The organism is Neptunomonas qingdaonensis (genome assembly GCF_900113275.1).
In the GTDB taxonomy this organism is placed as follows: domain Bacteria; phylum Pseudomonadota; class Gammaproteobacteria; order Pseudomonadales; family Balneatricaceae; genus Neptunomonas; species Neptunomonas qingdaonensis.
In genome coordinates this window covers 115,343-173,013 of record NZ_FOOU01000003.1, presented here as the reverse complement: position 1 = coordinate 173,013, position 57,671 = coordinate 115,343, and the positions used below count along the sequence as shown (strand labels likewise).

Annotated in this window: 54 protein-coding genes and 7 tRNA genes (2 of these 61 running past the window's edge); 16 read left to right on the top strand and 45 right to left on the bottom strand. The window is 45.3% G+C overall.

The genetic code is table 11. The features are described 5' to 3' along the window. Positions 1-192, top strand: the 3' end of a protein-coding gene (locus tag BM099_RS05830) for a HopJ type III effector protein (protein WP_090725688.1). Its footprint begins 219 nt before the window's first position; the window shows 192 of its 411 coding nt (coding positions 220-411); its start codon lies beyond the left edge, outside the window; it ends in the stop codon at positions 190-192. Between the two features lie 26 nt (positions 193-218). Here the strand turns inward: BM099_RS05830 and BM099_RS05825 are convergent, their stop codons facing one another. The 3 genes from BM099_RS05825 to dinB all read right to left on the bottom strand — a co-directional run bounded on the left by BM099_RS05825 (position 219) and on the right by dinB (position 3,659). Further along, complete coding sequence (locus tag BM099_RS05825) at positions 219-1,778, bottom strand: SulP family inorganic anion transporter (protein ID WP_090725683.1); 1,560 nt, start codon at positions 1,776-1,778, stop codon at positions 219-221. 178 nt (positions 1,779-1,956) lie between these two features. Then, positions 1,957-2,526: a nucleoside deaminase gene (locus BM099_RS05820; RefSeq protein ID WP_090725680.1), complete on the bottom strand. Its 570-nt coding sequence runs from the start codon at positions 2,524-2,526 to the stop codon at positions 1,957-1,959. 77 nt (positions 2,527-2,603) lie between these two features. Continuing rightward, positions 2,604-3,659 carry a DNA polymerase IV gene (gene dinB, locus BM099_RS05815; RefSeq protein WP_090726153.1) on the bottom strand — a complete coding sequence of 352 codons (1,056 nt, stop codon included), beginning with the start codon at positions 3,657-3,659 and terminating at the stop codon, positions 2,604-2,606. A gap of 201 nt (positions 3,660-3,860) precedes the next feature. Between dinB and olsF the strand changes: the two genes are divergently transcribed. Both olsF and BM099_RS05805 read left to right on the top strand, forming a co-directional pair. Further along, entirely contained in the window at positions 3,861-5,582 is a 1,722-nt protein-coding gene (olsF, locus tag BM099_RS05810) for a bifunctional ornithine lipid synthase OlsF (protein WP_090725677.1), read from the top strand. A gap of 86 nt (positions 5,583-5,668) precedes the next feature. Next, positions 5,669-6,142: a J domain-containing protein gene (locus tag BM099_RS05805; protein ID WP_090725674.1), complete on the top strand. Its 474-nt coding sequence runs from the start codon at positions 5,669-5,671 to the stop codon at positions 6,140-6,142. Here BM099_RS05805 and BM099_RS05800 read toward each other — a convergent pair whose 3' ends face one another. After that, positions 6,143-7,105, bottom strand: a complete 963-nt coding sequence (locus tag BM099_RS05800) for a hypothetical protein (RefSeq protein ID WP_090725670.1) — start codon at positions 7,103-7,105, stop codon at positions 6,143-6,145. 88 nt (positions 7,106-7,193) lie between these two features. Between BM099_RS05800 and BM099_RS05795 the strand changes: the two genes are divergently transcribed. Continuing rightward, entirely contained in the window at positions 7,194-7,793 is a 600-nt protein-coding gene (locus BM099_RS05795; RefSeq protein ID WP_090725667.1) for a TetR/AcrR family transcriptional regulator, read from the top strand. Positions 7,794-7,998: 205 nt separating this feature from the next. Here BM099_RS05795 and BM099_RS05790 read toward each other — a convergent pair whose 3' ends face one another. After that, positions 7,999-9,333, bottom strand: coding sequence for a ferredoxin reductase family protein (locus BM099_RS05790; protein WP_090725665.1), 1,335 nt, complete (start codon positions 9,331-9,333; stop codon positions 7,999-8,001). Positions 9,334-9,803: 470 nt separating this feature from the next. Between BM099_RS05790 and BM099_RS05785 the strand changes: the two genes are divergently transcribed. The 4 genes from BM099_RS05785 to BM099_RS05770 all read left to right on the top strand — a co-directional run bounded on the left by BM099_RS05785 (position 9,804) and on the right by BM099_RS05770 (position 13,621). Next, positions 9,804-10,172 (top strand): hypothetical protein, encoded by a 369-nt coding sequence (locus BM099_RS05785; protein WP_143083735.1) that lies wholly within the window; start codon positions 9,804-9,806, stop codon positions 10,170-10,172. Positions 10,173-10,299: 127 nt separating this feature from the next. Then, positions 10,300-11,697 (top strand): sensor histidine kinase, encoded by a 1,398-nt coding sequence (locus BM099_RS05780; protein ID WP_090725659.1) that lies wholly within the window; start codon positions 10,300-10,302, stop codon positions 11,695-11,697. Positions 11,698-11,728: 31 nt separating this feature from the next. Then, positions 11,729-12,235, top strand: coding sequence for a hypothetical protein (locus tag BM099_RS05775; protein WP_090725657.1), 507 nt, complete (start codon positions 11,729-11,731; stop codon positions 12,233-12,235). A 3-nt stretch (positions 12,236-12,238) separates the two neighbouring features. Further along, positions 12,239-13,621 carry a sigma 54-interacting transcriptional regulator gene (locus BM099_RS05770; RefSeq protein WP_090725653.1) on the top strand — a complete coding sequence of 461 codons (1,383 nt, stop codon included), beginning with the start codon at positions 12,239-12,241 and terminating at the stop codon, positions 13,619-13,621. Positions 13,622-13,625: 4 nt separating this feature from the next. On the opposite strand, the gene ybaK is transcribed toward BM099_RS05770, so the two are convergent. Beyond that, positions 13,626-14,099 (bottom strand): Cys-tRNA(Pro) deacylase, encoded by a 474-nt coding sequence (ybaK, locus tag BM099_RS05765; RefSeq protein ID WP_090725650.1) that lies wholly within the window; start codon positions 14,097-14,099, stop codon positions 13,626-13,628. After that, entirely contained in the window at positions 14,096-14,371 is a 276-nt protein-coding gene (locus tag BM099_RS05760) for a DUF3820 family protein (RefSeq protein ID WP_332311441.1), read from the bottom strand. The genes ybaK and BM099_RS05760 overlap by 4 nt, the downstream gene beginning before the upstream one ends. Before the next feature lie 52 nt (positions 14,372-14,423). On the opposite strand from BM099_RS05760, the gene BM099_RS05755 reads away from it, so the two are divergent. Beyond that, the gene (locus tag BM099_RS05755; protein ID WP_090725647.1) at positions 14,424-15,815 is read left to right on the top strand and encodes a methyltransferase domain-containing protein; all 1,392 of its coding nucleotides are present in this window, start codon (positions 14,424-14,426) and stop codon (positions 15,813-15,815) included. Positions 15,816-15,860: 45 nt separating this feature from the next. Here BM099_RS05755 and BM099_RS05750 read toward each other — a convergent pair whose 3' ends face one another. The 3 genes from BM099_RS05750 to BM099_RS05740 all read right to left on the bottom strand — a co-directional run bounded on the left by BM099_RS05750 (position 15,861) and on the right by BM099_RS05740 (position 19,542). Continuing rightward, complete coding sequence (locus BM099_RS05750; protein ID WP_177201096.1) at positions 15,861-18,047, bottom strand: tRNA(Met) cytidine acetyltransferase TmcA; 2,187 nt, start codon at positions 18,045-18,047, stop codon at positions 15,861-15,863. Between the two features lie 28 nt (positions 18,048-18,075). Continuing rightward, positions 18,076-18,828 carry a GGDEF domain-containing protein gene (locus tag BM099_RS05745; RefSeq protein ID WP_143083734.1) on the bottom strand — a complete coding sequence of 251 codons (753 nt, stop codon included), beginning with the start codon at positions 18,826-18,828 and terminating at the stop codon, positions 18,076-18,078. Between the two features lie 108 nt (positions 18,829-18,936). After that, positions 18,937-19,542: a DUF924 family protein gene (locus BM099_RS05740; RefSeq protein WP_090725637.1), complete on the bottom strand. Its 606-nt coding sequence runs from the start codon at positions 19,540-19,542 to the stop codon at positions 18,937-18,939. A 246-nt stretch (positions 19,543-19,788) separates the two neighbouring features. Between BM099_RS05740 and BM099_RS05735 the strand changes: the two genes are divergently transcribed. Genes BM099_RS05735 through BM099_RS05725 form a run of 3 tightly spaced genes read left to right on the top strand, consistent with a single transcriptional unit; the run spans position 19,789 to position 21,739 of the window. Continuing rightward, a complete protein-coding gene (locus BM099_RS05735; RefSeq protein ID WP_090725634.1) occupies positions 19,789-20,625 on the top strand; it encodes a hypothetical protein in 837 nt (278 codons plus the stop codon). Next, positions 20,622-21,239: a glutathione binding-like protein gene (locus BM099_RS05730; RefSeq protein WP_090725631.1), complete on the top strand. Its 618-nt coding sequence runs from the start codon at positions 20,622-20,624 to the stop codon at positions 21,237-21,239. The genes BM099_RS05735 and BM099_RS05730 overlap by 4 nt, the downstream gene beginning before the upstream one ends. A 53-nt stretch (positions 21,240-21,292) precedes the next feature. After that, entirely contained in the window at positions 21,293-21,739 is a 447-nt protein-coding gene (locus BM099_RS05725) for a YaiI/YqxD family protein (protein ID WP_090725628.1), read from the top strand. Between the two features lie 19 nt (positions 21,740-21,758). On the opposite strand, the gene BM099_RS05720 is transcribed toward BM099_RS05725, so the two are convergent. Next, entirely contained in the window at positions 21,759-22,334 is a 576-nt protein-coding gene (locus tag BM099_RS05720) for a DUF1285 domain-containing protein (RefSeq protein WP_198064042.1), read from the bottom strand. 157 nt (positions 22,335-22,491) lie between these two features. Between BM099_RS05720 and BM099_RS05715 the strand changes: the two genes are divergently transcribed. Next, positions 22,492-23,445 carry a hypothetical protein gene (locus tag BM099_RS05715; protein WP_090725625.1) on the top strand — a complete coding sequence of 318 codons (954 nt, stop codon included), beginning with the start codon at positions 22,492-22,494 and terminating at the stop codon, positions 23,443-23,445. 26 nt (positions 23,446-23,471) lie between these two features. On the opposite strand, the gene BM099_RS05710 is transcribed toward BM099_RS05715, so the two are convergent. The 4 genes from BM099_RS05710 to BM099_RS05695 form a co-directional block, all read right to left on the bottom strand. Next, entirely contained in the window at positions 23,472-24,224 is a 753-nt protein-coding gene (locus BM099_RS05710) for an aspartyl protease family protein (RefSeq protein WP_090725622.1), read from the bottom strand. A gap of 5 nt (positions 24,225-24,229) precedes the next feature. Then, positions 24,230-24,604: a translation initiation factor Sui1 gene (locus BM099_RS05705; RefSeq protein WP_090725620.1), complete on the bottom strand. Its 375-nt coding sequence runs from the start codon at positions 24,602-24,604 to the stop codon at positions 24,230-24,232. A 10-nt stretch (positions 24,605-24,614) separates the two neighbouring features. Further along, positions 24,615-25,937 (bottom strand): deoxyguanosinetriphosphate triphosphohydrolase, encoded by a 1,323-nt coding sequence (locus tag BM099_RS05700; RefSeq protein WP_090725617.1) that lies wholly within the window; start codon positions 25,935-25,937, stop codon positions 24,615-24,617. A 100-nt stretch (positions 25,938-26,037) separates the two neighbouring features. Continuing rightward, positions 26,038-27,729, bottom strand: coding sequence for a methyl-accepting chemotaxis protein (locus BM099_RS05695; RefSeq protein WP_090725614.1), 1,692 nt, complete (start codon positions 27,727-27,729; stop codon positions 26,038-26,040). Positions 27,730-28,017: 288 nt separating this feature from the next. Between BM099_RS05695 and BM099_RS05690 the strand changes: the two genes are divergently transcribed. Beyond that, positions 28,018-28,578 (top strand): peptidylprolyl isomerase, encoded by a 561-nt coding sequence (locus BM099_RS05690; RefSeq protein ID WP_090725612.1) that lies wholly within the window; start codon positions 28,018-28,020, stop codon positions 28,576-28,578. 78 nt (positions 28,579-28,656) lie between these two features. On the opposite strand, the gene BM099_RS05685 is transcribed toward BM099_RS05690, so the two are convergent. Genes BM099_RS05685 through BM099_RS05665 form a run of 5 tightly spaced genes read right to left on the bottom strand, consistent with a single transcriptional unit; the run spans position 28,657 to position 32,277 of the window. Beyond that, on the bottom strand, positions 28,657-29,160 hold the full coding sequence (locus BM099_RS05685; RefSeq protein WP_244889919.1) for a YiiD C-terminal domain-containing protein: 504 nt from the start codon (positions 29,158-29,160) through the stop codon (positions 28,657-28,659). Further along, on the bottom strand, positions 29,160-29,723 hold the full coding sequence (locus tag BM099_RS05680; protein WP_090725609.1) for a nitroreductase family protein: 564 nt from the start codon (positions 29,721-29,723) through the stop codon (positions 29,160-29,162). Before BM099_RS05680 ends, BM099_RS05685 begins: the two co-directional genes overlap by 1 nt. Positions 29,724-29,750: 27 nt before the next feature. Continuing rightward, complete coding sequence (gene queF, locus BM099_RS05675) at positions 29,751-30,575, bottom strand: NADPH-dependent 7-cyano-7-deazaguanine reductase QueF (protein ID WP_090725607.1); 825 nt, start codon at positions 30,573-30,575, stop codon at positions 29,751-29,753. After that, complete coding sequence (locus tag BM099_RS05670) at positions 30,575-31,348, bottom strand: ABC transporter permease (RefSeq protein WP_090725604.1); 774 nt, start codon at positions 31,346-31,348, stop codon at positions 30,575-30,577. The genes queF and BM099_RS05670 overlap by 1 nt, the downstream gene beginning before the upstream one ends. After that, complete coding sequence (locus BM099_RS05665) at positions 31,345-32,277, bottom strand: ABC transporter ATP-binding protein (RefSeq protein ID WP_090725601.1); 933 nt, start codon at positions 32,275-32,277, stop codon at positions 31,345-31,347. The genes BM099_RS05670 and BM099_RS05665 overlap by 4 nt, the downstream gene beginning before the upstream one ends. Before the next feature lie 295 nt (positions 32,278-32,572). On the opposite strand from BM099_RS05665, the gene BM099_RS05660 reads away from it, so the two are divergent. Beyond that, complete coding sequence (locus BM099_RS05660; protein WP_090725599.1) at positions 32,573-32,968, top strand: PA2817 family protein; 396 nt, start codon at positions 32,573-32,575, stop codon at positions 32,966-32,968. A gap of 241 nt (positions 32,969-33,209) precedes the next feature. Here the strand turns inward: BM099_RS05660 and BM099_RS05655 are convergent, their stop codons facing one another. The 12 genes from BM099_RS05655 to BM099_RS05600 form a co-directional block, all read right to left on the bottom strand. After that, on the bottom strand, positions 33,210-34,808 hold the full coding sequence (locus BM099_RS05655; RefSeq protein ID WP_090725596.1) for a cache domain-containing protein: 1,599 nt from the start codon (positions 34,806-34,808) through the stop codon (positions 33,210-33,212). 20 nt (positions 34,809-34,828) lie between these two features. After that, the gene (locus BM099_RS05650) at positions 34,829-36,019 is read right to left on the bottom strand and encodes a hypothetical protein (RefSeq protein ID WP_143083733.1); all 1,191 of its coding nucleotides are present in this window, start codon (positions 36,017-36,019) and stop codon (positions 34,829-34,831) included. Further along, positions 36,006-36,431: a type 2 periplasmic-binding domain-containing protein gene (locus tag BM099_RS05645; protein ID WP_198064043.1), complete on the bottom strand. Its 426-nt coding sequence runs from the start codon at positions 36,429-36,431 to the stop codon at positions 36,006-36,008. Before BM099_RS05645 ends, BM099_RS05650 begins: the two co-directional genes overlap by 14 nt. Positions 36,432-36,532: 101 nt before the next feature. Next, positions 36,533-36,608: transfer RNA gene (locus BM099_RS05640), tRNA-Glu, on the bottom strand. A 59-nt stretch (positions 36,609-36,667) separates the two neighbouring features. Then, positions 36,668-36,743 (bottom strand) — tRNA-Gly (locus BM099_RS05635). A 66-nt stretch (positions 36,744-36,809) separates the two neighbouring features. Then, positions 36,810-36,885, bottom strand: a tRNA-Glu gene (locus BM099_RS05630). Positions 36,886-36,959: 74 nt separating this feature from the next. Continuing rightward, entirely contained in the window at positions 36,960-41,996 is a 5,037-nt protein-coding gene (locus tag BM099_RS05625; RefSeq protein WP_090725588.1) for a LamG domain-containing protein, read from the bottom strand. Beyond that, positions 41,997-42,320: a hypothetical protein gene (locus BM099_RS05620; protein ID WP_090725584.1), complete on the bottom strand. Its 324-nt coding sequence runs from the start codon at positions 42,318-42,320 to the stop codon at positions 41,997-41,999. It lies immediately after the preceding gene. A 103-nt stretch (positions 42,321-42,423) separates the two neighbouring features. Further along, positions 42,424-42,499: transfer RNA gene (locus BM099_RS05615), tRNA-Gly, on the bottom strand. A gap of 25 nt (positions 42,500-42,524) precedes the next feature. Further along, a tRNA-Glu gene (locus BM099_RS05610) sits at positions 42,525-42,600 on the bottom strand. A gap of 51 nt (positions 42,601-42,651) precedes the next feature. Beyond that, positions 42,652-42,727 (bottom strand) — tRNA-Gly (locus BM099_RS05605). Between the two features lie 39 nt (positions 42,728-42,766). Next, positions 42,767-42,842: transfer RNA gene (locus BM099_RS05600), tRNA-Glu, on the bottom strand. Positions 42,843-43,106: 264 nt separating this feature from the next. Here BM099_RS05600 and BM099_RS05595 point away from each other — a divergent pair. Next, positions 43,107-43,760, top strand: a complete 654-nt coding sequence (locus BM099_RS05595; RefSeq protein ID WP_090725581.1) for a glutathione S-transferase family protein — start codon at positions 43,107-43,109, stop codon at positions 43,758-43,760. A 42-nt stretch (positions 43,761-43,802) separates the two neighbouring features. Here BM099_RS05595 and BM099_RS05590 read toward each other — a convergent pair whose 3' ends face one another. The 13 genes from BM099_RS05590 to BM099_RS05530 form a co-directional block, all read right to left on the bottom strand. After that, complete coding sequence (locus BM099_RS05590; RefSeq protein ID WP_090725578.1) at positions 43,803-44,075, bottom strand: hypothetical protein; 273 nt, start codon at positions 44,073-44,075, stop codon at positions 43,803-43,805. A gap of 55 nt (positions 44,076-44,130) precedes the next feature. Further along, the gene (locus BM099_RS05585; RefSeq protein ID WP_232348840.1) at positions 44,131-45,291 is read right to left on the bottom strand and encodes a YeeE/YedE family protein; all 1,161 of its coding nucleotides are present in this window, start codon (positions 45,289-45,291) and stop codon (positions 44,131-44,133) included. Between the two features lie 181 nt (positions 45,292-45,472). Further along, entirely contained in the window at positions 45,473-47,188 is a 1,716-nt protein-coding gene (locus BM099_RS05580) for a sensor histidine kinase (RefSeq protein WP_090725573.1), read from the bottom strand. Beyond that, on the bottom strand, positions 47,188-48,273 hold the full coding sequence (locus BM099_RS05575; protein ID WP_090725570.1) for a substrate-binding domain-containing protein: 1,086 nt from the start codon (positions 48,271-48,273) through the stop codon (positions 47,188-47,190). Before BM099_RS05575 ends, BM099_RS05580 begins: the two co-directional genes overlap by 1 nt. A 207-nt stretch (positions 48,274-48,480) precedes the next feature. Next, complete coding sequence (locus BM099_RS05570) at positions 48,481-49,179, bottom strand: TIGR04282 family arsenosugar biosynthesis glycosyltransferase (RefSeq protein ID WP_090725568.1); 699 nt, start codon at positions 49,177-49,179, stop codon at positions 48,481-48,483. Then, positions 49,176-49,886 (bottom strand): TIGR04283 family arsenosugar biosynthesis glycosyltransferase, encoded by a 711-nt coding sequence (locus BM099_RS05565; RefSeq protein WP_090725565.1) that lies wholly within the window; start codon positions 49,884-49,886, stop codon positions 49,176-49,178. The genes BM099_RS05570 and BM099_RS05565 overlap by 4 nt, the downstream gene beginning before the upstream one ends. After that, a complete protein-coding gene (locus tag BM099_RS05560) occupies positions 49,886-50,695 on the bottom strand; it encodes a sterol desaturase family protein (protein WP_198064044.1) in 810 nt (269 codons plus the stop codon). The genes BM099_RS05565 and BM099_RS05560 overlap by 1 nt, the downstream gene beginning before the upstream one ends. Positions 50,696-50,697: 2 nt before the next feature. After that, a complete protein-coding gene (locus BM099_RS05555; protein WP_090725560.1) occupies positions 50,698-52,842 on the bottom strand; it encodes an FAD-dependent oxidoreductase in 2,145 nt (714 codons plus the stop codon). A 117-nt stretch (positions 52,843-52,959) separates the two neighbouring features. After that, positions 52,960-53,922 carry an arsenosugar biosynthesis radical SAM (seleno)protein ArsS gene (arsS, locus tag BM099_RS05550; RefSeq protein WP_090725557.1) on the bottom strand — a complete coding sequence of 321 codons (963 nt, stop codon included), beginning with the start codon at positions 53,920-53,922 and terminating at the stop codon, positions 52,960-52,962. A 145-nt stretch (positions 53,923-54,067) separates the two neighbouring features. Further along, positions 54,068-55,294, bottom strand: a complete 1,227-nt coding sequence (arsJ, locus tag BM099_RS05545; protein ID WP_090725554.1) for an organoarsenical effux MFS transporter ArsJ — start codon at positions 55,292-55,294, stop codon at positions 54,068-54,070. A gap of 78 nt (positions 55,295-55,372) precedes the next feature. Further along, positions 55,373-56,383: an ArsJ-associated glyceraldehyde-3-phosphate dehydrogenase gene (locus BM099_RS05540; RefSeq protein ID WP_090725551.1), complete on the bottom strand. Its 1,011-nt coding sequence runs from the start codon at positions 56,381-56,383 to the stop codon at positions 55,373-55,375. A 45-nt stretch (positions 56,384-56,428) separates the two neighbouring features. After that, entirely contained in the window at positions 56,429-56,668 is a 240-nt protein-coding gene (locus BM099_RS05535) for a thioredoxin family protein (RefSeq protein ID WP_090725549.1), read from the bottom strand. A 90-nt stretch (positions 56,669-56,758) separates the two neighbouring features. Then, positions 56,759-57,671, bottom strand: partial view of a permease gene (locus BM099_RS05530; protein WP_090725546.1) — the 3' portion only. 80 nt of this gene lie beyond the right edge of the window; the window shows 913 of its 993 coding nt (coding positions 81-993); its start codon lies beyond the right edge, outside the window; its stop codon occupies positions 56,759-56,761.

Sequence of the window (57,671 nt, the reverse complement as noted above, 5' to 3'; positions counted from 1 at the left end):
GGATCATGCAAGATTTTTGCTTTTGCACAAATTTTACAGCTGAGCGAGGAACAAACACTACGCTGCTTTGGGCGATTTTATCAGGATGTTATAAACACCCCTGACGGCAATGATCACGCAAACATCCGTAACTTTATGCGTGATGGCTGGAAAGGTATTCATTTTGAAGGACAGGCGCTTAAGCGAAAGTAAACACCTGCTTTATCTCCGACTTGCTTTCAGGCGAGTCGGTCATCTGCAACTTTATAGTGTGGATCTTCTATCAAGTTCACCTCAACAAGGCTACCTGCTTTTTCAAGCAAAGCGGTGCATTCCTGGCTCAAATGGCGTAAATGCAGATTTTTACCTGCTGCCAGGTAACGCTCTGCAACGGCATCAATCGCCTCAATACCCGAGTGATCCATTACACGCGAATCCTTAAAATCGATGATCACATCGTCTGGATCACTTTTAGGTGTAAAGTTATCCCGAAAGCTTTGTGCCGAAGCAAAGAACAGTGGGCCATGAGAAAGATAAACTTTTGTTTTACCCTCATCTTCAGTCCACGTCTCAAACTCAACATGTTTAGCGTGTTTCCAGGCAAACATAAGGGCAGACATAATAACGCCCACAACAACAGCAATCGCCAGGTCACTTATTACCGTCACGACAGTTACCGTTAGCACCACCATCAAGTCAGCTTTTGGAACCTTGCCCCATAAGCGTAAGCTGGCCCATTCAAAAGTCGCAATAACAACAATAAACATCACGCCAACCAGGGCAGCAACCGGAATCATTTCAATCAGACTTGCGCCCACTAAAATAAAAGCCAGCAAGAAAAGAGCTGCTGATATACCCGACGCACGTCCACGCCCCCCCGAATTGATATTGATCATACTCTGGCCAATCATGGCACAACCGCCCATTCCGCCAAAGAAGCCGGTCACAACGTTAGCAACCCCCTGCCCCATACACTCTTTGTTACTCCGCCCACGGGTTTCTGTAACTTCGTCAATCAAAGTGAGTGTTAACAACGATTCAATCAAGCCGATAGCCGCCAAAATGACCGCATAAGGAAGAATGATATAAAAAGTTTCAAACGTCAGAGGCACGCTTGGAATACTAAAGGCCGGTAAACCACCGGCAATGGTTGCATACGGATCACCGGTCATGTTGATCAAAACATCTTGTACCGTACGGGTATTCAGATCGAGGAAAATAACCAGTAACGTCACAACAAGAATAGCAGCTAATGATGAGGGAATAGCACGGGTTAATTTGGGTAAAAAGTGGATAATAGCCATCGTCAGAACAACCAGTCCCAACATCATTCCCATTTCCCCGCTTGGTAACCAGTGCAGTTCACCGACGTCATCGGTAAACTTAAACTGTTTCATTTGTGCCAGAAAAATCACAATAGCCAAGCCATTTACAAAGCCTAACATCACCGGATGCGGTACCAGTCGAATAAACTTCCCTAAGCGGAAAACCCCCGCTAAGAGCTGAAACACTCCCATTAATACAACCGTGGCAAACAGATACTCAACCCCATGCTGAGCGACCAAACTCACCATCACGACGGCTAAGGCGCCCGTTGCACCCGAAATCATCCCTGGCCGCCCACCAATCGCAGCGGTAATCAAACCCACCATGAAAGCAGCATAAAGTCCTACTAAGGGCTCAACACCGGCAACAAATGCGAATGCTACCGCCTCAGGCACCAACGCCAAAGAGACCGTCAGTCCGGAAAGGAGATCGTTTTTCATACTTTGAGTTTTAACAACGAGCAATTGAAACATTCATGGCCTCGATTGAATTTTTTGCAAAACACACTAAAAAGCTGCGAACGTTAGCAGAAAAGCATATAACTATCAGGAAAGCCTCCTATCAACAAGCCTGATAACAGCTACTCTACTTATGCACTCAGCTCATACACCTGGCTCAGTCCGTCTGCTTAATGAGCAGACACAGGCATATTTAATGCCCAGTTGTAGTTCTCAGACCACGCTGGCTCATCAGTTTAGCTCTCAAGTGATCCAACTCGTGTTGTGAAAGATCGAAGGCCAACTGGCGCAACTCATTACTAATATGCGCATGATAAAACGTTTGCATGCTCGCCAAATTCCGCCAGGCGGGTGGCATATCACTGATACGACTGACCATGCCACCTGCCGGATCATCAACCATATATTTAATAAGACCCACGCCACTCAGTAGTAACCGTGAAAGGCACATAGGGCAGGGCTCAAGAGACACCAGCAGTTTTAATTGGTCAGCAGGGTATTGATTCCTGAAATCCGCTTCATACGTATCGATGATTCGCATCTCGGCATGCCCTGCTGAACAAAACTGTTCTGAAAAAACCTGATTATGCGCTTCAACCAATACATTACCTGACGCATCTAACAACACCGCAGCTACCCCGTAATTACCGCACTGCAATGCTTTGAGTGCCAACTGACAACAACGCAAACCCACGGCATCATCCCTATACTCAGGATTAAGCGCATAATCATTAACACGTTGCACCAATGCAGAGAGTTTCATAGCGGATGACTCCTCAGTTGATGACCATTACTGGATGGCCGGTTTTTGTCATCAGTGCTCACCTTAGGGCTGAATGCTTAAGGCCATAATGACAATTGCTGTAGGGCTTCTGTTTCCCTGTTATCAAGGCGAAAACCTAACCCCAGCAGCCTGACGGGTTTGTTGCCCCTTTGGTATCCTTGTTTCATTAGTCCTGAATATAATGACTCATCATGGACAGTGGAACGATGTTCAATCGTCGTTTGAGTAAAATCATTAAACTTGAGTTTAACAAATATTCCCTGAATGGCACGGTCTCCTGGCAGTTGGCTGAAGCGCCGTTGCAATTCCAGATACAGCTCAGGGATGTGAGAGAGACTTTCTTCTATTGTTTTTAAGTCCTTAGAAAACGTGTGCTCGACACTGATCGATTTTCGTACTCGCTGAGTGACAACTGCTCTATTATCCACCCCTCGACTGAGCTCAAATAAGCGCTCTCCGAAACGGCCAAAGTGCTCTGCCAAATGCACTCTGCTTAATTTTTTTAAATCAGCACAGGTTGTAACACCCATTACTTCAAGCTTTTCTGCCGTTTTGCTACCCACACCATGAAGTTTTTTAACCGCCAGGTTTTCAACAAACTCTTCTACCTGATCAGGCCGTATAACACACAAACCATCTGGTTTATTCCAGTCACTCGCCACCTTTGCTAAAAATTTATTGGGTGCAACACCTGCGGAAATAGTAATACCCGTCACTTCAGATACCCTGCACCTCAACATTTCAGCTATGCGGGTAGCACTCCCCTGAAATAGCTCACTATCAGACACATCCAGATATGCTTCGTCTAACGACAATGGCTCAATGTTATCGGTAACCTCGCGATAAATCTGCATGATCTGCCGTGAAACCTGCCGATACTTTTCCATTTGCCCCGGGATAACGGTTAGCGTGGGGCAGAGCTTTAATGCATAAGCTGTCGCCATAGCAGAACGCACACCAAACGCTCTGGCTTTATAATTACAGGTTGCGATCACCCCTCGTCTATCCGAACGTCCGCCAACCGCCAACGGAATATCACGATATTCCGGGTTATCTCGCATCTCCACAGCTGCAAAAAAACAGTCGCAATCACAATGAATAATTTTTCGCATAACAAAACCAAAAAAACTGTATATAAATCCAGTATAACTAACAATTTCATCACAGCCTAGCTGCCAACACCTTCTGTTAATCACCACTGCAACTGCTTTGATATACCGGCAACGTCACACGTTTGTCATTTTTTCGTCAATTCTTTGCCACATAACTGCCATATTCTTCATAACAAATCAGTTTCACAACAGGACTACATAGTGATTAACGTAGAACAGGTATTAACTCAACAATACCCTGCTTTTTCTGAAAAACCGGCGTCCTTTCGTCGCTCTGCTATTTTTTGCTTACGCCACTTGGTGCATGAAAATGAGATCAATCACTTTCTTACTGAAAATAATGGAGCAACAGGTTTTGAGTTTGTCGATAAAGTTCTGGACTATTTCAACTTCAGCTACAGCCTCAGCCATAATGACCGGATGAATATCCCATCCTCGGGAAGAGTCGTTATTATTGCTAACCACCCCTTAGGCGCATTAGATGGGCTGGCACTATTAAAACTGGTAGGAGAGGTTCGTCGCGACGTACGTATTATCGCTAATGATGTCCTGAACAATGTTGAGCAATTAAGTAGTCTGTTTTTACCTGTCGATAATCTGGGCAGGAGCACTCGTAAGCGGGATATTGAACGCATCGTCAACTCACTCAAAAAAGAAGAAGCAGTCATTGTTTTTCCAGCCGGTGAAGTGTCACGAGCAGGCATGACGGGTATTAAAGACGGCAAATGGAATAGCGGTTTCCTGCGTTTTGCCCGTAAAGCAAATGCTCCGGTTTTACCCATTTATCTGGGCGGCAAGAATTCATCTTTATTTTACGGTATGTCATACATCAACAAGTCTTTATCCGCCCTGCTCCTGGCCAGAGAGATGTTTAATAAAAAATCGGTCACCATTCCGGTACGTATTGGCCAAGCTATCCCTTTCAGTCATATTGAAGCCGTTCCACTTTCAACGTCTGAAAAAACAAAATTACTGCGTAAACATCTTTATCGTATCGCTAAACGTAAAAGTCCATTATTTGTTACCGAAAAAACCATAGCTCATCCTCAAGACAGACGCGCACTGAAGCAAGAATTGAAAGAAGCGGAATTGCTCGGTGAAACCGCAGACGGTAAAAAGATATACTTGTTTGATTACCAATCAGACTCTGTAGTGATGCAGGAAGTTGGGCGGCTGCGTGAGATCTCCTTTCGCTGTGTCGGCGAAGGCACCGGCGAAAACAAAGATTTAGATAATTATGATCGCTATTATCGTCACCTCATTCTGTGGGACGAAGATGACCTCGAAATCGCCGGTGCCTACCGGCTGGCAGAGGCACACAAACTAATCCATGACGAACACTGCCCCCTATACAGTGAAACATTGTTCCAATACAGCGACACGATGAAACCCTATTTTGAACAAGGTATAGAGTTAGGCAGAAGTTTTGTTCAACCTCGCTATTGGGGCCGACGCAGCCTCGATTACCTCTGGTACGGCATTGGCGCCTATTTGAAAAATCATCCGCAAGTTCGCTATATGTTCGGGCCAGTCAGCCTAAGCAACAGCTATCCAAAACCAGCTAAAGATATGCTGATCTGGTTTTATCAACATTATTTTTCGAATGAGAGTCAGTTAGCAACAGCAAAAATGCCTTACAGACTATCCCGTGATGAAAACACTAACATACGTGCGTTATTTAGTGGCAAAGACTATAAAGCTGATTTTAAAATACTCAAAGAACAGCTTGATTACATGGGAGTATCCGTCCCTACTCTGTATAAGCAATACAGCGAACTCTGCACACCTGGAGGGGTTTGTTTTATGGATTTCAGCGTTGACGCTGATTTCAACTATTGTGTTGATGGTTTAGTTATGGTCGATATGCACTACGTCAAAGAAAACAAATATCAACGTTACGTAGGAATACAAAAACCAGTATAACTCAATGGATACCCCCACAATAAAGCGCTTCCCTATGGCTGATTGTCACTATATTCTGTTATGACAATTTAGCCATTGAGTACGCTATGAGTCCTGTTGTTATCATCATTTTAGGAACCCTGCTGATAGCAGGAATGTTGTGGATGAAAACGGTACCGGCACATCGCAGAGGTGCTGTAGCTTTTAAAATACTGATTCTTTTATTAGTAGCTATCATCGTAATTCTGACAGTTACCGGGCGCCTTCCCTGGATGGGAGCCTTAGTAGCCGGCTTCTTCCTGCTATTGAAAAAGTACAGCGCCGTGTTAAGGGCAATCCCTTTTTTACGCTATATATTTGGTAATCGAAAAACAGCAAACACCCAGAAAAACAGCAGCAGCGGCTTTCAGATGACCCGGCAGGACGCGCTGAAAATTCTTGGTTTAGAGGAGGGCTGTACCTCAGAAGAGGTTATTCGGGCACACCGAAAACTCATGCAAAAGCTTCACCCTGATCACGGTGGTAATAGTTTCCTGGCCGCTCAAATTAATGAAGCCAGAGCATTGCTGTTAAAAGAATAACTATTCGGAACGCTTTAACTCAAAGCTCGCCCGCCCAAATTCAGGCGAAAATCCTTGCTGAACAAAACCGCCGGAGCGAGTCCGCTTAAACAGTAGAAAAGACTCCTGCTCCCGACCATCCTGCTGAGTAAAATGCAGTACCAATTTGTCGTTACTCTTCCACTGCCACTCTCCCTGCATCACAATAAGCGATTGCCCATTACGATAGTCCAGCAGCATATTGGCAACATTGTCTGTTAACAAATCAAGAACAACAAATGCCTCATTCTTACTTAATTCGTTACTATATCGTCCCAGCAAGGCACGATTTGTCAAATCACCGCGGCGCGCGCATCCATAAAAGAGATCACCGTCCAATGATAACTCAGCACTCCACCGATACCAGACATTCCCAACCCCCTTACAGGACTGATCCCGAACGACTAACCGAAATGAATGAGACTGGCCTCTGACGCTTTTAAGATCGCCCTGCCAAACGCCTTGTTGCCCCTCAAACTCATCAACTGAAAAATGTAAAGTGCGCAGGTTTTCATAAGACTGGATACGCACGCTATCCGTTAAAATATCGGTCAGCCATGAGGGCTCACTACCTTCAGCACGAAAACGGATACCCGACAGATCAATCCGGCACATCTGACTACCTCCGCCGGCGAGCATTACATCATCGACACGCCACACCAGATCAGTGCCCTGCTCTGCTTGCATTTCCATATAAACCGGAATGCCAACGCCGCGAAACTGCTCTGTAAACCTTTTAGCCAGCAGCCCTCGCGCATCATGCAACTTACGCCTTTCCTGACTATAGCAAGGGGTCATAACATAGCCAGCGACCTCTTTACTAACAATCCCTCTGACAAATTCAACCTGATCATTAGCGGGTTTAATTCCCAAAGAATCAACACAGCCGGAAAGAACAGTCGATACTAAAATAAAAAAAACAGAAAACTTATTTATCCTCTGCATAGTTGACGAAACCCTTTCTATGTACCATAAGTAAACTGTAAATATATAAAATGTATACTCACCGTAATTACCTCAGGACAGCATCTTAATGGCAAGACCAGCAGAATTTGATAGAAGCGAAGTTCTCATCAAAGCCATGGACGTGTTTTGGAGAACGGGGTATACCGCCACATCTGTGACTGATCTTGTCAATGCGACCCATCTTAAACCCGGCTCTTTATACGGCGCCTTTAAGAGCAAGCGGGGTTTGTTTCTTGAGGTTATCGATATTTACGCGAATCGCAGCTTAACACGCATCAGCGAATGCATGGAACAATCAGATTCAGATTCCTCGATCGATGCTATCAGCAATTTTTTCCTACGTTTTTGTCAGGACATTGAATGTGACAAAATCGGCAAAGGCTGCCTCATGGTAAATACCATGCTGGAACTAGCCACTGAAGATGATGAAATACGTGCGAAAATCACTCAATACCTCAATCGTATTGAGCATTGCTTTTATATTTCACTTGAAAACAGTCGCTTAAAAGGTGATCTCAAAATAGATACCGATTGCGATAGCCTGGCCAAAATGCTGATGACCGGCATATGGGGATTACGTGTAATGAGCACGACACGACCTGACCCCATGATATATTCAGTCATTGTCAGCCATCTGCTGTCTTCTCTGCATCAAGCGAGAGCCTAGCTGACTGAGGACTTAACAACACGGGTCTGGTGCGGCCAAGCCCGACGCAGGAAACGCTTTACCTTCGCCGCCGGAATCTTTTTATAATTTTCTGATGGATTGAAAATAACGCTATGCCCTCCTTCCACAAGGGCGGGACGCCTGTTCAGCAATCTGTGCGTTACCCGGCCTCAATGAGGAACCGCTCGCACAAGGCCTGAAAAATCTAACGCATTTCGAACAACTCCTGATGAAACCTCTCCCCGGCCATCCCGTTAGCAATAAGATCCTGCCGCAAACTCTGGCCAAAAGCTGAGGGGCCACAAAACCAGACGCTGGCATACTGCCATTCGGGAACACTTTCACGAATACGCTGACCGCTAAGACGCCCGTCTTTAGCACTGACCAGGATATGCAGATTAACACCGGCGGCTTTTGCATCCTCTTTGAGCTTCGCAATCGCCTTATCAGATAACTCCGCCGTTGGGTGGAACAGATCCACATGTTGCTTGCCAGGTGTGACTGCTAACTGCTTCATTCTGGCTACAAAAGGCGTTATACCAATACCTGCTCCGATCCATATCTGGCGCGGCTGTGCATCACTGAAGTCAAAGCACCCATAGGGCCCCTCCACGGTAACGGGTGTACCGACTTTAAGGTACTCACGTAAAGTTTTTGTATGATCTCCCAACTCTTTAGTAATAAATACAATCTGCTGATTCACAGAATCCCAGGCGGAAGCGATAGTATAAGGATGCGCGCCTTCATGCCGCTTAGATGAAACAAAAGCAAATTGTCCCGCTTTATGACCATTCCATCCCTTTTCTAAATTGATGGCTGTTTCCAATACCTGTAACTCAGGATAATATTCGATCGAAGCCACGGCTCCACGAACCTTGCGTGAGACACCAACCTGATTAAACAACACCAACGCAGCGGCATAACAGCCCACTAACATAAACAGCGCCAGCAGCATACCGACAGGTTGCATCCAGTAAGCAAAGTCCATCAACACCACGGAGTGGAAAACCAGCAGCAGATAAACAGGTGCCATCAACTTATGCGTTTTTTGGAAAAACCGGTAGGGTACCCATTTAATCAATGCTAACAAGATTAATAGCGCCGCCGCATAAAAAGTCCATTCGCCGACCGACTCCGCCAGCCCTCGCAAAGAACGCAACGTCGTTTCTAACCAGCTCAATGTTTCTTCAGGACGTCGACCCCGGTCAGGTTTACTCAACCAACCCCAGCCCACCATCCACTTTGTGCCTTTAGCGAACCACCAGTGCAGTACAGCAAACAGCAGCGCACTAATGCCGAGCCACTTATGCAGCCGATACATTTTATCCAGGCCGTTAAGGTATGGCTCAAGTATCACCGGACGCAGAGCAAGCAGCATTGCGATGCTCATTACACCCATCGCCAGCACACCACTATATTGAACGAATACCGCCCTGAAAGAGAAATAGGTCAGCGGTTGAGGTAAAAAAGTATCTGCCATCATCCACAGGCCAGTCAGCAATAATAACGAAGCAAGCAAGGTCAATTTAATGGGTTTCATCGTACCGTCCTTATTTTAAAACGAATAAGATGATACGCCTGAATGGCATGCCCATATAAGTAGATAAAATGTAAAGTTTTTTAAAGTTTGAATAGATGATGCCTGAGTTTATTGACGAAAAGATACCCAGCGAAAACGTAGCGGCAACCTGAACAACTGCAAAAAACCTTTTCCCTGCTCAGAGCCAGCCGTGTGCGCTTCAGCACCCGCTGCACAGCAGTATTTCATATGCCCGCGCCCTTCATCAACACGCTTGAATAGAGGTTATCTATAAACGTGCCTTGTTGGACTTCCTAAAAAAGTCTCCGATAAGAGACGCTGTATCTATCTGTTTTATAAGTACTATTTATCTAAAAACAAGCAACAGACTTTTATTAGAGACACTTTTTTACTATGCATTAACAATAAACGCTAAAAAAGTAAAAAATATAGCCTAACGTATTGAAATATATATATTTAAAAATACGGGCATGAAAATTGATACAGGTTTCACAGGAATATCATTTTTCAATGGAGATTTTTCAATGCGTTTATTACTGGCACTCACATTATCAATATTAATCAGCATACCTCTGGCAGTTGCAACCACCCAATCATCAGATGCAGACGTAAGTGAGTATCTTAATCCAGAAACCATTATGTTAAACCTTGATAATGATAAAGATGGACGTCTCAATTATCTGGAAGCTATGGCAGAGACAGAAATTGCTGATCGCTTCATGCAATTGGATCTTGATCAAAATGGCTTACTGAGCATGAATGAGCTAAATGCACCTAAAAAAATGAATGCCAGCCAGTTAAAAATATTACTAACCTTTGCGTCGCTTCAAACCATCTGAATAACATTCAAATCAAAAAATATCAGTACAATAGAAGCGAAAAAAGCAATTTTCCCACATTACACTTAACCTAAAGGGTAAAAGTAAGGATAATCAGCTCATCATTCGAAAAAGAGAATAAGGCAATATGATACTGTCCTCCTGGGTTTGGCAGCCGCGTTCCTTGAGACAATTGGTATTCATTGCCTTTTTTCTGATCATTAGTCCTATTGGTTATATGCTGTATAAAACCAGCAACGTGCTTGAAAACCAGCTGCAAGAGAGTTATCGCCAGACCCATATGGCACTGCAACTCAGCCAGCAAAACAATATGTTTGAACGCTTAGCAGAAGATATTGTCCGCTCAGCCACTCAATTTCGTATTGTTGAACTTCCTGCAATTAAAGAACGTCTGGATGAGCAGATTGAAAATTTTAACAATCAGTTATCCATTCAAATGTTCCTCGCCGAACAGAGTCAACATAGACAGCGTTTTGAGAAGCTTTTTTTAGCCGTTCAAACCAATCCTTTAGATGAAAGCATTGATACGCTGCCACAACTAGCCCGCGACCAGGCAGAAGAAAGCTACAAGAAAATGGAAGCAGAGCTGAACAGTCTGCAAGAAAAGGCACGCCTCAACCGACAAGCGCTCTGGTGGCAAACCTCATTACTGGTGTTAGCCACTCTCGGATTAATGCTGTTTTTCTCAACAGCGATTACCCGACCAATCGCTGAACTCATCAGCCGTATTCAGGCCATCGGACGCCGCGAGGATTTACCTGCCGCCCCTATTCGCGGACCGATGGAAATTGTGACACTGAATAATAAAATTCTCTGGCTAGATCAACATCTGCAAGAATTAGAGCAAATGAAGCTTAACTTCATTCAACACATATCGCATGAACTGAAAACGCCTTTAACCACTCTTCGGGAAGGCGCTGATTTACTCTCTGAAGAAGTACCAGGGTTACTCAATAAACAACAGCACCATGTCGTCTCACTCATTCAGACGAGTAGTATCAATTTACAAACCCTGATCGAGCAATTACTTGACTATAACCGGCTTCAACAATCACACCAGATAGAATTACAGCCTGTAGATATACATAAAGCCATCATGAAAGCGGTGACACCGTTACAGCTGATAATCTCAGAAAAGTCGATACAACTGACACTTCCACAAACCTCACATGTGATTCAATCAGATCCTGGCATGTTGCACCGTATACTCGGCAACCTAGTGTCCAATGCCATTTACTATAGTAGTCAAAATGGACATGTCATTATTGCTGCCCGCATCTCAGGTAAGAAACTGATACTCGATGTTGAAAATAACGGATCGGCTATCCCCTCTGACGATGCAGAAAAGCTATTTGAACCCTTTTATCAAGGCAAAAAAAAGCGTACCGGTCCTTTAAAAGGTACAGGGATAGGTTTAAGCATTGCAATGGAGGCTAGCAAGGCAATGCATGGTAAACTTACATTACATACCAATAAAGAGGGTAAAATAGTTTTTCGCCTGTGTTTACCTTTAGAACCTATATAACCTAGTTGCCTATTTGAAGTAAGCTACCTATATGACTAAACAATCTGTACTAATTATCATTTTACCTGTTCTCTTGTTAGGAGGTTGCCAATCAGTTCCTAACCTACAGAAGCTGACAGAAGTCTTGCCAGCCAACTGTTTTTTACCCGAGGAGTCGGTTAGCCAGTTTCTTGAAGATCAGCATATCTACATTACTGCAGACACAGCAACGCGTAAGCAGATGCTAAACGCGACAAAAGCGACTCCTGAACGGCTCGCAAATTTACTCAGCACTCCGGGCAATGATCAAGCGTCACTTGAGAAATCGTTAAGCTTATTTAATCAACTACCTTTACTACCAAACGAATCATGCACCGCCGATCGTTACCTTTATCTCAGGTTAAGGCAGACTCAGGCACACTTAACCGTTATTGAAGAGTTACGCTCGGTGACAGCCCGGCTGGATATAGCCAAGGCTACAATTGAAACCCAGCAGCAACAAATTGACGCTCTCACTCAGATTGAACAAGCCATTACCCGTCAACGTGAGGAACCTTAAATCATGACCCACTATTCACGCATTCTTCTTGTTGATGACGACAGTGGTGTATTATCGGTGTTATCAATGCGGCTGGAAGCCTCTGGATATCAGGTTCTGACAGCCGCAAGCGGCGAAGAAGCTCTGCGACTGCTCCCGACCGAAAGTGTTGATCTGGTATTAACTGATCTGTGCATGGACGAGATGGATGGACTCACGCTGTTTAAGCATGTGCAGCAAAACTGGCCAGGCTTACCTGTGATTATTATCACAGCACATGGGTCTATTCCTGAGGCAGTCACGGCAACTCAGCAAGGTGTCTTTGGCTTTCTGACTAAACCGATCGATAAAGTTCAACTACTCGACACGGTTAAAGCAGCGCTGGTTTCTGCTGAACGGCGCAGGAATACGAAATGGCGTGACAACATCATTACTAAAAGCCCTGTTATGCTGCACTTGTTAGATCAGGCGCACCGCGTTGCCGAATCCGACGTCAGTGTTTTAATTACCGGCCCCAGCGGCAGTGGTAAAGAGCTGATGGCGCGTTCTATTCACCAGGCCAGCCGTCGTGAAAAACGTAAATTTGTTGCAATTAATTGTGGCGCATTACCTGAACAGTTGCTTGAATCAGAGCTCTTCGGACATACTAAAGGCTCTTTCACCGGCGCTATTTCCAATCATATTGGACTTTTTCAGGCAGCTCATGGCGGCACACTCTTTCTTGATGAAATTGGAGATATGCCACAACCGTTACAGGTAAAATTACTCCGGGTATTACAAGAACGGGTCATCCGCCCGGTAGGTTCCGTTGAAAACATCGACATTGACGTGCGCGTTATTTCAGCAACGCACCGTAATCTTGATCAAGCCATGCAAAACGAGGACTTTCGTGAGGATCTCTACTATCGCTTAAACGTTGTTAACATCGAATTACCTCCGTTACGTGATCGCCCGGAAGATATTCCTGTACTTGCCCGACACTTCCTGTCAAAAGCAACACAACAACATAACCGAAAAGTACGCAATATTTCACCAGGAGCCCTACACCTTCTGGCGCAGGCGGCGTGGCCCGGAAATGTCCGGCAACTTCAGAATGTTATAGAAAAAGTGGTCGCACTTAGCGCCAGTCCGGTTATTTCTGAAGGCCTGGTTGCTAATGCCTTGTCGAACCAGGATCTGGTTATCCCTTCTTTCAACGAGGCCCGGGCTGATTTTGAAAAGCGCTACCTGATTAAATTAATGCAGGTAACCGAAGGCAATGTGACCCACGCCGCACGCATAGCCCAAAGAAACAGAACCGATTTCTATAAACTGCTGAACCGACACAGTATTGAAGCAGCAGAATTCAAACCGTCGGCCAAACCGGCTGTAGAAAACGAAGGGCAAAAAGCCCGTAATGCCAGCTAGGTTGTTAGCGACTTATATCCGCAAACCCAGCAGATGTCAGCATGGCCAAATCGCCTGCTGACATTTCTAACTCCAGCCCTCTCTTGCCTGCACTGAAATAAATTGTCGCAAAATGTCTGGCCGTTTCATCAATAATGGTCGGCAGTGCTCTTTTCTGACCCAGCGGACTTATACCCCCAACGATATATCCACTGCTGCGCTCAGCCGCCGGAGCCTCTGCCATCACTACTTTTTTCACCTGTAAGGCAAGCGCCATTGCTTTAAGATTCAACTGTCCGCTGACGGGCACGACCGCCACCGCCAGTTTCTTCTGATTACCTTCCATTGCTACCATTAACGTCTTGAAAACCCGGGCAGGTTCCTGCTGCAGCAGAACAGCAGCTTCTTCGCCGTAAGATGCACTACCAGGATTATGTGCATATTCATGTAAAACATAGCTTTTCTTCGCTCGTTTGACCGAATTCACGGCAGGCGTCATGGTTTTCCACTCCTTTGGGATGCTGGTTTCTGTGGTGGCTCTCTTAATGGTTGCAGCAGATATTCCAATCCATTTACTTTTATTTCATACAAGGTACGCATCAGCTCACCTAACTCTCCTGCCGGGAACCCTTTTTTCTCAAACCAGCAGACATATGGCTCCGGCAAATCAACCAGGACTCTTCCCGCATATTTTCCAAAGGGCATTTTCATTGTGGCCAGTTTTTTAAGCTGCTGAGGCTGAAAAGATATCATAAGAAGTTTCGTTGCCATCTGTCAGGTTTACGTACAAAATCACTTTTTTTATTTAATATCAAATATTGTCATGAAGAATACCGAGCAACTTATCAGCAAAGCAATCACTTTGCTGAATCAGGGCAAAAACGAACTTGCCAGACTCATCTGTACTAAGATCGTGCTTGCAGCGCCTCTTCATTATCAGGCACAACTACTGTTAGGCGTCATTGCCCTCAATAAACAAGAAAACACACTGGCTGAAGAGCACTTACGCATCGCTAGTGATGCAGCCACCAGCAAGCACAACAAAGCACAGGCACTCAACAATCTGTCACTGTCATTAAGCAGCCAGCAGCGACTAACAGAAGCGTTGACAGCGATTAACGACGCTATTCAACTTAAACCACAACCGCTATTTTACTGCAACAGAGCTAATATCTTTGAGCAATTGTCTCGCTGGCCTGAAATGCAGCAGGACCTGATAACAGCCATTAGCTTATCACCCGATATTACTACAGAGGCTTATACCAGTCTTGCCGTTGCCAAGAGACATCTGCGAGAGTTCACGACTGCTCTGGAGCTACTTGAGCAGAATTCTGATCACACCGATCAGGATTGGTTAAATGAGTGGGCACTGTTACACGGCATTAACCAGCAACTGGAAAACGTACAGCAATATATCCATAGTGTTCAATTATCTGATGACGCCTTAATTGCTCTTGGCGATTACGCGCTCGAACAGAGCCACCCTGATATAGCCCACGCACTTTATTTAATGGTTCAGGACTTATTTGCTCAGAAGAGCCTTAGCGATCATCCGGTGCTGACACATCAACTCAATGCACTGAAGGGCACCTCCTCCCTACAAGCACCTCGTGAATATGTCGAATCACTTTTTGACAGCTGCGCGGAGCAATTTGAAGAGCGTCTTGTGAAGCAACTGCATTACCGCTTACCCGAACGAATGGTTGAGCAATTACTCCCTTTGCTGCCGCGGCGCTCCCTGAACGCCATTGATCTTGGCTGCGGTACCGGGTTATTAGGAAAAGCGCTGTCACCGCATGCGAATATCGCATCCCTGACCGGTATAGACCTGTCAGAAAAGATGCTTAAACAAGCCTCGAAAAGCGGCTGTTATCAGCACTTGATTCATGGCGACATTGTCGACAAGCTGACACCTTCTGGCGAGGCTGATCTGATTATGGCTGCTGATGTCCTGATCTATCTGGGAGATCTCTGCGCGCTGTTCAGCAACAGTTATCAGGCACTGTCGGCGGGAGGATTGTTTACTTTCAGTATCGAGCGCTGCGAAGAGGCATGGAAACTAACACCCTCAGGCCGCTATCAGCACAGCCCAGACTATATCAAAAGGCTATCAGAGGAAATGGGGTTCATTCATCATCTTTCTAGTGAATGCCAATTGCGTTTAGAAAAAAACAAACCGGTCACAGGCGATATCTACATTCTGCAGAAAGCCTAGCCCAGCAGAGCACCTGGCAGAACACCTAACAGAGCACCAACAGTCTCATCCAATTGCTCCTGTTACCTGCCCTTGCTGATACAGATACGCCGCTGCTGAACGAAGTAATGTCAGCAGCATTTTACGCTGTGCGACCCTGCAATGCTGCATCACCTCACTTTCACTTCGCTGCTGAATCACCCGTATCTCTATGACATATCTGATCCGCTCATCAGCTACATCTTGATCCCAAAGATAGCGGTAACGCTTTGCTAATCCGGCAAACACAAATGCCGTACTTTCATAGGATCTGAAATGAAAAGCAAACCCTGACAGATCACGCCAGTCATCCTGTTCAGCGCGTTGCTCGTGTAGCCCTGAACACTGGATGCGTTGCAAAATATCTACCGGCAAGGACTTAAGCCACTCGCCCTGAAGATAGTCCAGGCGCCGTTGGAACTCACTCTGCCACAGAGGAAGTATTTGCTTTGCGCTGACAGATACGCCCTTAAGCACTAAAGCAGCGTAAGCACCACTCACAGGATCCAGTTGGGTACCGATACGAATCACCTGAAAGCCTTGCTGCTGCCAAAAGTCGAGAAGTGACGGTGTGACAGCAAAGGAAGCGCCTATCAGATCGCATGGCTGATTCTTATGATGCTGAATAGCCTCTAACAAGCCACTAGCGATTTTATGACGACGATATTGATCCTGCACAGCGATGCGCACGATACGTAAAGCCTTAAAGCCTGCCGCTTCAAGGTATCCTTCTTGAGCAATCAATAACTGCGGAATTAAATGGCCACGAGGGCGACGACGCCCTTCCCAAATACGTTGTACCAACTCGTCGTCCAGTCCACCCTCCCCGGCCACCAGACAAGCACCGATAATCTGCCCTGCTGACTCAGCTATCCAGATGTTAAGATTGGGGCTATCCAGCATAATGCGCAGATCGCCTGGCGTAGTTCGGTAATGGGCGTCAACCATTAATCCAAACAAGTCGCGTAACCGCTGCGGATGGGAGACTAACCATCCCGGATCAACAACCCGGTAATCCACCCTGTGTACGCTAACTGCTTGAGAACCATCCGTACCTTTGTTCTTTATAGGCGCAGCAACCGCGTCTAATATCAGTAACCGGTTAAAAAAAGGCTCTAAAGGATCATGTTCAGACCAGCGCACAGGTTTTGCCAGTGTATAACACGCTAGCGAATTCACCCGATTCCTGAGTATCGACAAGAAACGTAACGCAAACCCCTGGCCCGTCCCCTCGTAACCTTGTGTTGTAGTGGCGAAAATTATTTTTGAAAACTTATCCAGATACCTGGCCAGCAGATGAACGGGAATACCCGCCGCTTCATCGACTAACAGAATATCGGCATCGCTCGCTTCGTTACAGACATCCACAGGTAAACGGTAAATCAGGCAGGTATTTTTATTGCGCACCTGATAACGCGTGCGTTCAAAATCTGCCTCATCTGCAGCATGCTGAAATAAACTCTCCACGGCATCTGAACGCGGCGCAGTAACCACAACATTTTTTCCCGCTTTCATAAAATCACGGGCTAAGATACCCAACGCGGAGGATTTACCCCTGCCCCTGGCAGCGGTTAATACACAACACTGTTGCCCACTGGCTTGCAGATGAAAGTGAATGTCATTGATTACTTTTTGCTGGTCTTGCAGCGCTGACGAAATTGAAGCAGGTAGCGGCGGTGAAGAAAACCGGGTAGAGAACTGTGTAAAAAGTTCTGATTTAAAAGCGCTTTTCTGGTCAAACCGCAACACCGATGGTTCTGCCGTAAAACATTGTCGGAGGTGCTCAAGGAAGTGGTTACCGACATCCGCGCAGGTATAAGGCTCAACCAGTAAGCGTTGCTTTTCCGGGTCATCAAAAAAGTCTGCGCTCAAAGGCGCAGGTGTCAAAAACAGTAACAATCCACCGCCTTTCAGCAATCCGGATATCTGTCCTAAGGTATCAGGATTAATACCACTAAAGCCATCATAGATAAGAAGCTCCACCTCCTGGCCCAGTAAGCGATGTGCCTGATGCACAGGGCAAGTCTGCAAGCCGGACCACTGCCGCGATGAAATGATGGCATAACTTGGTGCCTGGCCTTGAGTTTTCAGAACCTCACGAGCTATCGCTTCAGACCACTCTGCAGAGCCCGTCAACCAGCAAGGAAAGCGAATATTAGCTTGCTGTGCCACCGCCCTGATATGAGAAATAAGATCAGAGATTTGTCTCTGCATTTGGGATGATGCAGGTGCCATCATAAAATCAATATGAGTAGGTGACGGGAGGATCCAGAGGTGGCTGAGCATCCGCCCACACTTTGTTGCCACCTTCAGCTTTGGCCTTCGTCAGGAGATGCTGGACACTGCGCATTGCTACCGAGCAATCCAGTTCAGAGGTAGGCTGAAATGTATTTAAACCTATACTGACCGGGTGTTCAATCTGCAACTGCATAACCCCCTTCAAACAACGATCCGCCAGCTGCTGGGCCATCTCATTTGTCGAGGGCAGGATCAATCCGAATGTTGTTTCGTCCACTTTAGCGACCATATCTCCGGGGCGACAAACGGTATTAATTAAACTTTCGGCCACCCGGATTGAATCATTTTCCGTTAAGTAATCCACATCGAATCCGACATACATTATGCTTAATGGCACAAACTCTCTGGCACAACGGCGGCACTCAATATCCACCCTCAATATAAATTCATTTGGATCCGGTAAACCCGTGATCAGGTCTTTACCTGTATTAATAAGATCGAAACGTGCCTGCAGTGCTTTATATTTTTTTAGAAAACCAGCTAATCGATAGACTAATACCACTGACGCAAGCAGCAAAGCTATAAACAAGCCTGATAAAACCCGGGATGAAATTAAATCGGCCTGCACGGCGATAGTCGCCAGTAAAAGAGATAGCATAATCCCTGTTGCCAACAGAAGTAGCGCTAATACATCATTTAGCGACTGTTGTTGCTGCACGTTGTTCTGATCAGGTGGGGTATTAATAAAGTTAGCCAACACTATCCTCGTTATCCGACAAAGCTTTAATCAAAAGAAGTATAACGCAGATCATTGCAGATTATAGGCAAATTACTCATCGCTATTTTTCATGACTATTTTTTATGACTACTGCCCCCAGCGATGATGTGATTGATTTAAATAAGCCAGTTCCTCTGCGGTAGACTCTCGCCCCAAGACTTGGTTTCGATGAGGGAAACGCCCAAAGCGAACTATCATATCGCGGTGCTGGGAAGCGAAATCAATCGCTGAATGCACCCGATGTCGATCTTTTAACGGCACGTCCAACAATAAACTTTCTAAACGACTGATGCATAAATCCTGCATATCTAACGATTCAGTATGCTCCAAAGGCATGTAGAAAAATATTCGCTCTGCAAACTCAAGTGCTTCATCATGCTGATGTTCCAGGCTTTCCAGTACAATACTCCGGGCAATATCATCGCCCTTAAATGCCTCTGCCATCCCTCGATACATATTCCGGGTAAACTGATCCAGAAGAACCACCATCGCTAAACGCCCTCTGGGGGTTTGTCTCCATTCATTCAACTCACCACGCAGAGCGGCATTAACCCTTGCACCAAACAAAGCATCTATTTCACGGTCCAGCTCTGCCCCCCCCTTCCACCAGATATTCTCTCTATCATTTACCGGAAAGCCGCCAACAAGATCACCAAACCAAAACTGCAATACTTCATCAATTTCAACTCTCATGCCCTGCTTCCCCCTTTACGGCTTCTTTCAATACGGCTTCTTTTAACAGAAGCACCGCCCACAACGAGTCTGCTTCTCCGACTTAAGCGCACACACTTTTACCAATCCACTATGATTAACGCAAAAATAATCGACTAACAAGTGACTTAAATAGCTATTCCGCATTTTTCAACCTTTCTTCGATCTCCAAACTGATTTAGAGTCATATCATTCAATGCTTTTTTGTACCAATCAGGAGCAGAGTCAATGTCACGAATACTACTGGTTATATTAGCTCTGGGTATCATCTTAGCTGCCTATTTCTTTTTACCACCTACACAAAAAGAGCTTTCTGAAACCACCAGCGGCACACCCGAAGCACAGCTTAGGCCCTCAGAAACATCGACTGATAATCAGCATACGCCAGCGTTAACACATATCAAAAATATCACCGCGAATGCAAACGTTTCTATTGATGCATCCACTGCCAGCCATTTTGTCACTGAGGATCAGCTGATTCAGCTTCCTGATACGGCCAACGGACGCGCCTCATCCACGCAGAATAACGATGTTAATGACAGCGCAGGGGTACAAACCTTTGGTGTAACCATTCCTGTTTTTAACCCTAAGAGCAAAACTATAACTAACAGCGAAGATAACTCATACCCTGCGCCGAACAATGCCAGTATGGGTAATCAGGTTAAACTCAAAGAACTTCTGGATCAGTCAGACAGCAATGGAAAGCGTATCTTTTACATTCATGCGGTCAACCCAAATGACCGACAGGGAATCTGGGGGATTTTACAAAAAGGCTTAACCGATACGTTTGCCAAAGGGATCACCTTATCGGATAAAGATAAACTCATTAAAGCCACCATTCCACTTGAAGCAGACGAAGCATTAGCGAACCGCGAAAGCTCATTTCTGGGGAGATTACTGCACAATAAAGTAACCACCACACATATTTATAACTTCAAGCAAGGTTTGTTAGGACAAAACCCTAATTTGATCACTCCAGGGCAACAGCTGATTATTGTCACCTTCACTGAAGACGAGCTGCTGGAGGTATATAACCATTATAATCAACAAGGCCATACACCATGATCGATCTATACACGTGGGGCACACCTAATGGCAGGAAGGTTTCCATCATGCTGGAAGCTATTCAAGCTGAGTACAGAGTCACATCCATTAACATTCTTAACAATGAACAATTTGCCGCTGATTTTCTTAACATCAGCCCCAACAACAAAATTCCGGCCATTGTCGATTCAGACGGCCCTAATAACGAACCTATCTCAGTATTCGAAAGTGGTGCCATCCTCATCTATCTCGCTGAAAAATATGGAAAATTTATCCCTTCAGACCCCGTCAAAAGAGTCCAGATGCTGGAATGGTTAATGTGGCAAATGGGTAGTTTTGGCCCATTTTTGGGGCAAGCCCATCACTTTAACCGTTTTGCTCCTGAAGAGGTCCCTTATGCCGTACAGCGCTACAACACCGAAGCACAAAGGCTGTGGGGCGTTTTGGACAAGCGCTTGTCCAACAGAGAGTTTATTGTCGATGATCTCAGCATTGCTGATTTTGCCATCTACCCGTGGACTGCCCGGTTTGAATGGCAGAAAATAGATCTGACAACTTTCCCTCATGTAAAAAACTGGATGCAGCGTATGCAATCTTTAGCGGCTGTCCAAAAAGGCATGGCAATACCCGATTAACTCACCCGAAGAATTAATCGTCCACTTTCCATTTATAATTATCAGGAGCCACCATGCATATTTGGGTTGACGCAGATGCCTGCCCCCGTGTCATTAAAGATATCCTTTTCAGAGCAGCAGAACGCACTAATACCCGCATGACGCTGGTAGCTAATCAGCTGATCAGTACGCCCCCCTCTCCTCTGATTAATGCTATTCGCGTACCAGCAGGATTTGATGTAGCTGATAACTATATTGTTCAAAAGCTAACAGCCGGCGATTTGGTGATTACTGCTGATATCCCATTAGCCGCTGAGGTCGTAGAAATAAAAGGCATCGCACTAAACCCACGTGGAGAACTCTATACACGTGAAAACATCAGACAACTACTATCCATGCGGGACTTTATGGATACGTTAAGAAGCAGTGGCGTCGAGACAGGCGGCCCTAAATCATTTAATGAGCAAGACCGTAGGACCTTCGCTAATCAGCTAGATCGCTTACTTGCAAAGGCTGACTAACTCATATCTAGTCTCATAGTCAGTCAGAACGCCCCAGCACAAAGGTTTCACCGGCACTGTTAATCACCAAATGGGCAACCCCATCAATCATCTCTTCATGGGATTGCTCAACCAGATCATAAAAAATTGCCCGACTAATCAGTCCTTCCATACCAAACCGGACATACAGATACGGAGAAGGCTCCCCTGTTACCGGATCGCTTTCGACACGAATGGGATGCTCCTGACTAGCAATCACCCGGTCTCCCGTGCGGCTAATGAAGCACAAAGCCTCTCCCTTCTCATGCGCTACCTTTTCAACATGGATAAAATGAAACGGAACATCGTCAACTTTAATACCCACTTTCTCTACGGGTGTTTTCAGAAAGTAATCATCCCCTTCTTTCCACAACACGCTGGCAAATAGTGTCACCATTGCCGGACGCCCGATAGGGGTTCCCCCATAAAGCCAGGTACCGTCACGTAAAATACGCATATCAATATCACCGCACATATCAGGATTCCATTTATCTACGGGCGGCCCCCCTTTTCCTGCGGTTTTATCAATGTTGCGACTCATCTCTGCAAAGTCAAATGTGGGTTTGTTTGCTGCCATTTCAAATGCTCCGGTGTATCGATCATCTAATACCATCTATCCTTCATTAAATTAACTCAACTTGTATCGCAAAAATTTCATCCATTCATACAAACACATGAATCCTATTCACTGTTAAACTAGCCTCATCTTAATGACCAGAACAGACAGAGCAATTATGAACGCATCGCTGCAAGACCGCTTTTCTGATCCACAACGTGGTGTATACTTCATCGGCACGACACCTCCCAGAGACAACACCTCGGCGGATCAGGTCAATGAAATTGCTGACAAACTGCTTGGTCGTCTCGCTGCAATCGACTTTGATGGTGTCATTGTGTATGACATTCAGGACGAGAGTAGCCGCATTGACAAGCCTCGTCCGTTCCCATTTATGCAGACACACGATCCACGTGATTATTCACGTTTGATTCGTGAAAAATCTCAACACCCTGTTATTACCTATAAAAGTGTCTCGCAAAAAAACAGACAGGATTTTGATCAGTGGCTGGAAGAAGCCTGGAACCAGTATGGCATCCGCGATATCGTCATGGTCGGCAGCCCATCCTCCAATGGTGATATTCGCCTGTCACTCAGTGATGCTTATAAAGCACTCTCTGAACACCAGCACAACTACAACCTGGGTGGCGTTACTATTGCGGAAAGACATGCAAAGAAAGGTGATGAGCATCAGCGTTTACTAAAAAAAGGCGCTCAAGGGTGTTCCTTTTTTGTCTCTCAGGCAGTTTATAACCCTCAAGCGACCATAGATATGCTGATTCGCTATGCCAGAGAATGTAAGGAAAAAGGCATAACACCACAGCGCGTGATTCTTACATTCACACCCTGCGGCAGTGCTAAAACCCTGGAGTTTATGGAATGGTTAGGGATTTCCGTACCGGAAGGGACACGCTACCGTATTCTCGACGCACATAACCCACTGGCAGAATCGATCCGTATCTGTCGCAGTAACCTGGAACAGATAATCGAAGCATGTATTCCGCTGGGCGTGCCGTTAGGACTTAATATTGAAAGCCTGACTAACCGTAAAGATGAGATTGATGCGGCGATTCGTCTTTTTAAACTGCTGAAAGCGACACTTGATTTGAAACTTGCTGAACGCTTTATTTAAGTGCTTACTCGATAATCAAGTAACATTTATTCCGGCGTGGACTGCACTTCTTTAAGGAGTGCTTCCATTGCTTTATAACGCGCAGGATTCCAAATAATAACTTGTCTCACCAGATCCAGCTCATACTTAACGTTCATCAGAAAATCCATTCCCAACAAACCATCAAATGCCCCCCCCGGTGCTTTATTATCGATCACAAAAGAGCGTATGTTTTTCGCCTGAAAAGGGCCCACCTGAATCCGGTCAAATTCAATACTGCTCAATTTAACAACACTGCCACCCGCCACACGTGCATAACCCGCTGACTCACTCATGGCGTCAAGACGCACTAATGCATCACGATGAAACACTGTGCCACTGGCACCTGTGTCCATTAACATCTTCACATCGACATCTTTACCGTGATAGGTCACTTTAACCGGCACCAGCACTTGGTTATTTTCGACAGTCACAGCCGTTTCCATTTGTGCTAACGCATGTTCAAGACGCCTTATTTCAGATCGTATTTTTAAAGAGTCAGAAGCTTTTTTATTTTTCTCAGAGTAATTACTGGTATTACTCACCTCATCAGAAGGAGACTGCAACTCCATTTGCTCCTGATACTTTTGCGGTACCTGGCTTAAGCTGCCTACAAATACTTTTTTGCCCTTGTCGTCCGTGTACTTATAAATCTCGGCGTGGGATTTCGCCATCATCATCAATAGTAGAATCGCAATCATGCTCACCAGTATGGCCACGATGCGTATCTGCTGACAACGGACGCACTTTTTTTTCGCCATGGGGCTTAACCTCCGGCTAGTTTTACTGTGTAGTCCAGTTTTTCAAGAAAGGCTTTAATCGTCTCCCTATGATCTCCCTGAATCTCAATAATGCCATTTTTCAGCGCTCCACCCGTCCCACAATGCTGTTTAAGTTGTTTGGATAACCTCTTTAATTCGGCTTCGGCTAACGGTACACCCGTCACCGTGGTTACGCCTTTACCTTTTCTGCCCGAAGTTTCACGTCGGATTCGTACGATCCCATCCAGTGAAGCGATGCGATTAGTATCCGCATTCTCCTGACAACAACAGGCATTTTTCGCTTGTCTGCATTCCGGACATACATCGCCGGCTTGTGTTGAATAAACCAGCCGACTTAATTGATCGTTTAACGATGCCATATTTTTCGTCCTAACGAGAGAGCCCACCGATCTGCCTGGCAAGATAGGCGGCATAGTTGTCTGTCATTCCACTGATAAAATCCAGCGCCCTTATATAGGCATGATACAACGACCATTCAGGATCCGGTGCATGAATACCCATTAAACTTATAATTTTCTCACTGCGGTAACTTAACCCTTCATCACTTTTTCTTAGGTATTGTTCATACACTGCATGGCAAAAAGCATCCAATAAAATACCCAGACAACTGTATGCGCCTACTTCAAGTTCCGTTTTACGCGTATCCGGAAACACTTTATTTTTCGCCAAGGCTTTCGCTGCGTGTAATCCGTCTTTGACTCCAGAGTCACCATCAAGGAGTAGCTCTCCCTGATATTGACCTGCCATGATACCGTCATAGTTTTTCATGAAAGCATTCACCGCAGAGTTAACCATATTCTCCATCGCCTTCCCCCGCAAAGCGGAGATTTTACGGCGCGCCGATGCCTGACTGTAAAAAATACCATCCTCGAACTCCAGATCACCACACAACTGCAGCAAAATAGGTTTGATCGCGTCAAAAGTAAGGATGTTCAGTTCAATCGCGTCTTCCAAGTCAAGGATCGCATAACAGATGTCATCTGCGGCTTCCATCAGATATGCCAGAGGGTGGCGGCTCCAGCGATTCTTAGCCAACGGCACCAATCCTAATTCATGGCCTAACTTTTCAAGCGTATCCCTCTCTGTAAGATAACAACTGAATTTACCTTTGCTCGTGGCATGCTCAACGGTCCAGGGGTATTTCAGTAATGTCCCGAGAGTAGGATAAGTAAGGCGCAAACCACCATCATAGAGATGATTCTCTATACAGGTAACGACTCTGAACCCCTGCGCGTTTCCTTCAAATGTCTCCAGATCAGAACGCTCGGGTAAGGAAAGCGGCTTCAAAAATTCGGCATCTCTGGACTGCTTGAACCAATCTCTGATCGCATACTCTCCGGCATGCCCGAAAGGAGGATTTCCAATATCATGTGCCAGACATGCTGACTGCACAATCATGCCAATATCATGCGAACTGACCCATTCAGGTAGCACTGATTCCAATAATTCCCCGACACGAATACCCAAGGTACGACCAACGCTGCCGACTTCAATCGAATGCGTCAAGCGGGTGTGAATATGATCATTCAAAACCAAAGGGTGTACTTGCGTTTTACGACCTAAACGTCGGAAAGCGCTAGAAAAGACAACACGATCGTGGTCTTTATGAAAGTGGCTTCGTCCTACTTCAGGCGGCGCTATTGTTTCGTGCCCATAACGTTTTACTGTGAGCAGTTTTTCCCACTGCATCATGCCTGTATTTCCTTCATCCGTTGCCACCTCGCGTGATCACATAAAAAAACCGATAGCATGCAATCACACTACCGGTATATTCACACGCAATCAAAAAAATCTACACTTTAAACTGACTAACAATTTTCATCAGGCGCCGCTCCAATGCAGACATCTCCTGAGTAGTATCAGACAGTGCGTCAGCATTCTGCGCTGAATGCTCTGCTATATCGGCCACTTGCTGAACATTTTGGCTAATTTCATCCGCTACCGCTGTTTGCTCTTCAGCAGCACTGGCAATCTGTGTGTTCATCTGCGTAATAGTACTCACTGAACCTGTGATCACACTTAAAGATAAACTTGCCTGAGCCGCTCGTTCGATCGTCGCAACACTCTGTGCTTTACTGGTATCCATTACACCCACTGCCTCGCGGGCACCTACTTGCAGCCGCTCAATCATATTTTGGATCTCTTGCGTGCTTTGTTGAGTCCTATTAGCCAGAGTTCTGACTTCATCCGCCACCACTGAAAAGCCTCGACCATAATCACCGGCCCTGGCCGCTTCTATCGCCGCATTAAGTGCCAATAAGTTTGTTTGGCCTGCAATTTCTTTAATAACGTTGACAACAGTACCTATTTTATCGGCATCTATGTCCAACTGACCGATCACATCTGACGCTCTATTAACATCATCTGACAAAGCTTTGATAGCTGTGATTGTCTCCTCAACAATACGCTGGCCGCTGTTCGATTCATTATCTGCCTCTTGAGCGGCAGATGCCGCACCGGCTGCATTACCAGCCACTTCTTGTGCAGCCGCGGCCATTTCATGGACGGCAGCCGCTGCCTGAGCGGTCTCATGACGCTGTCTTTGCACATCAGAATGTGTCTTGGATACCACAGTATTCATTTGAGATGTTGATTGTGAAAGGTCGTGAATACCTCCTTTTAAATCAATAACAAGCCTCTGAATTTTATCTGCAAAATCATTAAAGCCCTGCGACACTTGTCCCACTTCATCTTTTGACATCACCGTCAAGCGACGAGTTAAGTCCCCCTCACCCTGGCTGATATCGATCAGCGCTTCTGCAGTATCACGCAATGGCTGTATAACTTTTCCCGCAATATACAGGGCAATCAAAACAAAGAAAGTAAGTAATACCAAACCTGCCCCAGCGATAAATAATTGGGTTCTTGCCATTTTGGAATCGATACTTTGTTGCGTCGTAGCTACCACATCATCGATATCATCAATATAGAAACCAGTCCCTAACATCCAACCGAATTTTGCAATACCTAATGCATAACTCAGCTTTTGAACATCCGCATTTTTTGAAGGCTTATTCCAGATATAGGTAAGGTAGCCGCCCCCTTGTTGAGCTTTATTAATCAGTTCTTTGATAATAGCCAGGCCATTGGCGTCCTTGAGTAATATCAGATTTTCACCTTCCATGGAGGGCTTAGGTCTCATAGCAATATTCGTACCTGAGTAATCATAAACGAACACATAGCCATCTTTTTTCTCGCCATAGGTCATTGATCTTAATATGTCCGCTGCTTTTTTCTTCGCTTCAGTATCATCAGGCCCAGAGGCGTTATCAACAATAGGCTGAACAGCACTTAACGCCATGTCCATGAAAGCTTTTGCTGTTTCTTGTTTTGAGCTCATCATGGTTGAGCGAATGGTCGCAACTTCATGCTCACCCATTTCTTGTAATTTAACCTTAACCACCAGCATCACAACGAGGATAGCCACAATCAGGGGAATAATTGTCAGCATTAACATTTTATGTTTGAGCTTTAATGAACTCATCTTTAGAGGCCTCAACCCGCACTGTTATTATTTATAATAATTTTCGGTTCCAATGAGACACCTCTCATTTCAACCTGTAGAGTCTTAGCCGGATCCATTTACGAGCACTGTCATAGGTATAAAATTGAAGCACTTCAGTTTGATACAGTCAGTCTAGACAAAAAAAAGCAAAAGACACAAAATTGAAATCGCTTTTTACTTTTGATTATTACCAGCTTGACTATTCCATTGTCTCTATTTCACATAAACTTAAGCCTCTACTCCCATCAAAAAGGAAAGGTCGACTGCATGTTTAATCCATTAAAAAAATTAGTGCTTATTGCAACTGTATTACTTTTCAGCAATGCATCTTTCGCAGATAACCCAAAAGTTTCTCTACAAACCTCGATGGGAGCAATAACACTGACATTGTTCTCGCAGGAAGCACCTGCCAGCGTTGAAAACTTCCTACGCTATGTCGATGAAGGCTTTTACGTAGGAACGCAATTTCACCGCGTTATCAGTGGGTTTATGATTCAAGGAGGAGGCTTCACTGAGGATATGGTTCAAAAGAAAAACCATGATCCGATTAAAAATGAATCGGCTAACGGATTACCTAACAAACAGGGCACAATTTCCATGGCCAGAACTCAGGATCCTGACAGTGCAACCAGTCAGTTTTTCATTAACCTTGTCGACAATAACAGTCTAAATCAGATGGGCAATCGTGCAGGCTACAGCGTTTTCGGCGAAGTAACACAAGGTATGGACGTTGTGAACGCCATTGGAAAAGTAAACACGGCAACACGAGCGCGCCACCGCGATGTACCTGTTGAACCGATCCTGATTTTAAGCACTAAACGTCTTTAATATTGCGAGCAGATAAACAGAGTAAGCAAACTGATCACCTGGTGAAAAACCGAGGTGATCAGTATTTTCTATGCGTTTTTAGCGCACAATAGCGACATAATTGCCCTGCATCGTTAACGCCTTCCTTCCATCCTGAATCACCGAGACGTCAAGTGCCAGACGCGCCCGCCCCTTCTCTTTCAGGCGTGCTAAAAACCCATCCACCTGATCAGTATCAGGTAGCGAGACTTCTGCATGAAAATCGCCATTCACCGGGGCAAGGTAGCGCATTTCGCAATCTCTGATCATTACATCGCAATCCAGAAAGCGATCCCTGAGCAACAAGGTTGTCAGACACCAGCCTGAAATGGTTGCCAGGGTCGCTAACGATCCACCAAATCCGGTGCCTTTATCATTAATGTTGGGTGCCAATGCTGCAGGTAAGCGCAACTTACTTCCGTCAAACTCAAGATCACCCAACCCCATGTGGTTAAGCAATGGAATTTGTGTTTTTAACCACTGCAAAAAAACATCCGTACTTTGAGCACAGTCCTGAGCAGGCTTCTGAGAAGCGTTCTTATCCGGGTTCTGGGATGTTGGCACTAGCTTTTACCTTTCCAGACTGAAACGACATCTTCAATATCAGTTGAAGAGACTTGACGCATTCTTTTCGCCGTCCCCACGTACAGGAAGCCGATCACTTGTTCATGAGCCTGTAATCCAAGACCCGCTTTCACGACAGGATCATATGCCATCTCACCGGTTCTCCACATTGCTCCTAAGCCTTGCGCATAAGCAGCCAGCAGAAGACTATGGGCAGCACAGCCTGCAGTAATAATCTGTTCTACTTCCGGCACTTTAATATGGCTTTGCGTTGTCGCAACAGCAACGATAATCAGCGGTGCACGTAATGGTTTTTTCTGGAGCTTAGCGGCCTTATCATCCGCTAAGTCATCACCTTTAATGCGAATCGCTTTAACAAAAAGGTCTCCTAATTGCTGACGCGCTTCACCTTCTATCAGTAAAAACCGCCAAGGCTTTAGTCCTGCATGATCCGGCGACCTTAATGCCGCTTTGAACATCATATCCAGCTGAACTTTTGTTGGTGCGGGCTCCACTAACACCGGTACAGAGACACGGTTATGCAGCATTTCAATTGCATCCATCTTCACACTCTCTCTATTGACGACTGACTATTGTCGACTAAGCCTAAGATTTACAGCAGCAATCGCCTTACTACTGCGCAGAGGATTGATATCCAACCCACCACGACGCACATATCTGGCATAAACTATCAGTGACTCTGGCTGACAATGCGTCCAAATGTCCATGAAGATATTTTCGACACATTGCTCATGGAAATCACCATGCTCCCGATAAGAGATTAAATACTCTAATAAGCCTTCCTGATTGATCTCCTTACCGACATACGAAATCTGTATAGAAGCCCAATCAGGTTGCCCTGTTACAGGACAATTGGATTTCAACAAATGACTATACAGCATCTCATCAACATGACGCTCGCCAGTCGACAATAACGATATTTCCGGCTGATAATGCGTAACACTGATATCCAGTTCATCCAGGCATTTTCCCTCGAACCGCCCTAGCTCAGGCATACCATCAGGATGAAAAAATTCAACCCTGACATCACCTCCGGCAGCCAGTGACAGATCATTTTGCATCAGGGCGATAACAGCCTCTTCATTTTCAAAGCGACTTAAATTAAAAGAGTTCAGGTACAACTTGAATGACTTAGATTCAATGATATTTCGAGAGTCGGCGGGTATCACAAAAGCCGCAATTCTGACGACCGGCTTGCCCTTAAGATTAAGCCAGGAAATTTCATAGCCGTTCCACAGATCTTCACCGTAAAACGGCAGATCAGCGCGTTCGATACCACGCTTGTGCCAATTTAAGTCACGCTGAATAGGAAACAGCAGCTGCGGTGAATACTGGTTAACATAGGCCGTATCGCTTCCCAGCGGTGATTGATCAAGAACCTTCTGCTCAGTCATTATTGCCTAATCCCCTTACCCATATTCAGTAACTTCAGCGCGATTGTAAACAAAACCAAATTAAACAAAATAATAACACCGAAAGCAAAACTGACATTAATATCACTACTGCCCAAGATGCCATAACGGAAGGTGTTTACCATATACAATATGGGATTGAGCTGCGAAACACCTTGCCAAAATTCGGGTAACAGCTGAATCGAGTAAAAGACGCCGCCCAAATAGGTTAATGGTGTCAGAATAAAGGTCGGTATGATGGAGATATCATCAAATGAATTAGCAAAAACAGCATTGATAAAGCCACCCAATGAAAATAACACCGAGGTCAGCATGACGGTTGCTATTGTCACCCAAAAACTATGAATCTGCAGCTTTGTGAAAAAAAGTGATAACAGCGTCACAATAAAACCAACCGCTAAACCGCGCGACACCCCCCCCAGCACATAGCCGGAAAGAATCACCCAATTCGGTGTTGGCGATACCAGCAGCTCCTCGATATTTTTCTGGAACTTGGTACTGAAAAAAGATGAAACTACATTACCATATGAATTCGTAATCACAGACATCATTATCAGTCCGGGAACAATAAACTCCATGTAGCTAAAGCCACCCATTTCACCAATACGGCTGCCAATCAGATTGCCAAAAATAATGAAATATAACGTCATTGTAATTGCTGGCGGTAATAACGTCTGTGCCCATATCCGGGTAAAACGCCTGATCTCTTTTCTGACAATGGTTATAAACGCAACCCATAACTCATGATGACTCATGCTTCACTCGTCTCCAGATTTTTTTCAACCATAGCAACAAAAAGCTCCTCCAAACGATTGGATTTATTACGCATACTCGTCACTTCAATATCTTGAGCTTCCAACTGTTTAAACAAACCGTTCAAACCTTTATTTTTATCCACTTGAACAACCAATGTATGCGGATCTTCAAGCTGACAAGAATAACCCTCAAAAGCCACATCAAGCGCCTGCTCTGGTCTTATATCCAAGATGAATGTTTCAGTATTCAGCTGTTGTAATAATGATTTTATAGAGGTGTTGTGTACAATCGACCCATGATCAATAATCGCTATATTCCGACATAGACTTTCCGCTTCCTCCAAATAGTGAGTCGTCAAAATGATTGTCGTTCCAGCTTTATTCAGTTCTTTAAGGAAGGCCCACATAGAGCGACGCAACTCAATATCAACCCCTGCCGTCGGCTCATCCAGAATCAGTAGTTTAGGCTCATGGACCAAGGCCCTGGCGATCATTAAACGCCTTTTCATACCTCCGGATAACATCCGCGCAGGCACATCGCGCTTATCCCAAAGTCCGAGCTTCTTTAAATACGTCTCGGCACGCTGTTTTGCAACGGCTACCGGGATACCGTAATAACCCGCCTGGGTACGAACGATATCGCCCACCTTTTCGAACATATTGAAATTAAATTCTTGTGGCACCACACCTAAACTACGTTTAGCGGCAGCCTGATCTTTTTCAAGGTCAAATCCAAAAATTTCAACCTGCCCACTGGTTTTATTAACCAGCGAGGAAACAATACCCAGAGTAGTAGACTTACCCGCACCATTGGGGCCAAGCAAAGCAAAAAAATCACCTTGCTGCACATCAAATGAGATGCCTTTCAGTGCTTCAAATTTATTACCATAGACTTTACGCAAATCTTTAATTGATAGCGCTATTGTCATTATTCTTTTTCCTGCTTATTGAGACGAGATAAACGGTGACCTTGATCACTATTTTTTTCAAAATATCCGATATTGTATCAGGTAAAATTAATAGTTTAATAAAAGCAACAGACTTATCCGCTAAGAGCTCGCCAACAAGAGCTATCCAGAATACATAATAATTATTGCCAGTTTGCTATCTAGCGGTTAAAGAAAACTTAAACCCTGAAACGGTTGTACAGCATTACGTCGTCAGCTTTCTGGCAGCCTACCCCCTCAAACGCTACAATGTCCCCAGACTTAATCGGAGACCCCCATGACACCTCACCAGTTACACCACCTGAACTTTCTTAAAATTGCCTACAATAACTTTATCAAGCAAGCACCCTTCGCGTCAGAGGAGATCTCTAGCGAAGAAGAACAGTTCATACTGAATTTCCAAAAGCTCATTCAAGATTTCGAAGCAGGTTCTGAAAATGTGTACAACGATGGAGAGAATTTCATCGACCAGGCCTTCAAAATGTATCCGAGACTTGCACACCTGATGGCGCGTGATTTGCTGTGGTATTTCGGCGGAAAATGCCTGCACAACATGCCAGACTCTGAAATTGACAAATTTCAGATCCTGGATGAATTACGCTTCGAAGCTGAAGAAAAAGGTGAAGAATTCGATTATCTGAATAAAAGAGCACACCTGTTTGGTTTGAATTAACGAGGGCTAAGCACAAAAAGTAAGCCTGGCAGCCCTTCATCATCAGCTTCTCTCGAGCATTTCAATGAAAAAGCCTCCATCAATCAACAAACGTGTCCAACGGCTCTTTGCTTTCAGGCTGTTCAAATTGATAATGAACGCTCATTTTCCAGGCTTACTTCTATAACCTCGGGTATCACTTCGGGCAATGGCTGTCAGCAAAATTGCTTATTAGCAATTCCCGTAAGCAAATCACGCCAGACTAACCAGGCAATCCACTTTTTCGCTCCGCTTCCCTTTTCTCTGTCATATCTATACCAACAGAAAGAATAATAGCCCGATGTTCTGAGCATGCCGAAATATAGGAGTGAATCCATGAAAAATCGCGTAATTGTCCTTTCAAGTCCAAGCTCTGACTATCCAAATAAACAAGGTTATCCAATCCCATATAAAGTCGGGTAATGCCGTCTAAAGCCTGTTGATTGAGCTCACTCGTAAAGAAAAGATCTACAAATTTGGGTAACGCTGCCTCCTTGGTTATACCGAATAATTTTTTACCCACATCATTAATCGTCAGCACAGTTCCATCCGTACTTTGAGTGACGATCACATTCTGTGTGTTGCCAACCAGATGAGCCACTCTCTCTTTTTCCAGCCTCAACGCCTTCGCCATACTTTCAATACACTGGCTGGACTTTTGCTCACCTTCGGACAAGTGTTCGACCATATCACTAACATCACGGACCGATAGAGAAATTTCTGATATCTCATCTTGAAAGAATAACGGGTCTTGCCGCGCATCAATTAGCCTACCAGCGCACTGTTCTTTAGCCGAACTCTTTTCTATAACTAAACCCTGCTCTTCAACTAAATCCTGTTCTTTCAGAAAACCCTGCTCTTTAAGAAAAAGAGTCACGTTTAATAAACGCCGAGCAACTTTTGAAGCACACACAAAAGCAATCATTAATAAAAACAGACTACTGATTATCAAGCCGACGGCCAATTGGTTTTTTAACGCCCGTATCGCCTGATATCGAATGGTTCCATCAATCATCAACACCCATACGGTGTCTGTGAAAGCAACACTTGCCGGTACTGTAAAATAAATTTCATAGTGACGATCAAACACATCTACCCGGTATAATGTTTCGTTAGAAATATTCGTTATCTGTTGACTCAACGTTTGTAAAATTTGCATATTTTTATTTCGCTGCGTGAGCTGGGTAAAATCTAATGACCAGGCGTCAATATCTGATGCATTTTCGAGATTTTTTCTAGCGATACCTATGTCAACCGCCGTTAATTGTTTGAAATCCAGCACCATATCCTGCATCAACCGACCGAGCACTAACACCCCTTCTACCTTCCCTGAATTAAGTAAAGGAATAGCAATCGTGCGGATACATTGATTATCACAACGCATTTCACGTATAGGACGCTCATTTTTTAATGCAGGCTGAACCCCTGAGTTTGACTGTATATCGATATTTCCAACTGAAAACACCAGTTGTCCCTGAGTATCGAATACCGCTGCACCATCTAATATGCCCTGAGCTTCAAGTTGAGGGAATTTTTCTGATATGGAGGAGTAAATATAATCTTTATAAAGTAGGTTTGAAGCCGTTTGCTTCATAATAAGAATAGTTTGCCCCACTTCCAGAAGTTTATGATAAGAAGTGGTTAATACGCCATCGAGTGCCTTAAGGTTACTTTTAAAGGATACTTGCTGATCCAGCTCATATTGCCGCTCAATTTGGCGTCCGACGTAACTGTAAAGTCCCACGTGAATAGATAATACCGCCAATAAGAATGGCATCCACAGTTTCCAGCGAAGACTAATAAAGCGAGGGGATCTATTCATATAAATTTACACCTCGCTATTTAAAAACGATACGTCGCTTGCAGCAGATACATATTCCAATTTTTCTTTATCGATCCGATATCAGGGTTATCTTGCGCAGGCAACCAAACAGTTCCTTGCACATAATGCCACTCGGCTCGAAAGCTGATATTTTGCGAAGCCTGCCAACCAAGGCCTATCGTGTAATCTTTTGCCCACATAAAGTAAGCCGGCAATCCCGTTAGCTGCTCAGCTTTTAAACCCGATCTATCATTCTTATCAAGATAAAAAACATCTCTACGGATTAATAAATCCCAGTCCCGGTTAAAACGATATATTGCTTGCAGGTAATATGAGTCTGAATTGTTATTCCCATTAAGCTCAAAAAAACCACCCAAATCACTTCGATCCACACTGACTAGCATATACTCTGCAGCCAATGACCAACTTTCGGTATTATATTGCCCGCTCGCCACAGCAACATCAAAATTCACGTCGCCTTGGCTTAAACCTAACTCGCCTAAAGAACCAGGCTTATAGCGTAAATCATACCGCCCTAACGTTATACCTAGTCGCCATGTTTCAGCATCATCCCCCAACGTGACACGTGACATAACACCATTGCTATCTGTAAAGCTCCCTGAATAATTCGATCTTAAATACGCATATTCAGCCTGATCACCCTCTCTGGGTTTTCCTATGACAAGGTCAACATCAATACGCAGATCGGATATCGGAAAGTAGCCATATGCCATGACGCCATCCGCCGAGATCTGGATTTCTCTTATTACATCTAAATAGATGGATTGGGGTAGTACTATTGAGGGCCGGGTAAAGGACACATCACGCGTTTCATTATAGAAACCGTAAGGCAATTTAACTCTACCCACTCGCAGCCCAAACTCATTGTAACTGCCCACTGAAAAACTGTAATCCGCCAATAAATAATCAATCTGTGGGGTACCATCGTCAACGTTTCCAAAGGGACGTGACATAATTTGTCCAGAAAAATGCATATTACTTAATGGTCGCCATGTAGCGTACACCGCTAACTCACGAAAATCTGAACTAACCCCTTCGCTACTTTTTCCTGCAAAATTATTATTGTCCGTTGCAACCAACCCTTGTGTTATAAATCCACCCACATACCATTCAGACACATTGTCCTCGGCCAGTAAGCGGCCAGAAAAACACAACAAGCAACATAAAGATAACAATCTAGCGTATTTCAATGATGTTCACTCCTTTCAATAAAGGCAAACTGTTGTCATCAATATATCCAATGGAACTCTGGGTGCTTTTAACACGCACAAGCATTTCCTGAATGGAGGGAACTAATATTGGAGGATAGCCAGCACCGCTATACACAGAGCGATCCCATATCATTCTTAATTGATAAGGGAACATATTTAATTGTGTTTTAACAAATGAGCGATGCAAAGGATGTGAATCAGGGAGTACAAAAACATGAATAGCGTTCTGATCTGGCCAACGAGTTGAACGCATCGTAAAAATAGAACGTAATTCTTGAGAAGAAAGGCTACTAACTTTAACATCCGGATGCACAATCACTGAATCTGCCCCAGCAAGCTGAGACATCATAAGTAAGAAAACAGCCAAGTATGTTCGTCGTTTATGCGTCACTACGGTCCCTCGTAAAGCGACATAACTAGCCAATCAAAATATAATCATCTGATTATATAAAAATACGTTATCAACAGTAATGTTTTTAGTATTTAAAAAGATGGCGTCCCATAGGGGGTTCGAACCCCTGTTACCGCCGTGAAAGGGCGGTGTCCTAGACCACTAGACGAATGGGACTTATATGAAACGTTAAGCTTTGAAACCTTAAGCTATAAAACGTTAAACCTTAAAACTTTTGGAGCGGGAAACGAGATTCGAACTCGCGACCCCGACCTTGGCAAGGTCGTGCTCTACCAACTGAGCTATTCCCGCAACAATATTTTAGTTAGTAGCGTGCGTTAACAACATTCGTTAGCAACACTCGTTAACAACTAAAAATGGCGTCCCATAGGGGGTTCGAACCCCTGTTACCGCCGTGAAAGGGCGGTGTCCTGGACCACTAGACGAATGGGACTTTTCAGTGAGAGCAAGGCTCATCAAAGAGGCGCAAATCTTATTGATTCCAACGACCTATGTCAAGAAGAATTATCACCACTGACGTTGAAAAATCACCCTATCATTGCTTCTATATTGACCGAAAATAATATTTGCAGAAGGCGCGTCATCAAAACTACCATCACCATCCCAGTCAAAGAAAAAATAAGGCATTCGTGTCAGATCAACCGCAACACCTACCACACCGGTATTCCCTGCTCCCGGCGCACTCATTGTTACTCCAGCATCGCCTGCATCCACTCTAAAATCTGCTCCACTATGCGCATAGGCGGCCGCCGTCTGGCCTGAAGCTATAAGAGCACCGTCATTATCAGAATAAGTCACTTCTGAGGTTAACCATGCACTGCAACTATCTGTGCTATTAAGGATATAGCCCGACCCGTCATAATACTCAGCTACCCAAGGCAAAGATAAAGGCTCAGTTTCAGGCCCATAAGCATCAGCGAGTCTGAGTCGCCCAAAACGAAGCTCTTTTGCAGGGATATTACTGATAGTAAAACCACTACACCCCTCTTCCAGCCAATCTCCATCGGCATCCGAGTCGATTCGGTAGCAAGCACCATCAGCATCGGTAAGATCTGCTGTCGCCAATGTTAGATCAACAAGGCCAGCAAACGGCGCTTCTGAGGCCCCCCGAACATATTTAATCGAATCGTTCGTCAGACTATTGATTGCCGTTCCGTCATAATCTGCGTCAGTCCCGCCCCATGTATCTGTCGATGTATCAACCGTACTACTCAAGGTCGCCGCCACAGAAGCACTCTGATCGGTATAGAAACGACTGCTGCGCTGAGCCGCCAATTTCCACAATGAGCCACCATAATTATAAACACGCCCGCCTACTGCGCTATAACCGCTAACAACAAGCTCCGGTGGTGTTTGATACCCGATCTCTTCATCCATGTAAGAGAAATCCCCCGATGAACAATGCGCTTGCCACTCAGGTGAATTTGCCGTCACTGCAAAAAACCAGGGCACAAAGCGCCCTACCGCTTTAGCTGTCTGACTAATACTGTGTCCGTAATAATCAGCATCCCTGGTATACAAGTTGATAATACCGACTTCTGAATAACGAGCAGCCACATCCTCAAATACACCGGAACTAAAACCCGACGAGATACCGGTCCAGGCAACGCTATCACTGGCAACCAGAGCACCGCTAGCAACGGATAAAGTGCCGCCGACACCACCTGCAGCCTGAGTTGGCGTCTGTAAGCTAATGCCCAACTCCGCATTTGAAGGCTGGTAATTAGGCGTCACCGCACCACTTGCACACTGACCGGAAACACTGACAGTAAAAGGCCTGTCAGCAGCCCACACAGCGCCTCCGGAAACAGCCGTATTATCCAGCATTAAGCCAGATCCGTTATCCGCTACCAACGACAATAAGGCAGGATAAGCGACAAAGGAATCCGCACCATTGAAAGTCTTCAGCCCGACGGTCAGCGCTGCGTTCAACCCGACCACGCCAGCATCCGGATACTGTATAGAAATACTGCCCTCACCTTGCGAATCAAAGCGCACCGCTACCGGCGTACCAGGCGCAGCAGATGACAATGGATAAGCGACTCCGTCAGAGGTTAAAATAAGATTTTGCGTCCCCGTCGATGGCGCAAGGTACTGACTATAAAAGTTAACCGTCCTGTTACCTGCCACTGCAGCGCTGCAACTCGGTGAATTATCAGATTTTTTGACCGCCTGGATACTAACAGCGAGGGATGTCTGACAGGACTGCGTATCAGGAATAGAAAAGACCAAACCGGAGTCCGAGACAGATAAATTGCTATCTTCCATATCAGAAGCGTTTCGCTTATCCGTTGAAACCCCATCGGTGACATTAAAATTAACCAATTCAGGATCAGACACAAGATCCGGATAAGATAAACTCAGTGTGACACTGCTCTCACCATTGTCCGGAAAACGATACGTTGCCTGCCCGCCACCTGAATTACTCAGCACACCGGACCCGGCAACAACAGACAACCACTCGCCTTTCATCGTTGAGGTGGATATCTGCAACAAAGCATCCTTAGCATCCACCGCCAAATCAGCATTATCATGCGCAGTAAAAGTGATATCTTCGGCTGAACAACTCACCATCGACATGTCGTGACTGATGGCATAGTGATTCACGACCACCGGCTCAGTACAATTACAGGAGCGCAGAGCCCCATCATAATTTCGGCCAGCCTCTTCATTAACAAAAATATCCGCAATGTCAAAAGCACTTAAATCAACATCGAAAATTTTGACTTCATCAATATCACCATCAAAAAAACGCGCCCCTATACCTTGATCCTGTCCAATCTGAAGATCATTACTATTAGTAATGAGCTGACCGGCAAATGTTCGACGTGCCGCTTCTTGCCCATCAATATAAATAATTTGAAGACCCGATTGATAGGTAATAGCGACGTGATGCCATTGATTTAAACTGATCTGCACCCCGGATGCAAAACTGCGGGTAACGCCACTAGCATCATTCCACCACCAGAAAATCTCTCGATTAGTGTTTACATGAAACTCATAGTTAGTGTCTTTAGAAAGGATAGTTTTCAACTCAGAAGGTGTGTTTTTTAGATAGACCCATGCCATGGCCGTTAAGGTATCGGGCAAATCAACTTCATTCGTGTCTGGCAGGCGCACATAATCATCAGCACTATCAAACTGAGCAAGACCACACACCTGCCCGCCTACAGTCGACAGCACGCCATTAACCGCATACGCATCCAGACGATTGGCACTGCTATCGACAACATCTTGCGCATCTGCCCAATTACAACTGTCGAAACGATAATTGACTACAGGCTCGGGAAAACCACAACGACGACTGCTGCCATCATAGTTATTACCTGCTGCTTGATTCGTATAAATAGTGCTGACCTGCGCAGCATTCAGCTCACTTGAAAAAACCATGGGCTCATCAACTAACCCTTCCCAGTCCTGTGCAGCATCGAAACGCCCACCCACAGAGTCCTGTTCCTGACCAATAATCAATCCGCCAGAGTCTACAGTCACCGCACCCGTATAGGTTGAAGTCTGACATCCCTGACTCACACCATCCAGAAACAAACAGTGACGCCCTGCATTTCGCGTCCATACATAATGATGCCAAACGCTATCATTAATAGCCGGCAACGAATAGGAGGCAACTATCCTGCCTTGAAAATAGAATTGCAACGACCTGGGATTGGAAAAATACATCAGCACTTCATTATTTTGCGAACTTGAGGCAGCAGAGAAAATCGTTTGAACCTGAGTGCGTGTAGAGTCTAACTTTCCCCATATAGAGATTGAGAAGTCACTAAGACCGTTAAGGGCAGCACTATCCAGAGAAGCATAATCATTGACACCATCATTAAGAAAGTCGGCTGCATTACACACGACCCCATCACTACTAGTCAGCATCGACTGGCTAGCTACTCCATGAAACGAATTAACACTGTAATCTTTTATCTCATCTGACACCCCCGCCCAAGCGTCTTCATCAAAATGCCAATCCGCATGAGGCAATGGAGGAACGGCGCTTGGAGGGGGGGGAGGGTCAGGACAGATTCTTGATGAGCCATCCCAGTTATCGCCTGCCAATTGATTGGCATGAACAGTGCTAACACTGGAAGCCGATAGTGCATTGCTAAAAATCATGGGCTCATCAACCAATCCTTCCCAGTCCTGATTAGCCGCAAACCCACCACCCACTGAATCCTGTTCCTGACCAATAATCAAACCACCAGGAGAGACGGATACAGCACCCGTATAGGTTGAAGTCTGGCACCCCTGATTCACGCCATCGACAAACAAGCAGTGTTGGCCTTGCTTACGTGTCCATACGTAATGATGCCATAGGTCATCATTGATAGCCGGCAACGAATAGCTGGCCGCTACGGCATTACGAAAATAGAGATGCAAAGTGCTTGTGTTGGAAAAAAACATCAGCACTCCATTTATATGCGAAGCAGAGGCCGCAGAGAAAATCGTTTGAGCCCCACTACGTGACGTGTCCAGCTTTCCCCAGACTGAGATCGAAAAATCATCAAGACCGTCAAGAGCAGCATTGCCTAGAGAAACATAATCACTTGTACCGTCCTGACGAAAATCTGCTGCATTACAGACAACCCCGTCCGTAGAATTAGTCATCGGTTGACTCGCTATGCCGTGGTAGTTACTTCCAGCAGAGTCCAGCACTTCATCAACAATCGCAGCCCATTGATTTTCATCAAAATACCATGCTGCCTGAATGACAGGTGTGGCGGGCGGGGATGTATGACACATACTCCCAAAGTCAGTATCATCAATTGAATCATCGTAACTGACAGAGGCGTTATCCTTCAGTTTTAACTCACCTTCTGACGATATTGCACCCAATACTTTACTGTTGTCTTTTATTTCTACTTTTTTTTCTGAATATATATAGCCCGCTAAACTAGCTGCACTTTCGACTGTTACATCATCAAAAGAATAAAGCACTAATCTGGAGGGATCGCCACTTTCTCCGCCATTAATGACTGACGACTCCTTAAACTTAGCTTTTTTCTCAATGTATATTCTTGCCGTACCGGAGCCCTGAACAATTAATTGGCTAGAATCTTTTATTTCTATTTCTTCTACAAAATAATCACCAGCGGTCAAATAAATAACCGAGCTATCTTCAACTTTTAGTTTTTTAAAATGGTATGAAGAAAAAGCAGCCGTCATAGACAAGCTACCGCCAGACTTTACCGTAACATCCTTATAATCATTAGCACTTATAGTTTGACTAGTACCGTCGACGACGAGGTTGTTGCTCGATGAATACTTGATATAACTACTGTTTAATTGAGGAGCCATAACGCCACTTGCACTACAGTTTACGCTACCACAACTGGAAACATCTCCCCTATTATCGATATCGGTTGTCACTAAAATAGCGTCAGGATTATTGAGTAATTGCGCTGAGTCTTCAAATTTTATTTTGCCAGCATTACTGCTATTAGTTAATCCATCGGCGAAAGTCGCCCGACATTCTGCTGCCTGAACCGACGTGATTAAACCAAGATAAATAAAAACACTTAAAAATAAACGAATCAGCATCTATAAGCTCCTCACCTCAGTTTCGATGGAAAGCGAGGCGACCTCAATATACTGAGCTTCATCCAACCGGTAGCTTACTTTCCGCGCTGCGATAGCCGCATTCGGTGCGCACTTGAACGGGAGTGCTTCAACTGGAATCCCGATCGCACCTGTGCTCAGAGCAACCCCAACCTGCCCCGAAGCATCAGCGCTTGCACCCGAATCAAACAAACTACCGGATGGGGAGTGACTGGAACCCGGATCAGGCACACTCATATTCTCAGCATTCGCATTTAACGAGAGTAAAAAGCAAAAACTAAAGAGACACCAGATGAGACTTTTCATGAACTGTACACATGCTCCATTTTGAAACCAATAAAGGCAACATATCGGCTATAAAAGACGAATATCAAAGATGTGAACAAGTATAGATGATGGATTGAAATTTTGGAGCGGGAAACGAGATTCGAACTCGCGACCCCGACCTTGGCAAGGTCGTGCTCTACCAACTGAGCTATTCCCGCTGATGCTTTCTGTTAAGAAAGTTGGTGGCGTCCCATAGGGGGTTCGAACCCCTGTTACCGCCGTGAAAGGGCGGTGTCCTGGACCACTAGACGAATGGGACATATCTTAAGCACTTTGAGAAAAAGTACTGTTAATCTTTTACATGAAAATATGGAGCGGGAAACGAGATTCGAACTCGCGACCCCGACCTTGGCAAGGTCGTGCTCTACCAACTGAGCTATTCCCGCAACATCATTTTAGTAGCTTATCATAGCGACTAAAATAATTGGCGTCCCATAGGGGGTTCGAACCCCTGTTACCGCCGTGAAAGGGCGGTGTCCTGGACCACTAGACGAATGGGACGCTACAACACTCAAAGCTTTACCTCAAATGCGGGGCGTATCTTATTCCCGTGACTGATTTTCGTCAAGCATTTTTTGAAAATAGATTTCCTATAAAATCAATTACTTCATTCTCCCCGCTTGTCTTCAACACCGAAGCAAATTATTAGCGATGAGTCAGACCTGAAATCAACACACTCCAATGAAGACAGATCTGGCCAAAGCAGCAGAAATCCTCTTAATATAGAAGCTTACACTTAACGTTTTTACCTAATGGAACTCTCAGATGAAGCCTGTACTCTATGGAGCCCCTCTTTCACCCTATGTTCGCAAAATAAGATTATTACTCGCATTCAAAGAAGTTGAATACGAATCAAAAATGATTGTTCCGTACGCCACACCAGAAGGATACGAACAATTAAATCCACTAAAAAGAGTCCCTGCGCTGGTTTATGGGGAGCATACTTTGGCTGATTCAGCTGTTATTGCTCACTTTTTAGATGCAACTTTTGCAGAAAAAAAGCTAATCCCTGAGGATCTTTTTCTGAAAGCCCGCTGCGAGTGGTTTGAAAAATACGCCGACTATGAACTCGCCTCACATACAACCTTTACCGCATTTAGCCAGAGGATTTTATCCCGGCTCGCCGGTAAACAGCCCGATGAAAAGGCGGTCAATATTGCCATTGAGAAGAAGCTACCTCCTCTGTTTGATTATCTTGAGTCACAGTTAAATGGCTTATTTTTTGTCGCAAACACACTAACACTCGCTGATATCAGTATCGCCAGTCAACTGATCTCTTTTGAGCACGCAGGCGAAAGCATCTGTGAAGAAAAATGGCCGAAGCTATCTCAATTTTACCAACACTTTATACAGCTAACGCCTGTAGGACCGATACTGTCAGCAGAAAAAGCAATGTTAAGAAAGCTATTAGGGGCCTAAAACCAGCAGCCTGAAAGTAGCCAATCACTGCTGTGAGCTCGATTACCGGTAAGTCCATTCGATATTCATAACCAGGCCGCTACGTACATCAATGAACCACTTGCGGCCGTCAAAACGGTACACCAACCGCGTCACCGAGCAAGTACGCCCTGAACCACAGCGGGTTTTCGTTTTATATTTTGTGATAGGTTTACCTAAATGTTCATAGACCTTGGAGAGTTCATCTCCCGAAGACAAAAGCTGCCCATTTGACAATCGTAAAGCAGTTGCCTGACAGCTCAAGAGTAGCAGTAAAACCAATAGTATTTGACGCATATTCACTCCATCTTCCTTGATGTTATGATTCCAGATTAAAACAAAGCCGCTTAATTCAACCTGACTTAAATCTGGCCTTTTTTGACGAGATAGCTTTTGCAAGATAATTAGCTGCTCTTGTAAGAGCAGGAATCACTAATACCTTAGCCTCTTCTTTTGAAGTTTTCCACTGACGATCCACCAAGGCGTCGGTCAATGCGGCGCCAGCCCACATAGAAGCCAATGCTATCCATGCTGTAATAGAAAAAGCCGATCCGCCAGTCAACCCTGCCCCAACAGCGCAACCACCGGCTAGCATTCCCCCCATCCCCATAAAAGAAGCACCAACAATATAACGAATCATACTACGCCCCTCCTGGAACCCCTGCAGTTTTAGTTCACGAGACAATAAAGCGGCTAAAAAAGAGCCTAAAAAAACACCCGGTACTAAACCAACATCAAAATCCAGCGCGGCATCAGTGGGTGTCAAAAGGTACATCAAGGTATCAGCAGAAGGGCCGGTAAAGGTCATACTTTCTACCTGAGTTGGATCAAATGTCTGATAAGACAAGTGATAGGTAAACCACCAGCCTCCTACAACCATAGAACCAACGCCAACGGACCCTATCCATGCCCAAGGGGTTAAGCGACTCTTAATACCGTAAAAAACAGCGACCAGCATACACACCAAACCGATATATATACCTGTGAATGAGCCCCAGCCCAAGAAAGAAATTAACTCCAAACCGCCGTCATTATGCAGCAGCCAAGCGCCGGCAATACTATCCCGCACCGGAGCCAATACGCCTTTCAATGATGCTTGTGCCACCGCGGCAAATAACAGGCCTGAAAACAGAGCTCTTAAATTGCCTGTCGCCGCCAGCACCAACAAACGAGAGCCGCAGCCTCGGGCCAAAATCATACCGGCCCCAAACAGCAACCCACCTATAACGGCTCCGGATAAACTCCCATAACTGGCCAGCATTCTTGAATCAGTGATATCCAGCTCACCCATTGTGATAAGTATTTGCGTTCCACCCACAGCAGCAGAAAAAGTCAGCAGCCAAATGGCAACTTTTTTACCAATAACACCCCGTGCAAACTCAACCACAGCAGCACGCAAACAGAACTGACTTTTCTGAGCAAAAGCACCAAACATGACACCAAGCACCAGACCACCAAAGGCATTCGTACCAGACTCACCCAATCGCGAGATAAGAAACTCAAAATCCATCATGCGCCTCTGCAGTATCAGAAATATGAAATTAGCATATAACTTTTTATCATATTGAATTTCACTTATAAAAAAGACCGCTCATTTAGAGAAGTCTTATATTAAAAAATATTATAAGTGATATACGACCTAACAGCCTTGCCACAGATCAAAAAACAACCAGGCGTCGTTAGCTTACCCTAAACTATTCATCCGCAACGAATGGCAATACAACCCGCAAATTGACCCCATCATCTCCTGATGTAATCGTCAGTTTCGCCCCTATGTATTCACAGCGTTCTTTGATACCGAGCAGCCCATAACCCTTATGCCCGGGAGCACTATCTTCAGAAGCATCCAGCCCTTGTCCATTATCTATGATGCTGAGCACTATCGCCTCTTCATCCGCATACAATGAGACGGATACCTCGGTGGCTAAAGAATGCTTCATAATATTAGTTAACGCTTCCTGCACTATGCGATACAGATGAATATCCGTTCCCTGAGGCATATTCACTTCATCAATGGCCAGTGCCACTGCAACACCCATTTGGCGCAAACTGCTCAACGTAGGGATCTGTTGTATGGATTGGTTCAACCCTAAATCATCCAGCTCAACTGGCCTTAGCGACATAATACGATCATAAACAGTGGCATACATATCAGACACCAACTGCTTGATTTTTGCACTATGTTCTAATGCCGTACTCTCCAAAGGAATTTTGTGCTCGAGCAATACTGTTTCAACTCTTACCGCTGTCAACAACTGCCCCAACTCATCATGAAGCTCCTGAGCAAGATGACTCCTTTCCTGCTCCTGGCTCCTCATCAATTGATGCAGAATGGCGCGTTTTTCTTGCAGAGTCCGTTCCAATTTCACATGACTACCTTTTAACTCAAAGCGACGTGCAAACAATTCATTAACAATAAGGTCTATCTCTTCGCCGATATGGTTAAACTCCTGAATGGCACCCTGCTGCCAGCCTAAACCTTTACCATTTTCAACAAGGTCCCGAATATACAACATCAGTTTTTGAAGTTGTTTATCAAGTGCCGCAGACAAAAAAGCAGCCACAGCAGCACTGACTAATAAGCCAATTAATGCCCCACTCACCAATAGTTTCATGAACTGTTTCGCCAATGAGTTAATACTCAGCGCTGAAGCGGATAGCTCTATCACCAAACCATCGCCATATACATTCAGGTTATCGGTATATTTTTCAAGCTCATTATCGTCTAACCAGGTAGTAGATTCTTCTATAGGCGCCGGCTTTGGTGAAAGGTATTCAGAAATGGCTACACCTGAAAACATCAGCTGCGCACTGCTTAGATCAACCACTGCACGGTTCACCAGTTGATTCAACAGCAAAGAGTTACCTGATAGTTTTATGCCGCCGATCATACGTCCGATGACTTTTTGTTCAGCGTTGGTCACCAAGTAGTCTTTAGCCAACAGTACTTGCCCACCGTTACGAAAAGCGTTCCACCCCTGACTGGCTGCTTCAGAGTATGCGTTGTATACCTGCTGGCATATCTGCGAACCTATGTTAATCAAACGACTTTTAATCAGATAGCACTGACTATTATCCAGCGAGCTTAATACAATAAACTGGTATCGATGCATTGATGTAGAATGCTCATTTCCCATGATCAACTGTCGCAATGTAACCTCAGCATGCTGCTCCATCTCTTGCTGCAGTTCATGAGATGTCACCAGACTATTTAACTCTTGATCAATTAATTGCAAATGAGTATTTAACTCGTAGCGTATGGCCGCTGCGCTCTGGGACAGTGAGGCTAATGTCTCATTTTTTAAGATCTGATTAGTAGAGTGGTAAGCATTCAAAGCAAAAACAGAAAGGAAGCCAGACAGCATCATTAAAAACAGCAAGAACGTCAGAGTACGGAAGCGCAAAACCATTAACGTTTGCCCCCGGAATAAACGAAAGCCTCCTTGATGTAGCGCTCGATCAGACTCTCTTCCATGTCCTTTGTCAGCAAACGAAAATCACCCGAAAACACCTTGGGCACAGATTTTCCGAGCATATCCAGGCGAATGGCTTCTGCCATCGCTATACCACTTTGATCATTCACTCTCATTAACACAACATCCAGCAATCCCTCCTTAAACGCATCCAGCTCAGCCAAGCCGCCTCCCCAGCCATTGATAGCCACATCAGACCGGCCAAGCTCGTTGAGTGCGTCCAGCGCACCGAAAGCAATATCCGTAGCACTGGCATAAATATATTTAAGATTAGGGTACTTCTTCAGCATTGCGAGCACCGACAATTTGGCCTTCGCTCTACTTTCTTCAGTAAAATAACTAATCTTCAATTGATGGTAGCTTCCTATTTCACGCTCAAATGTCAAACCGCGCTCATCACTAACTACCCCCTTACCCCAAAAAACAATACCGTACTCAGAATCTTCTGGAAAACGTTGTTTGAAATACTCCGCTAATTTTTTAGCACCCTCGGCATGATCAAAACCTATATAGATCAAGGGCTGCACATCGTACCAATCGACAATGGGGCGTGTCAGGTTCTGAATAATAATCTTAGGCTTTGCTCGCTGAAGCAAAGCCTCAACCATCCGCTGCTGACGAATAGAGTTAATGGTGTAGACCAGATAATCCGGATCGCGCTCAAGCAACTCCATAATTTGAACTTCCTGACGATCCTGCTCAACATGAGGCTTAGTGAAGCGAATATCCAGCGTGTAGTCTATGCCCAGATCATCCAGTCGCCCCCTCAGCGCACTGAGACTCCGTTGCCAATAATCCGAGACCTGAAAACCGGGATAAACAATCGCTATTCTTATCGCTTTTTTCTGGTGTAATACAGGGAACGGCGAAACATGCTCAATAAGAGATTTAAACTCAGTGTCATTGACCACGTGCGTAGATGAGCCGGCACTATAAGAAACACATAATAAGCAGGTTACGAGGAGTAACTTCATGCGATGTGTCAGGTGAAAAAATCCAATGTACTGTATCTTTATATCCATATATAAGCACTTTAAAATAAATGAGGGTTTACTCAGAACAGTGTAACTTTCATTATTTTATAGTGTAACTTTGATTATTTTGCAGTGATATATTTTATTTTATATCCAAACGCTCCTGCTCTATCCAAAAGCGCACCGGCCAGTTGCGTATTTGCCAGAAGGCGAACTGATAAGGCAGAAAGTAAGGGTTTAGATAAATAAGTGTGTTTAAGACTTGTCAGCGCATTGCGATAAACCGCCACACAGGTATGGAAACTGCTGACAGAGCCTCACCAGATCTTCAGGACGGTCAACATCCCATAAAGTGAACGGCTCATGCCAGCGAAAGGAAAGCGCTTTTAGCTGCGAGCGCGTCTGCTGCATCACCCTATCGCTGCCCCATTCAATATTGTCAAAAATATCACTGAATGAGACTCCAGCTGAGTCTTCAACTGAGGCTCCAACCGAAAGAGTAGAATCATAAAACGGCAGGCCCACCAGGGTATATCCACCATCTTCGGCCGGTATAAAAACCGCATCGTGACTTTCAAGCGACAAACAACAGCGTTGTAAAATATCCGCATCTATTGCCGGACAATCGCTCCCTATCAATAGCGCGCCGCTTTGGTTTTCCCTCAGCACACTGAGCAGTGCATTTTGCATACGCTCACCCAGATCCACGCCTTTTTGCACCCGATGAATTAAAGGGTAACTGATAAGCAAATGATCGATAAAGGGATGTGCGTTATTCTCAGGCGTGAACAGATAGATAGGAAAACAGGCTGACGCTACTGCACGCCGGATAGTATGTTCCAACAACAGTGCATGTAATTTTGCTGCACCTTCGGCTCCCAGTGCAGGTATTAAACGCGTTTTAGCCACCCCCGCAACCGGAGCTTTAGCAAAAATAATTAAAGCCGTACTCATTTATTATTTTTCCCGACACGATAACCATAGCGCTCTGCGAGCTTGTCAGGCGCCTCACCACACCAATATGCCCACCTGAGTGACCACATTAAGACGATGGTTCGGATCGCCCCTTTTTGCTCCCAGCGTCGCCCTGATGTGACGACTTTTTGCCTGATACAGACCGGACGTACTTCGCTTAAAAGGCGCCGGGAAATTTCAATATCTTCCATCAGTGGCTGATCGGGGAAACCACCGACTTTATTAAACAGTGAGCGGCTAACAAATATCCCCTGATCACCGGTGGCAATACCGGTAATGCGAGAACGCATATTCATAAAAAATGCGACAATCGGCAACATCCTGTGCTGGCCATCAATCGTCACATCAAACCGGCCCCAATAGTCATAAACATCACGCTGAATAGGTAATAACTCCATCAGGTTAGCGGGTACGTCAGTATCCAGATGCAAAAACAGTAACAACTCAGCCGACGAAGCCTGCACTCCGGCATTCATCTGTTTTGCCCGGCCGGCAGGCGATTCCACAAGCTTATCCACCCAGCCCCGAGCCAGCTCCATACTCGCATCCCGACTCCCACCATCTACGATAATCAGTTCACATTGGGGCCGTAAGTATTGCAGCGCCTGCAACTTAGCGACAATAATACGTGCCTCATCCAGCGTTGGAATAATGATAGAGACAACGGGGGTGGGTGATGCTGACATCAAGGCACCTGACGAGAAGATCGAAGCCTTTGCAAAGGCAACTTAAGCAATGCAACAAAACCTAAGGCCGCTTGCTGTCGATACTCAGACAAGCCTAATTGCATCTGTAGATGATTATCCTTAGGCTCAAGCGTATAGGTTGAAAACAGACGATCCCACACCGACAGAAAAAAACCATAATTACTGTCTGTTTCTTGCTGATAGACAGAATGATGGATTCGATGCATATCGGGAGTACAGATAACCCACCGAAGGGTTTTATCTATTCCCGAGGGTAAGCGGATATTGGCATGCGTAAAAATGGCTGAAGCATTGAGTACAACTTCAAACACGATAACGACCGCAGGATCAATGCCAAAGACGACAATGATGACGGCTTTGTAGAGCAAAGATAAAAGGATTTCTACCGGATGAAAGCGCAAAGCCGAGGTCACATCCAGATCTAGATCCGTGTGATGTACCTGATGCAGACGCCACAGCACTGGCAACTTGTGGGTTACCCAGTGCTGCCCCCAAATAGCCATATCCAGTATTAAAAAGCCCAACACAGCAGAGATAACCAGCGGCATCTGCAACCAATGAAAAAGCCCCAACGGCTGTTGCTGAGCCCAAACAGCGGCGCTCACGGCAATAGCGCCTACCGTCAAGCGTACGATGAGCGTATTCATCAGAATAATGCCCAAATTTATCCCCCAGCGTGTCAGACGAGACTCTCGCCAGGCACGCTTAGGACGAAACCATTCAATCCCGGCACATATCAAAAAAGCACTCAGAAAAAAGACCAGCCTGAAGGTTGCCTCTTCTTGCACGTTTAACTCCTGCGCCATGTATGAAATCGTTCCAGCCACAGCATCACTTTTGGCGATACATGTGCCCGTTTCCACTCCCCGGCGGCATACTTATTCGCTTCCGAAAAAGTCGGGTAAGTATGAATCGTGCCGAGTAGTTTATTTAAGCCAAGTCCGTATTTCATCGCCAACACAAATTCAGCCAGCAATTCAGCGCTGTGCTTACCGACAATAGTCACACCGAGGATTTTATCTTTTCCTGCGAGCGTAATAATCTTAACAAAGCCATGATCATCGCCATCCGCAATAGCTCGATCAAGATCATCAATCCCATAACGCGTTACTTCATAGTCTAAACCTTGCGCCTTTGCTTCACTCTCACTCACACCCACACGTGCCACTTCAGGGTCGGTAAAGGTTACCCACGGAATAACCCGATAGTCTGCCTTAAAGCGTTTAACCCCACTAAACAGCGCATTGACCGCCGCAAACCACGCCTGATGCGCTGCTACATGCGTAAACTGAAAAGGTCCGGTAACATCACCGCATACGTAAACATTTGGAAAGCGCGTCTGCATAAAACCGTTACACTCCAGTGTTCCATTTTTTCTGCTTTCAATGCCTAATTTTTCAAGCCCGAAACCACTGACATTGGCTTCCCGTCCTAACGCTAACAGTAACTTATCAAATGGCAGCTCTACCACTTCCCCTGCCTGCTCTATCAGCAGATAAGCCTGTCCTTCACGTACGATCACTTCTTTTGCCGTACTCGACAGATGAAGCGCGATGCCTTCCTCTGTAAATTGCTGTTCTACCAGCGCTTGCGCTTCCTGGTCTTCTCGTGGCATCAAGTGAGCGGGTCGCTGCACAATACTCACCTCACTTCCTAGCCTTGCAAACGCCTGAGATAACTCACAGCCGATAGGCCCGCCGCCTAATACAACAAAACGTTTCGGCAACTCGTTCAGCTCCCACAAACTGTCAGATGTCAGATAATCCACCTGATCCAACCCTGGAATATTGGGAACACGTGGGCGCGCACCCGTGGCTATAATGACAGACTTAGCAGATAAGGTTTGCTGCTCCCCATTTTCCTTGGTGACTGACACTTCCCATGGAGAAACAATGTTGGCCGTACCCTGAATAACATCCACACCCAGCTTGGTATAACGTTCGACCGAGTCATGTGGTTCGATCTGTTGAATCACATTTTTGATACGCGCCATTACTCCGGGAAAGTCGACGTCGGGTTCAACCGCCTTAATACCAAACTGGCCTGCCTGTCGCATCTCGTAGGCTTGTCGCGCCGAGCGAATTAATGCTTTGGACGGCACACATCCGGTATTCAGACAATCGCCACCCATCTGATGTTTTTCGATCAAGGTAACCTTGGCTTTCACCGCAGCAGCAATATAGGCACTCACCAAACCACCACTACCGGCACCAATCACAATCAGGTTAGTGTCAAATTTTTTCGGTTTATTCCAGCCTTTATATACCTTACGGGCCTTTACCGTTTCTACGATTTTTCGGGCAATCAGGGGAAAAACTCCGAGTAGCGCAAATGCACCAATAATCTCGAAGGATAAAATACCCGACAATGAATCAATTTTAGCCAACTGCGTCCCCGCGTTAACGAAGACTAAAGTCCCCGCCAGCATCCCTAACTGACTCACCCACCAGAATGTTTTGGCAGGCATACGTGTAAGCCCCATTAACAAATTGATCATAAAGAAAGGGAAAATAGGTATCAGACGCAAAGTAAACAGATAGAAAGAACCGTCCTTTTCAACACCAGCATCTATCGGTGCGATAGAGGAGCCGAATTTACGGCGTACCCAATCACTGATCAGATAACGCGACGCCAACATTGCCAGGGTAGCGCCTAAGGTTGAAGCAAACGAGATCAGAATACCGCCCCATAACAAGCCAAAAAGTGCCCCACCGGCTAATGTCATGATCACCGCGCCGGGAATCGACAGCGCCGTCACCAGTACATAAAACACAAAAAAAGCGACACTAGCACCGACAGGGTGCAGATCGCGCCATGATATTAAAGCCGCTTGCTGTGATTTAAGGTTTTCCAGCGTCAAGAGCGAAAAACCACCGGCCTGCCAGGTAATCAGCAACGCAATAAGAATTAAAAATATAACGAATAGGCGCTTCATCGGTTACTCCCGATAATAATTATTTGAAGCCGTGGAAAACTCACCATTCACAAGCCGTTCGAGACTTGCTGTAGGAGTGACTATGTATTCTTTTAGTCCAGGCGCGTAAAAGTCTGCTTAAGCGTTCAATGCACCGCCGCAGCTTGACCCCTGACCAGCAGTACAACCATAACAGTGATCACCAATACGTATGGCACTTTCGGGCAGGCCGTCCTCGAGCAAGCTCTCCAGATGAACAGGGGCACGGCTACTGCCTAACGGCATTTTCAGTTGCTGATTAAAATCGCAATCATGCACATAACCTTGCCAGTCAACTGAAATCAGCGAGCGACACATCAAGCTATCCAGTGTCGCGGCATTAAAAGAATTCCGCAGTAGCTCCATATAAGGAATAAAGGTTTTTTTAGAAATCAAGGTACTACCAAAACGTTGAATCGGCATATTCGCCAAGGTAAACAGGTTAGAAAACTGCACGCCATAACGCGCATTTAATTCATATTTGTAATTAGTTTCTAACGCCTGCTGCTCTGGAGGTAAGACGGGCCCCGGAGGGTTATAAACGAGATTAAGTACCTTGCCGCTCCCGTCCTGTGCGTACCCCAGCTGATTGAGTTGTTTCAGCCCATCAATACTCGCCTGAAAAACACCGTCTCCGCGTTGAGCATCGACATTATCTTCAAGGTAGCAAGGCAGTGACGCAACGACCTCTACGTCGTGTTCAGCCAGGAACTCTGCGAAATCTTCATAACCGGGCTCACAGAGAATCGTAAGATTACAGCGATCAATTACCTTTACCCCCAGTTTTCGGGCGGCAATAACCAAGCGCTTAAAATGCTGATTCATTTCAGGCGCCCCCCCTGTCAGATCGAGCGTAGTGATGCCAAATTTTTCAATAAAATCCAACATCAACTGCATCGTTGCCCAATCCATCTCTTCGGTGCGTTTTGGACTAGCCGCCACATGACAATGGAGACAAGATTGATTGCAGCGATAACCCAAATTGGCCTGTAGCGTATCTAATTGAGTCCGCTGTATGGAGGGAAAATCTGTCTGAATCAGGTGTGGCAACATGTCATGCATTTAAAAATCCTTCGTTAGACGTAAGCTATTATTAGATATAGTCGACTGAAACACCGCAACCTTACACTTTTTTAAACAAATATTTGTTTTCTATTACAAGACAGCGAAAGCTATCGTGACATAACAAGCTGAAACGAACATGAAATTAAATTGTTTGAGGTAATTTAAATGAAATGAGCCACGCTACAAAAAGGAAAAACGAAGAGATCCACAAACACGCTTCAAGACCATAAAGTTGGTACAGCGCACCCGAGAGCAACGTACCCAGAAGCCGCCCCATCGCATTCGCCATGTAATAAAAACCCACATCCAACGAGACGCCATTTACTTTGGCATAACTGACAATCAGATAGCTGTGCAATGAGGAGTTCACAGCAAAAAAAGCCCCGAACAGCATCAACCCGCCAATCAAGCCGATTTGGAACCACTCACTGGTTAACGATAAACCCATGCTAGTGCTAAGAAGAATAGCCATGATTGCGGGTATCATTAATAACGGAAATAACCAAGCAACAGCCGTTTTACCATCCGGCACCACACCCGATCGCTTACCCGTCACATAAGGTGCCAATGACTGGATAACACCATAGCCAATCACCCAACAGGCCATAAAGCTACCAACGGTCCAGTGATCCCATCCCAACACTTCTCCGAGAAATACCGGAATCGCCACCACAAACCATACATCCCGGGCAGCAAAGAGAAACAAGCGCGCCGCAGATAAAATATTCACCGCCCTGCTTTTAGAAAATAGTTCTCTGAATTTTGGCTTACCCGCCGTTTTTCCTAACGCTTTCTTAAGGGTGAAAACCGAAACGATCCAGATAAACAGTAAACCAACCGCCATTATCAGCACTGATTGGGTAAAACCGAACAATGTCAGCAACACCCCGCCAAGAAAGAAACCCACACCTTTCAGTGTATTTTTAGAGCCGGTCAGCAACGCTACCCATTGATACAGTTTGCCCTGAGCGTCTGCCGGCACCAGCAATTTAATAGCGCTCTTGGCACTCATCTTGTTCAGATCTTTAGCGATGCCTGATAATGCCTGGGCGGCCATTACCCAGGGGACAGTCAACCAGACAGCAGGCACGGCAAGCATGGCTAACGCAACCACCTGTAACACCAAACCTATATTCATGGTGCGGTTTAAACCAAGTCGCGCACCCAGCCAGCCACCGAGTAAATTAGTCACTACGCCGAAAATCTCATAAAAGATAAACAGCAGCGCGATATCTAAAGGTGAATAACCCAGCGCATGAAAGTGGAGCACCACCAGCATGCGTAGCGCACCATCGGTTAGCGTGAAAGCCCAATAGTTAGTTGTTATCAGCAGGTACTGCCTGACATCAGAAGAAAGCGTTGCGAACATCAATAGACACTTCTACAGAATAGTTTTTGAGATAAGGGCCTTTAAAATAGCTGCTTTTAAAATAATCTGGCAGGAAGATTACTTCTGGTCGAGCAATCCTACCTTTTTAACCAATTCAGCCGTACGGTTCGCATAGCCCCATTCGTTGTCATACCAGATATATACTTTTACCTGTGTGCCATTCACCACCATCGTGGATAAAGCGTCGATAATGCCTGAACGCGGATCTGTCTTATAATCAATAGAGACTAACGGACGCTCTTCATAGCCGAGAATCCCTTTTAGTGAGCCTTCAGCCGCCGCTTTAAACAGTTGGTTAACCTGAGCTTCGGTTGTTGGTGTCTCAACTTCAAAGACACAATCGGTGAGAGAAGCATTGGCAAGTGGTACGCGAACCGCATGGCCGTTCAAACGTCCGGTTAACTCAGGAAAAATATGCGTTATTGCCGTCGCCGAGCCAGTAGTTGTCGGAATCAGACTCATCCCGCAGGCACGCGCTCTGCGTAAATCTTTATGCGGCGCATCCAGAATCGTTTGTGTATTGGTCACATCATGAATTGTCGTCATCGAGCCATGACGGATTTTTAGATTTTCATGAATAACCTTCACAACGGGAGCCAAACAGTTTGTCGTACAAGAAGCCGCCGTTACAATACGATGCAGTTCAGGATCATAAAGTTGATCATTCACACCCAATACTACATTAAGTACCCCTTCCTCTTTGACCGGCGCACTCACCACCACACGTTTCACGCCTTGGTCTAAATAGGCCTGCAACACCGCTTTGGTTTTCATCTTTCCAGAAGCTTCGATGACGATATCGCAACCCGACCAATCCGTATCCGCAATCGCTTTGTTATGGCTCACGTTTAACGACTTATCACCCACAAGGATACGATAGCCTTCCGCCCGTGCTTCATGCTGCCAACGCCCGTGCACCGAATCAAAATTCAACAGATGAGCAAGCGTTTCGACATCCCCCCCCGGATCATTAATGTGCACAAACTCAATCTCAGGCCATGCCCATGAAGCACGTAACGCCAAACGCCCGATACGCCCAAAACCATTGATGCCTACTTTAATCGCCATTTTAACACCCTTAGTGCTGATTATTACGCTCGCTTTTATACTTCATTATGCCTTCGCTAACCAGGCTTCAACCTCTGCCCGATGCGGGATAGACCCGGAGTGCACCAGTTGCTCATCGATAACAACAGCGGGGGTACTCATCACTCCATATCCCATCATAGCAGCAGGATCTGTCTCTTTCATGACAACGACCTCGACACCGGCCTCGGCCGCCAAACGGGTGATAATTTCTGCAGTTTTTTCGCATTTACTGCAGCCAGAACCCAATACTTTAATTGTTTTCATGAGACTATTCTCTCTGGTTATGTTGAAAAATATATTGATAAGCGCTCTTTATAAAAGCCGTGTTTAAAAGCCATGGCTAACGACATACTATCAAGCTGAAAATAAAAACAACCCAACACCATTAAAAATCCACCCTACCAGCGTGAAAGCAAAGAGCAACAAGCAAAATAGAATAGCTAACAGTTTCCACTGCATCACCTGCTTTAACAAAATAAACTCAGGAAAACTGGCAGCAACCGTGCTCATACAAAATGCCAATGTAGTCCCGACCGGCAAGCCTTTATTAATGAGGCTTTCCATCACAGGGATAACACCGGTGGCATTCGAATACAGAGGTATACCTAAACCAACCGCAGCGGGCACAGACCACCATTGCCCCTGACCCAAGTGCTGCTCAAACCAGCCTTCCGGTACAAATCCATGTAACGCCGCTCCCAAACCAACACCTACAATAACCCACTTCCAGACGCGGCTGAAAATATCGATCAGCTCATCTTTAGCAAACTGATGCCTTTCAGTCATATTTAAACGTCGGCGTTCGCCCATAACGCTTGCTTGTTTGGCTTCAATGTAAGCTTTCGCAGCAAAAGGTTGCAGCATTTTTTCTGCCCTAATAAGATCCAGAAAAATACCACCAAAAACACCAACAGAGATGCCGACTGCAATATATATCAAGGTAAATTTCCAACCCAGCAAGCTACCCAGCAACACGATGGCAACTTCATTAATCAACGGAGAAGTCAGTAAAAATGACATGGTGATTCCGACAGGGATACCCGCCGATGTAAACCCCAGAAAAAGGGGAATACTGGAACAAGAACAAAAAGGAGTGACCGCGCCAAAAAGAGAACCCATCACATAACCAACAAAGCGGCTTTTTCCCACCAGCCAGGCACGTACCGATTCAATATTCATTGAGGCTCGCAGCAAAGCAATCAGATAGATCATCACGATCAAAAGCGCAAAGATCTTAGTGGTGTCTTCGATAAAGAAGTGTAGCGCA

What these genes read in the sequence shown, in the direction of transcription:
- BM099_RS05825 (WP_090725683.1), bottom strand. Translation starts at nt 1,778, where the DNA reads ATGTTTCAATTGCTCGTTGTTAAAACTCAAAGTATGAAAAACGATCTC.
- BM099_RS05820 (WP_090725680.1), bottom strand. Translation starts at nt 2,526, where the DNA reads ATGAAACTCTCTGCATTGGTGCAACGTGTTAATGATTATGCGCTTAAT.
- dinB (WP_090726153.1), bottom strand. Translation starts at nt 3,659, where the DNA reads ATGCGAAAAATTATTCATTGTGATTGCGACTGTTTTTTTGCAGCTGTG.
- BM099_RS05805 (WP_090725674.1), top strand. Translation starts at nt 5,669, where the DNA reads ATGAGTCCTGTTGTTATCATCATTTTAGGAACCCTGCTGATAGCAGGA.
- BM099_RS05800 (WP_090725670.1), bottom strand. Translation starts at nt 7,105, where the DNA reads ATGCAGAGGATAAATAAGTTTTCTGTTTTTTTTATTTTAGTATCGACT.
- BM099_RS05795 (WP_090725667.1), top strand. Translation starts at nt 7,194, where the DNA reads ATGGCAAGACCAGCAGAATTTGATAGAAGCGAAGTTCTCATCAAAGCC.
- BM099_RS05790 (WP_090725665.1), bottom strand. Translation starts at nt 9,333, where the DNA reads ATGAAACCCATTAAATTGACCTTGCTTGCTTCGTTATTATTGCTGACT.
- BM099_RS05785 (WP_143083735.1), top strand. Translation starts at nt 9,804, where the DNA reads ATGAAAATTGATACAGGTTTCACAGGAATATCATTTTTCAATGGAGAT.
- BM099_RS05780 (WP_090725659.1), top strand. Translation starts at nt 10,300, where the DNA reads ATGATACTGTCCTCCTGGGTTTGGCAGCCGCGTTCCTTGAGACAATTG.
- BM099_RS05775 (WP_090725657.1), top strand. Translation starts at nt 11,729, where the DNA reads ATGACTAAACAATCTGTACTAATTATCATTTTACCTGTTCTCTTGTTA.
- BM099_RS05770 (WP_090725653.1), top strand. Translation starts at nt 12,239, where the DNA reads ATGACCCACTATTCACGCATTCTTCTTGTTGATGACGACAGTGGTGTA.
- ybaK (WP_090725650.1), bottom strand. Translation starts at nt 14,099, where the DNA reads ATGACGCCTGCCGTGAATTCGGTCAAACGAGCGAAGAAAAGCTATGTT.
- BM099_RS05760 (WP_332311441.1), bottom strand. Translation starts at nt 14,371, where the DNA reads ATGGCAACGAAACTTCTTATGATATCTTTTCAGCCTCAGCAGCTTAAA.
- BM099_RS05755 (WP_090725647.1), top strand. Translation starts at nt 14,424, where the DNA reads ATGAAGAATACCGAGCAACTTATCAGCAAAGCAATCACTTTGCTGAAT.
- BM099_RS05750 (WP_177201096.1), bottom strand. Translation starts at nt 18,047, where the DNA reads ATGCAGAGACAAATCTCTGATCTTATTTCTCATATCAGGGCGGTGGCA.
- BM099_RS05740 (WP_090725637.1), bottom strand. Translation starts at nt 19,542, where the DNA reads ATGAGAGTTGAAATTGATGAAGTATTGCAGTTTTGGTTTGGTGATCTT.
- BM099_RS05735 (WP_090725634.1), top strand. Translation starts at nt 19,789, where the DNA reads ATGTCACGAATACTACTGGTTATATTAGCTCTGGGTATCATCTTAGCT.
- BM099_RS05730 (WP_090725631.1), top strand. Translation starts at nt 20,622, where the DNA reads ATGATCGATCTATACACGTGGGGCACACCTAATGGCAGGAAGGTTTCC.
- BM099_RS05725 (WP_090725628.1), top strand. Translation starts at nt 21,293, where the DNA reads ATGCATATTTGGGTTGACGCAGATGCCTGCCCCCGTGTCATTAAAGAT.
- BM099_RS05720 (WP_198064042.1), bottom strand. Translation starts at nt 22,334, where the DNA reads ATGGCAGCAAACAAACCCACATTTGACTTTGCAGAGATGAGTCGCAAC.
- BM099_RS05715 (WP_090725625.1), top strand. Translation starts at nt 22,492, where the DNA reads ATGAACGCATCGCTGCAAGACCGCTTTTCTGATCCACAACGTGGTGTA.
- BM099_RS05710 (WP_090725622.1), bottom strand. Translation starts at nt 24,224, where the DNA reads ATGGCGAAAAAAAAGTGCGTCCGTTGTCAGCAGATACGCATCGTGGCC.
- BM099_RS05705 (WP_090725620.1), bottom strand. Translation starts at nt 24,604, where the DNA reads ATGGCATCGTTAAACGATCAATTAAGTCGGCTGGTTTATTCAACACAA.
- BM099_RS05700 (WP_090725617.1), bottom strand. Translation starts at nt 25,937, where the DNA reads ATGATGCAGTGGGAAAAACTGCTCACAGTAAAACGTTATGGGCACGAA.
- BM099_RS05695 (WP_090725614.1), bottom strand. Translation starts at nt 27,729, where the DNA reads ATGAGTTCATTAAAGCTCAAACATAAAATGTTAATGCTGACAATTATT.
- BM099_RS05690 (WP_090725612.1), top strand. Translation starts at nt 28,018, where the DNA reads ATGTTTAATCCATTAAAAAAATTAGTGCTTATTGCAACTGTATTACTT.
- BM099_RS05680 (WP_090725609.1), bottom strand. Translation starts at nt 29,723, where the DNA reads ATGGATGCAATTGAAATGCTGCATAACCGTGTCTCTGTACCGGTGTTA.
- queF (WP_090725607.1), bottom strand. Translation starts at nt 30,575, where the DNA reads ATGACTGAGCAGAAGGTTCTTGATCAATCACCGCTGGGAAGCGATACG.
- BM099_RS05670 (WP_090725604.1), bottom strand. Translation starts at nt 31,348, where the DNA reads ATGAGTCATCATGAGTTATGGGTTGCGTTTATAACCATTGTCAGAAAA.
- BM099_RS05665 (WP_090725601.1), bottom strand. Translation starts at nt 32,277, where the DNA reads ATGACAATAGCGCTATCAATTAAAGATTTGCGTAAAGTCTATGGTAAT.
- BM099_RS05660 (WP_090725599.1), top strand. Translation starts at nt 32,573, where the DNA reads ATGACACCTCACCAGTTACACCACCTGAACTTTCTTAAAATTGCCTAC.
- BM099_RS05655 (WP_090725596.1), bottom strand. Translation starts at nt 34,808, where the DNA reads ATGAATAGATCCCCTCGCTTTATTAGTCTTCGCTGGAAACTGTGGATG.
- BM099_RS05625 (WP_090725588.1), bottom strand. Translation starts at nt 41,996, where the DNA reads ATGCTGATTCGTTTATTTTTAAGTGTTTTTATTTATCTTGGTTTAATC.
- BM099_RS05620 (WP_090725584.1), bottom strand. Translation starts at nt 42,320, where the DNA reads ATGAAAAGTCTCATCTGGTGTCTCTTTAGTTTTTGCTTTTTACTCTCG.
- BM099_RS05595 (WP_090725581.1), top strand. Translation starts at nt 43,107, where the DNA reads ATGAAGCCTGTACTCTATGGAGCCCCTCTTTCACCCTATGTTCGCAAA.
- BM099_RS05590 (WP_090725578.1), bottom strand. Translation starts at nt 44,075, where the DNA reads ATGCGTCAAATACTATTGGTTTTACTGCTACTCTTGAGCTGTCAGGCA.
- BM099_RS05585 (WP_232348840.1), bottom strand. Translation starts at nt 45,291, where the DNA reads ATGATGGATTTTGAGTTTCTTATCTCGCGATTGGGTGAGTCTGGTACG.
- BM099_RS05580 (WP_090725573.1), bottom strand. Translation starts at nt 47,188, where the DNA reads ATGGTTTTGCGCTTCCGTACTCTGACGTTCTTGCTGTTTTTAATGATG.
- BM099_RS05575 (WP_090725570.1), bottom strand. Translation starts at nt 48,273, where the DNA reads ATGGATATAAAGATACAGTACATTGGATTTTTTCACCTGACACATCGC.
- BM099_RS05570 (WP_090725568.1), bottom strand. Translation starts at nt 49,179, where the DNA reads ATGAGTACGGCTTTAATTATTTTTGCTAAAGCTCCGGTTGCGGGGGTG.
- BM099_RS05565 (WP_090725565.1), bottom strand. Translation starts at nt 49,886, where the DNA reads ATGTCAGCATCACCCACCCCCGTTGTCTCTATCATTATTCCAACGCTG.
- BM099_RS05555 (WP_090725560.1), bottom strand. Translation starts at nt 52,842, where the DNA reads ATGAAGCGCCTATTCGTTATATTTTTAATTCTTATTGCGTTGCTGATT.
- arsS (WP_090725557.1), bottom strand. Translation starts at nt 53,922, where the DNA reads ATGCATGACATGTTGCCACACCTGATTCAGACAGATTTTCCCTCCATA.
- arsJ (WP_090725554.1), bottom strand. Translation starts at nt 55,294, where the DNA reads ATGTTCGCAACGCTTTCTTCTGATGTCAGGCAGTACCTGCTGATAACA.
- BM099_RS05540 (WP_090725551.1), bottom strand. Translation starts at nt 56,383, where the DNA reads ATGGCGATTAAAGTAGGCATCAATGGTTTTGGGCGTATCGGGCGTTTG.
- BM099_RS05535 (WP_090725549.1), bottom strand. Translation starts at nt 56,668, where the DNA reads ATGAAAACAATTAAAGTATTGGGTTCTGGCTGCAGTAAATGCGAAAAA.